We start from the raw sequence: 57,671 nt of genomic DNA on the forward strand, positions 1-57,671 counted from the left end.
GGGTGGGCGCGGCGCCGGCCGGCGGTTCGGCGGGAGCCGCGGCCGGGAGCGAGGGGACGAAGTCGTCGTGGTCGAGGACGGTCTCCAGGGCGTCCCTGGTCAGGGGGTCGCCTCGCCCGATGACGTCCAGGAGGCCGGCGCGGCTCGCGGGCGAGGCGAGGCGCGGGGTGACGTCCACGAACAGCCTCCCGCCCGCCACGTGCATCGGCGCCATGGCCGTCAGCTGCCACATGGAGAGCCCCAGAGGTTTCATGGGGTCGGTCATCATCTGCCCGTGTCCGACGGAGACGTAGACGTGGTTCTCCTGGTCGCCGGTCTCGGGGACGGGGAACAGCGTCGTGATGGGCCGGCTCTGGACGATCCGGAAGCCGTCGTCGGCCAGGCACCATTCGATGTCCTGCGGGCGGCCGAAGTGCGCTTCGATCCGCCGCCCGAGCTCCACGAGCCGCACTGCCTGCTCATCCGTGAGCGCCGGCTGCTCCCGGCGTCCCGCGTCGATCTCCACTTCCCGCGTTCCGCCGCCTGGCAGGGCGAGAACGGCACGCTGTTTGGCGGCGATCGTCCTGGCGACGACGTCGCCGTCGCGCACCCTGAAGACGTCGGGGTTCACCAGACCGGAGACCAGGGCCTCGCCGAGGCCGAAGCCGGCGTCGACGGTGGCGACCTTCCGGTTGCCCGTGACGGGGTCGGCGGTGAACAGGATGCCGGCCGTTCGCGGGAAGACCATCCGCTGCACGACCACGGCCATGTGGACCGTCCGGTGGTCGATTCCGTGCCGCTCGCGGTACGTCACGGCCCGCTCGGTGAACAGCGAAGCCCAGCACCGGCTGACGCTCCGGAGGATCGCCGCCGGCCCCACGACGTTCAGGTACGTGTCCTGCTGGCCGGCGAAGGAGGCCGTCGGCAGGTCCTCCGCCGTCGCGCTGGACCGGACAGCGCAGGCGGCCTGTTCGCCGAGCCGGGCGTACGCCCGGGTGATCGCCGCCGCGAGGGCACCGGGGATGGCGACCTCTTCGACGGCCCGGCGGATCTGCGCGCTGAGCGTGCGGATCGCCTCCCCGTCGTCCGGGCTCAGGTGCGACAACCGGTCGAGCAGAGCGTCGATCGACGGCGCTTGCGCCATGATCCGCCGGAAGGCGTCCGTCGTCACGCAGAAGCCGGCCGGTACGGAGACGCCCTCGATCCGCGACAGCTCGCCCAGGTGCGCGCCCTTGCCGCCGACGACGGCGAGCCGAGATGCGTCGACCTCCCGGATGTCCGACACGTACTGCTCGTTCACCGCGACACCTCCGAGGTTGCCGTGCTCCGTCGCCCTGCGCTGACTGCTTGAATCGCCGACACCTCACGCACGTCGTGCCCCGTTTCCGCTGGTTGTGGCTTCGGCCGGGAATTCTGCGCCACCACGGGGGCCTTGCCGCAAGCCCCCGGGTGCGCTATAAGTTAGGAGAGGCGAGGAGAGGACTCCTTGCCCTTTTTGTTTTTCCGCCCCTTCTGCCTCCACTTCCGCCTTTGCCGCGCCGCTCCAGTGCTGAGTCGGCCGGTGTCGGTCGCCCGAACGACCGTGCGGTCCGCGGAAGTCGTCGACCGACAAAGCATGAGACGGTACATGTGAGGCAGTTTCCCGAATTTCCGCTGAAATCGGCGCCGTAGGCCAGACTCGTAGGGCCGGGGCGCCGCCGGAAGCGCCCCGCCCACTGGCCGGCGAGGAGCGCCCATGGAACCACGCGGCTACCGCATGGTGGTCTCGACCGAACTCAACTACGTCACAGCCTGCGGTACAGCGGAGCGACGGCTGATCGAATGGATACGCGACAAGGGCTACGACCCGTCCGGGCTGGACGAGGGGCGCACCGAGATCGCCCCGCACGCCACCCTGGACCGTGACTTCGAGTCAGGCCGGAAGGGCGCGTACAGCAGGTGGCGTATGCGCGAAACGCCCTCGCCGGCCTCGGGCACCTGGCAGTCGACGCTCATCGTGCGCTCGGGCCTCGAGGAGGACGAGGGCCGTACATGGGTCCAGGTCGACATCGAGCACCAGCCGGCGCTCGAGGGAGTGGTCCCCGCCCGCGCCAACACACCGAACATCGTGCGTTCGCTCCTCGACTCGCTGGAGGCCCGTGACGCACAGGCCGACGTCGCGGCCGCGCCCGTCTTCATCGAGGCCGAGGACGTCGACGACTCCATCGAGGAGCTGTGCGACAGCAACCGCCGCCTGCCCGTCGTCATCGCCACGGTGCCGTACGGAAAGGATCCCGACCACTGGTCGCGGTCGGTCGTCGAACCGCTCTTCCGCTGTCTGCACGGGCTGGCCGTGCTGTACGTGCTCACGCCGGAAGCGCAGGCCAAGTTCAACGCCGCGTTGGAGTACCACCCGGTGTTCGGAGGTGGCGTCCGCACCTACCTTCCGGGGCTCGACCCGGCATGGAAACCCGACGCGCAACGTCACCCGGTGATGTCACGCCGGACCATAGAGGCTGACCTCCGCCGCGCCGCGTCCATCCTCGCCGCGCTTCCTCAACGGCTGTCCTCCCGGCAGCCGTTACCCCCCGCTCTGCTCGGCATTCCGCGCCAGCGGACCCGCCCCCGGTCGACCGCGGACGGCACGGACATCGCTCAGCTCCGCTCCGACAATGCGGCGCTGACCGCCTTGCTGGACGAGGCGGAGCGCGCGGAAGGCATCCGGGTCAGCGAGATCAACGACTTGTACGCGGAGCTCGCGAAGGCCGATGAGGCCGACAGCGAACTGCGCGGCGAGAACGAGGAACTGTACGACAAGGTCCAGGAGTCCCAGCGGCTCATACTCCACCTGCGTGAACAGCTTCGCGAGGCAGGGCAGTTCGCCGTCGCCCACACCAGCGCCGTCGCCGCGGACATCACTTACCCCAGGACCTTCTCCGAGCTGCTGGACCGCCTCAGAGAACTGCCCGCGATCTCGTTCACCGGGCAGCGCAAGATCACCAGGGGGCTCGACAGCCAGTCCGTGGACAACTGGCTGCGTGTCGCGTGGGACGGGCTGCTGGCCCTGGATCACTTCGCCGCGACCTCCGCCGGCGACGGGAAATGCGGCGACTTCCTCAGTTGGTGCAAGTCCGACGCCTCCAGCGCCTTCCCGTTCCCGACGGCCAAAGTGGCCATGCGCGAGTCGGACACCGTCGCCCGCAAACCGAAACTGCGTGCTGAGCGCATGCTCCCGGTTCCGAGAGCGGTGGACCCCGAGGGCCGGGTCTTCATGCAGGCGCACCTGAAGATCGGCGGGGGCAACACGATCGCCCCGCGCCTGCACTTCTACGACGACTGCCCGCGCTCCGGAAAGGTGTACGTCGGCTACCTCGGCCCGCACCTGCGCAACACCCTCACCTGAGGCCTCGGCGCCCACCCGACCGTGCTGTCCGCCGCCGTGTCCTCAGCCGCGGCGGGCGGCACCGGTGAAGCGGTCGGACCACACGGCTCGCCCGGCTCAGCCGTTGCGACGGACGAGGGCGGCCTTTCGGGCCTCGGCCAGCTTGCGGGCCTCGCCGGCCTTGCGGGACTTGCCGCCGGCGCCGCGGGGCGTGCCGAGGCCTCGGAAGGGGGCGTTGGTGTTCTTGGGGCGGGGCGCCGCCGGACCGCCGTCGAGCGGGGTTCCCGAAGGGCGCCTGGCGCCGGTGATCCGGGTCAGCGCCGCCTCCCCCGAGCGCACCTTGGTGACGGTCGCCTCGACGCCGGCCGCGGCCATCATGCGGCTCACCTCGCGGCGCTGGCCCGTCGTCACGAGCGTGACCACCGCGCCCGACTCACCGGCGCGGGCGGTGCGGCCCGCCCGGTGGACGTAGTCCTTGGGGTCGGCGGGCGGGTCGACGTTGACCACGAGGTCCAGGTCGTCGACGTGCAGGCCGCGGGCCGCGACATCGGTCGCCACCAGGACGGTGATCTGGCCGTTCTTGAACTGCGCCAGGGTGCGGGTGCGCTGCGGCTGTGACTTACCGCTGTGCAGGGCCCCCGCGTGCACCCCGCTGGCCCGCAGATGCCGGGTGAGCTGGTCGACGGCGTGCTTGGTGTCGAGGAACAGCAGGACGCGGCCGTCGCGGGCGGCGATCTCCGTGATGACGGCGTAGCGGTCGGGGCCGTGGACGACCAGGACGTGGTGGTCCATCGTCGTGACCGTGCCGGCGGGCGGGTCGACCGAGTGGACGACGGGGTCGTGGAGGAAGCGCTGGACCAGCTGATCGACGTCGGCGTCCAGCGTGGCCGAGAACAGCATCCGCTGGCCGTCGGGGCGCACCTGGCCGAGGATGTCGACGACCTGCGGCAGGAATCCCAGGTCGCACATCTGGTCCGCTTCGTCCAGCACGGTGATCCTCACCCGTCCCAGGCGGCAGGCGTTGCGTTCGATCAGGTCGTGCAGGCGTCCGGGCGTGGCGACGACCACTTCGGCTCCCTCGCGGAGTGCGGCGATCTGCCGGCCGATCGACATGCCGCCGACGACCGTGGCCGTCCGCAGCCGCAGTGCCTCGGCGTACGGCGTGAGCGCCTCGGTGACCTGCTGGGCCAGTTCCCGGGTGGGTACGAGGATCAGGGCGAGGGGCTGCTTCGGTTCGGCACGCCGCCCTGCGGTCCGCGTCAGCAGCGGCAGCCCGAAGGCGAGCGTCTTGCCCGATCCGGTGCGCCCGCGTCCCAGGACGTCGCGTCCGCGCAGGGCGTCGGGCAGGGTGGCGGCCTGGATCGGGAAGGGGGTGTGCACTCCTTGCCCGTTCAGTGTCCGCAGCACCTCGGCGGGCAGTTCCAGGTCGGCGAAGGAGGCGGCCGGCGGCCGCGCCGGTGCGGTCGTTCCGGTCGGGGCGGTGCCGGCGTCGGCCATGCCGTCGGGGTGCTTCATGTACTGCCTTCCACAGAGGAACGTGCCGAGGAAGGCCCGGTGGGACCGAACGCTCGGCAGCGCCCACCGCGACGACCACGCGAACGCGTGACCCTAACACGGGGAGCACACGGCGTGGCCCCGTGCCGGGAACCCCAGCCGCGGCTCACGGCCGGGGTTCGCGCGGTCACCGTGGGGCGGGCCCGTCAGCGCTGCAGGGTGAGGACGCCCGGCCGCCAGGGCAGCAGGTTGTAGGGTCCGCCTGCGGAGGGGTTCTTGCCCTGGTAGAGCAACTGCAGGTTGCAGGGGTCGATGGTCATGGTCTGGTCGGGGTTGTTGCGGACCAGGTCGCCGTGGCTGATGTCGTTGGTCCATCCCGCACCGCTGTTGGCCTTGCCCGCGAAGGGGTTGTTCTCGCCGGCGGCCTGCGGGGTCCACGAACCGTTCAGGCTGGAGGCCGTGAACGAGCGGAAGTAGCGCTGCTCCGTCGCACCCCGCGCCTCGACGATCATGAGGTACTGGTTCTGGCCCTGGACCTTGTAGACCTGCGGCGCCTCGAAGAGGTTCTTCGTCGTGTCGCTCATGACCGTCGTGTAGGACGAGCCGAAGTTGCCCGGGAAGTTTCCGATCGGCATGCTCGCCCGGTAGATCTTGCCGTTGTCGCCGGCGAAGAACAGGTACATGTTCTGGCCGTCGGCGATCAGGGTCTGGTCGATCGGGCCGGTGCCGGAGCCGGAGATGCTGCCGGTGAACAGCGGCTTCGGCGCGGACCAGCCGTTGGGGTTGGTGGGGTCGCTCGACGTGCGGTAGATGAAGGGCCAGGCGCCCCACTGGTACGCCAGCACCCAGATGTTCTTGGGCGCGAAGTAGAACAGTGTGGGCGCCACCGCGGACTGGTTCATCCCGGCCTGACCCGCCGACGCCATGTTCGACCAGTTGGCGAAGGGGGCGAACCGCATCGAGCCGTAGGACGCGGAGCCCGTCACGTTCGACCCGTAGACCAGGTGCTTGCCCTGATAGACGACGTGGGTGAAGTCCTTCAGCGCCACCCACCCGTTCGCCGGCTGTGCCAGGGGGCCCGTCGACGTCCATCGGTAGGTCGACGGAAGGGAGCACGCTTGAGCGGCCGCCTGGGCCGGGCCCGCGACGAGTGTCGCCGCCAGCGAGACCATGGCCGCGGTCGCGGCGGAGAGCGCCAGGGACAGACGCTTGCGACGGAAGCTACCTCTGCGCATGAGCACCTCTTGATTGTTGAGTGAGCGGTCCCGGCCGGCCCTGTCACGGGCACGTCCAGGCTGACCGGACTGTCGAGGTGGAGCCCTGGACACGGCAGGTGGCGGCCGCCGGTGTGCGACGACGGGAGTCTTGATGACATGGCCATGACATACGCGTGCACCTACGCATGAGCGACATGCTCCTTGCGACTCGGCCGTATCGGCGGGCAGGACCCGGACCAGCTGTGGCGTGTGCGTCATATCGAACAAGGGGCGAAGTGTCGAGCAAACTGGATGATGCGGGGGGTGGCTGAGAGCGTCAATACCTCTCGCAAGATTCGGTACAGACGCCGAAACATTTCGCGGATGCGCCGGGACTCCGCCCCCCTGGCGGTTCACGCCATGGTGCGGAACGGCGGACCCCGCATCACCTGGGGCAAGTCGGAGGGGCCGCACCGGTCGGGCGCGGTGGCGTCGCCCTGTCCGAGACGGCCGCCCGGCTCTCCAAGCTCCGGGCGGTGGCCGCCCGCTGACCGCCCGCCACACCGACTCGACCGCGGAACCCTCACCCCTGCCCGGCTGGGCCGACGGCATGACGGTAAGCGTGGTCACATTCAGGGAGAGGGCAAGGTCACAGCCGCGCCCTCTCCTGCTCCTTTGCGCCTCTGGCCTAGCATCCGAGCATGACGGTCCTGCCTGACGACGGGCTTGAGCTGGCCGGCGAGTTCCCTGACGTGACGCACGAGCAGTGGCAGCACCTGGTGGCGGGTGTGCTGCGCAAGGCGGGCAAGGACGTCGAGGGCGACGCGGCCGAGGAAGCCCTGTCCACCGCACTCGAGGACGGGTTGCGCACCCGCCCCCTGTACACCGCGCGCGACGGCGCGCCGGAACCCGGTCTCCCCGGATTCGCGCCCTTCGTGCGCGGCGGCCGGCCCGAGGGGAACACCGTGGGCGGCTGGGACGTACGGCAAAGGCACTCCACGGCCGACGACGGCGCGGTCCTCGCCGATCTGGAGAACGGCGTCACCTCGCTGTGGCTGACGGTCGGTGAGAACGGCATCCCGGTGTCCTCGCTCGGCCGCGCCCTCGACGGCGTCCTCCTCGATCTGGCGCCGGTCGTCCTCGACGCGGGCGCCGACGTCGAGGCCGCCGCCGAGGAGTTGCTGCGGCTGTACGCGGAGCGGGGCGTGGCCCCCGAGGCGGCGCGCGGCAACCTGGGCGCGGACCCGCTCGGCCACGAGGCCCGCACCGGGCAGGCGTTCGACGTCGCGCCGGCGGCCGGCCTCGCCCGCCGCTGCGCCGAGGAGCACCCGGGCCTGCGCGCGTTCACCGTGGACGCGCTGCCGTACCACGAGGCCGGCGGCTCGGCCGCGCAGGAGCTGGGCTGCTCGCTGGCCACGGGCGTGGCCTACCTCCGGACGCTGACCGAGACCGGGATGGGCGTCGAACAGGCCTGTGCGCAGCTGGAGTTCCGGTACGCGGCGACCGCCGACCAGTTCCTGACGATCGCCAAGCTGAGGGCGGCGCGCCGGCTGTGGGCCCGCGTGGCCGAGGTGTGCGGGGCGCCCGCCGCCGGAGGGCAGACGCAGCACGCGGTGACCTCACCGGTGATGATGACGCGCCGCGACCCGTGGGTGAACATGCTGCGCACGACGGTGGCCACGCTGGCCGCCGGGGCCGGCGGGGCCGACTCCGTCACCGTGCTGCCCTTCGACGAAGCGCTCGGACTGCCGGACGCGTTCGCGCGGCGCATCGCCCGCAACACCTCCACGATCCTGATCGAGGAGTCGCATCTGTCCCGGGTGATCGACCCGGCGGGCGGCTCCTGGTACGTGGAACGCCTCACCGACGAACTCGCGCACGCGGGCTGGGAGTTCTTCCAGCGGATCGAGGAACGGGGCGGCCAGGCCGCCGCCCTGCGGTCCGGGTGGCTGGGGCAGGAGCTGGCCGACACCTGGCGGGCGCGCGCCGCGGGGCTCGCCAAGCGGCGTGAACCGGTCACCGGGGTCAGCGAGTTCCCGTTCCTGGCCGAGAAGCCCGTCGTGCGCGACGCGGCTCCCCAGCAGCGGTCCGGCGGTCTGCCGCGGGTCCGCCGCGACGAGGCGTACGAGGCGCTGCGCGCCCGGTCCGACGCCCATCTCGCGGCCACCGGCTCCCGGCCGCGGATCTTCCTGGCCGCGATCGGCCCGGCCGCCGCGCACACCGCACGGCTCACCTTCGCCTCGAACCTGTTCCAGGCGGGCGGCGTCGAGCCGGTCACCGAGGGCACGTTCGCCGAGAGCGGCGCCACCGAGGTCTGCCTGTGCTCCAGCGACGCCCTCTACGAGGAGCGGGCGGAGGAGCTCGCCGCCGAGCTGCGCGCGGCCGGCGCCGCGCACGTGTTCCTCGCGGGCCGCCCCGGGCAGCACGCCGGGGTCGACGGTTACGTCTTCGCGGGCTGTGACGCCGTCTCCGTGCTCTCCTCCACCCTCGACCGCATGGGAGTGTCCTGATGGGAATCCCCGACTTCTCCGGGATCGAGCTGGGGAGTCCCGCCGCTGACGGCGGCGCCGACGAGTGGCGTACGGCTGTGAAGAAGGCGGCCGGCGGGGACGACCTGCTGTGGGAGACGCCCGAGGGCATCCCGGTCAAGCCGCTGTACACCGGGCAGGATCTGGAGGGCCTGGACTTCCTGGGCACTTACCCGGGCGCCGCCCCCTACCTGCGCGGGCCGTACCCGACGATGTACGTCAACCAGCCCTGGACGATCCGGCAGTACGCGGGCTTCTCCACGGCCGAGGAGTCCAACGCGTTCTACCGGCGCAACCTGGCGGCCGGCCAGAAGGGCCTGTCGGTCGCCTTCGACCTGCCCACGCACCGGGGTTACGACAGCGACCACCCCCGGGTGACCGGCGACGTCGGCATGGCGGGCGTGGCGATCGACTCGATCTACGACATGCGGCAGCTGTTCGACGGGATCCCGCTGGACCGCATGAGCGTGTCGATGACGATGAACGGCGCCGTGCTGCCGGTGCTCGCGCTGTACATCGTGGCCGCCGAGGAACAGGGCGTGCCGCCCGAGAAGCTGGCCGGGACCATCCAGAACGACATCCTCAAGGAGTTCATGGTCCGCAACACCTACATCTATCCGCCGAAGCCGTCGATGCGGATCATCTCCGACATCTTCGCGTACACCTCGCAGCGGATGCCCCGCTACAACTCCATCTCGATCTCCGGGTACCACATCCAGGAGGCGGGTGCGACGGCCGATCTGGAGCTGGCGTACACCCTCGCGGACGGCGTGGAGTACATCCGCGCCGGCCGTGAAGCCGGCCTGGACGTGGACGCGTTCGCGCCCCGGCTGTCGTTCTTCTGGGCGATCGGCATGAACTTCTTCATGGAGATCGCCAAGTTGCGGGCGGCGCGCCTGCTGTGGGCCAAGCTGGTCAGGCAGTTCGACCCGAAGAACGCCAAGTCGCTGTCGCTGCGCACCCATTCGCAGACGTCGGGCTGGTCGCTGACCGCGCAGGACGTGTTCAACAACGTGACGCGCACATGTGTGGAGGCCATGGCGGCGACGCAGGGGCACACGCAGTCGCTGCACACCAACGCCCTGGACGAGGCGCTGGCCCTGCCCACCGACTTCTCGGCGCGCATCGCCCGCAACACCCAGCTGCTGATCCAGCAGGAGTCGGGGACCACCCGGGTCATCGACCCGTGGGGCGGCAGCGCCTATGTGGAGAAGCTGACGTACGACCTGGCCCGCCGGGCGTGGCAGCACATCCAGGAGGTGGAGCAGGCGGGCGGCATGGCGCAGGCCATCGACGCCGGCATCCCGAAGCTGCGCGTGGAGGAGGCGGCGGCCCGCACACAGGCCCGCATCGACTCCGGGCGGCAGCCGGTGATCGGCGTCAACAAGTACCGGGTCGACAGCGACGAGGCGATCGAGGTCCTCAAGGTCGACAACTCCTCGGTGCGCGCCCAGCAGATCGACAAGCTGCGGCGGCTGCGCGAGGAGCGGGACGAGAGGGCCTGCCGGGACGCGCTGGACGCGCTGACCCGGGCCGCCGGGGGCGACGGCAACCTGCTGGAGCTGGCGGTGGAGGCGGCCCGCGCCAAGGCGACTGTCGGCGAGATCTCCGACGCCCTGGAGAAGGTGTACGGGCGGCACGCGAGCCAGATCCGTACGATCTCCGGGGTGTACCGCAACGAAGCAGGCGAGTCCCCGTCCGTGGAGCGCACCCGGACCCTGGTCGGCGCCTTCCAGGAGGCCGAGGGCCGCCGGCCGCGCATCCTGGTCGCCAAGATGGGTCAGGACGGCCACGACCGCGGCCAGAAGGTGATCGCGACCGCGTTCGCCGACCTCGGCTTCGACGTCGACGTCGGCCCGCTGTTCCAGACCCCGGCCGAGGTGGCCCGTCAGGCCGTCGAGGCGGACGTGCACATCGTGGGCGTGTCGTCGCTGGCGGCCGGACACCTCACCCTCGTGCCGGCGCTGAAGGAGGCGCTGGCCGAGGAGGGGCGCGAGGACATCGTCATCGTGGTCGGCGGGGTCATCCCGCCGCAGGACGTGCCCACGCTCCTGGAGATGGGCGCGGCGGCCGTCTTCCCGCCGGGGACGGTGATCCCGGACGCGGCGTACGACCTGGTGGCACGGCTCGCGGGCGACCTGGGGCACACCCTGTGATCGACGTCGACGCCTATGTGAAGGGCGTCCTCGACGGCAAGCGCGCCGTCGTCGCCCGCGCCATCACGCTCGTCGAGTCCACCCGCCCCCAACACCGGGAGCTGGCGCAGCGGTTGCTGACCGAGCTGCTCCCGCACAGCGGGCGGGCCCGGCGGATCGGTGTCAGCGGGGTGCCGGGCGTGGGCAAGTCGACGTTCATCGACGCGTTCGGCACGCTGCTGACGGGGCGGGGGCACCGGGTCGCGGTGCTCGCCGTCGACCCGTCCTCCAGCCGCACCGGCGGCTCGATCCTCGGCGACAAGACGCGCATGGAGCGTCTCGCGGTCGACCCGGCGGCCTTCGTGCGGCCCTCCCCCACCGCGGGGACGCTCGGCGGGGTCGCCAAGGCCACCCGCGAGTCGATCGTGGTGATGGAGGCGGCGGGCTACGACGCGGTGCTGGTGGAGACGGTCGGCGTGGGCCAGTCGGAGACCGCGGTGGCGAACATGGTCGACTCCTTCCTGCTGCTCACGCTCGCCCGGACCGGGGACCAACTCCAGGGCATCAAGAAGGGTGTTCTGGAACTGGCCGACGTGATCGCGGTCAACAAGGCGGACGGTCCGCACGAGCGGGACGCGCGCGCCGCGGCCCGTGAACTGTCGGGCGCGCTGCGGCTGATGCACGGCAAGGACGCGGCCTGGACGCCGCCCGTGCTGAGTTGCAGCGCCCGGGAGTCCAGCGGCCTGGACACGGTGTGGGAGCGGCTCGAACAGCACCGCGCCCTCCTGGACTCGACGGGGCGGCTCGCCGACAAGCGCCGTGAGCAGCAGGTCGACTGGACGTGGTCGATGGTCCGCGACGAGCTGCTCGGCCGGCTGCGCACGCACCCCGGCGTACGGGCCCTCGCCCCCGAGCTCGAACAGCGGGTCAGGGACGGCGAGTTGACGGCCACCCTGGCCGCGGAACGCATCCTCGAGGAGTTCGGGTCCGACGGGCGGGAGTGAGGCCGGCGCGGGAAGAAGCATCCCGACCGCTGAGCTCCCGAAACGGTTGCAGTGACAAGGTGTGACATCCGTCACGTGTGTTTTCTCCGTCAACGCCGTCCGGTAGTACTCGACGCGTGGGCGACATAAGGTGATCTGCCCTTACGGATACGGACATACGACGCGTGTCCCGCTGCTCGTGGAACGAGGCCCGCACCCTTCGCCCTCCCTCCGGGCCGTGGCGGCACGCTGTCGGAATGTCAGGCGCCGGCATGACGCACCGCACCGGGACAGCACACCGCCGTACGGCTTTCAAGGGGCCCGCAGGCCTACGAAGCCGGGTAGTAGAAGGGCTCTTTGCCGGTCGCTCACCTGGGCTTAACAATGACGGCCCGAAAGGCGTCGCCGCAGGTCAGGGCCAGCATCCATGCTGCGTCCTGGTAGGGCGGCGGCGCAGTGGAGTCGACCGAGCGAGGCCCGCACATGAGGAAGCACCGCAGGCAGACGCGGCACCGGTACGCAGTCATCGGCGCCGTCACCGTCGGGGCGCTGGCGATACCGTCCGCCGCCCTTGCCTGTCCGAACGACCCGACCGCCGTGCCGCAGGTGCCGTGGAGGAGCGGGGCGAACGCGTCCGCGCCCTGGCAGTGGGTGATCGGCGGAGCGGGAGCACAGCCCCCCGCGCAGGCCGCGCCGCCGGCCGCCGCCGCCCCCGGCGCTTCCCCGGCAGCCCCGGCGTCCGGCGCCGTGGCCAAGGTCGTGTCCCTGGTCAACAGCGAGCGGAGCAAGGCGGGTTGTTCTCCCCTGACCGTGAACGCGAAGCTCACCAAGGCCGCCCAGGACCACAGTGCGGACATGGCGAGCCACCGGAACATGTCGCACACCGGCTCCGACGGCTCGGACCCGGGCGCGCGCATCACCCGCGCCGGCTACGCATGGAGCACCTACGGGGAGAACGTCGCCTACGGGTACTCCACCCCCGAGCAGGTCATGGCCGGCTGGATGGCCAGCCCCGGCCACAAGCGCAACATCCTGAACTGCGCGTTCAAGGAGATAGGAGTCGGACTCGCCCAGCCCGGCTCCTACTGGACCCAGGACTTCGCCACGGCCCGCTGAGGACGGCCATCCGCACGCGAGGGCGCGGAGAGCATGGGGGCATGCTCTCCGCGCCCTCGCGCGTGTGTCCGCGTGGTTGTCCGCTCAGTCGGCGGGGTCGAGCACGATCGGCAGTTCCGCGAGTCCGCGGAAGGCCGGGAACGGGACCTGCATCCAGCGCGGTCCGCTCTCGGGCCGGGCCAGGGCGGCCCTGGGGAACCGGTCGAACAGAGCCGTCAGGGCGAGTTCCATCTCCAGCTTGGCCAGCGGGGCGCCCAGGCAGTAGTGGCCGCCGTGCCCGAAGCCGAGGTGGGCGTTGCCGCCCTTCCGGGTCACGTCGAACTCGTCCGGTCTGTCGAACTTGCGCGGATCGCGGTTGGCCGAGTTCAGCGCGATCTGCACCAGCGCGCCCTTGGGGATCCGGGTACCGCAGTACTCGACGTCCTCGGTGGCGTAGCGGAACGTCGCGCTCTCCACGGAGCCGTCGTAGCGCAGCAGTTCGTCGATCGCCGGGCCGAGCAGCTCCGGGTCGTCGCGGACGAGGCGCAGCTGCGCGGGCTGGGACAGCAGGTGGTGCACGGCGTTGCCGATGAGGTAGGCGGTCGTCTTGTGACCGGCGAACATCAGCAGGAACGCCGTGGAGACCAGCTCGGTCTCGGTGAGCCCGCCGTCGCCGTCGGTGTCCCGAACGGCGATCAGGGCGCTCAGCAGGTCGTCGCCCGGGCGGGCCCGCTTCGCCGTGATGAGCTCGGTGAAGAACGCGTGCAGGTCGCTCTCCGCCTGCTGCTGGGCCCGCTTGGACTCCGGGTCGAAGCCGGTCTGCGCCACCGTGGTGGACAGGTGCTGCATCCGCGACCGGTCCCCGGGCGGCACTCCGAGGAGTTCGCAGATCACGATGATCGGCAGCGGGAACGCGAACGCGGGCAGCAGGTCGAACGGTTCGCGGGTCGGGCACGCGTCGAGCAGCTCCGCGGCCACGGTCTCGATCCGCGGCCGCAGGGACTGCACCCGCCGCGGGGTGAACGCGGAGTTGACCATCCGGCGCAGCCGGGTGTGCTTCGGCGGGTCGGCGTTGAGCATGTTGTCGTCCAGCGCCATGGACGAGTCGCCGAAGATCCTCCGGTAGGCGTCCATGGCGCCGTACATGTCCTTGCTCAGCCTCGGGTCCGCCAGGGCGGCCTTGGCGTCCTCGTACCGGGTGATCAGGTACGTCTCGTTGCCGTGCGGCGGTCTCATGGGACAGACCGGCGCCGCCTCGCGGAGGTGGGCGTAGACCGGGTACGGGTCGCTCCGGTACTCCGGGGTGCAGCGTTCGGCGGCGGCGACGGCTTCCTCGGTGGTGGTCACGGACGGCTCCTCAGGTCGAAGAGGGCCTCCGCGTTGCCGCCGAGGACGAGTTGCTGGGACGCCTTGTCGACGGGCAGCTTCTCGATCATGCGGACGAAGTCCTCCAGTGGCGCCGCCATCGGCGGCGAGTCGGTGCCGAACAGCATCCGCTCCGGGCCAAGCACCTCGGCGTTGAGGGCCAGGTGGGCGGCGCTGAAGGGACTGGTGTCGACGTACATGCGGCGCAGCGCCGCGACCGGGTCGGCCGAGGCCGCCGGGGCCCCGGCGGTTGCGTCCGCCGGACGCCTGCCCCCTCCCGGGCCGCCGGCCCCCGCCGCGGTCCCGGCCCTCTTCGGGCCGGGGGCGCCGGAGCCGGAGGCCCGGCCTCCCGGCGTGCCGGGCGGTTGCCCGCCCCCGGGCCAGTGCCGGGGGCGGGCCGCCGTCTGGAGGCGTTCGGGCAGGAGCGCCATCGCGCCGCCGCCCGTCGCGCCGATCAGCCGCAGACCGGGGTACTTGTCCAGCCATCCCGCGAACGCGATCATGGCCATGCCGACCGTGAGGTCGCCGAACCTGCCGATCTGCTCGACGAAGCGGACGTCTTCGACCTGTTCCGTGCCGACCGGTTCGGCCGGCGCGTGCACCAGGACCGGTACGCCCGCCTCCGCCGCCAGTGCGAAGAACGAGTCCGCGCGCGGGGAGCCGAGCAGCTCCCCGTGCACGCTGGAGGTGGTGATCAGGCCGACGAAGGCGGGGTCCGCCAGCGTCTGCCGCACCCCCTCCAGATGATCGTCGTCCCCGAACGGGTTGGCGTACACGTAGCCGCGCAGCTGGTCCGGGAAGGTGGCGATCAGGCCGGACATCCAGGCGTGGAACGCGCGCAGCCGGTCGCGGGGTTGCGCGTAGTTGTCCACGCCCGGGACCCGGGCCATCGCGCCCGCCCCGACGGGACTGCCGATGATCGTGAGGTCGATGCCCGCCTCGGCGCGGGCGGCGAGCATGCCGTCCACGTCGGTCAGGCTGGGGGGCATCGGGAAGCGTTCGGCCGCCTCCGGTGGGGACAGGTGCCCGTGGATGTCGATGATCATGTGTCGCTTCCCGGGTTCGGTGTGAGCGCGCGGGCGACCGCGGCGCAGTCCTCGTCGCCCAGTCCCTGCTCGGTGGCGCGGACGTGGGTCTCGGCCGCGGCGGCGGCCAGCGGGAGGCTCAGGCCGGCCGCCGCCGCCTGCTTGGAAGCGAGCATGAGGTCTTTGGCCATCAGCCGCAGCCGGAAGTCCGGCTCGTCGAAGGTGCCGGTGGCCAGCCGCCGCGACTTGAACGCCATGACCGGCGAGGCGAAGCCGCTGCCCGCGATGGTCTTGAGGACCTGGTGCCGGTCGAGTCCGCAGGCGGTGGCCAGGGCGGTCGCCTCGGCCATGGCCTGCACCTCCACCCCCATCAGGAGGTTGAGGAGCAGTTTCATCCGCATGCCGGACCCGAGTGCGCCCAGATGGACGACCTCCTTGCCCAACGTCTCCAGCAGCGGCCGGCCGGCTTCGAACACCTGCTTGTCGCCGCCGACGAACAGCCGCAGCTCGCCGTCGCGGGCGTGGTCGCGGTTGCCGAGCATGCCGACGTCCAGGACCGAGGGGATGTCCCCGGCGATCTGCTCGACCTCTTCGGGCGCGACGGTGCTGGCGCAGAGCAGGGTGCCCGGGTAGGGGCCCCTGGACAGCACGCCGTTCGGGCCGCGCAGCACGTCGCCGAGCGCTTCGCCGTCGGCGACGCTGCAGATGGCGGTGGTCGTCTTCTCGACGGCCTCGGCGGGGTGGGCGGCCACGAAGGCGCCCACCCGGGCGAGCGGCTCGGTCCGCTCCGCGGTACGGTTCCACACCCGGACCGGGATGCCCTGGTCCAGGAGTCGGGCGGCCAGGCCGGCGCCCATGGTGCCGAGGCCGAGGACGGCGACGGGGCCGTTGTTCACGCGGGTCATGACGCCACCCCCGCGGTCTCCTTGACGACCCGGAACCGCAGCGACTGCGTCGAGTCGACCCACTGGCGCAGCGGGGCCACCAGCGCGCGGTGCTCCTCGCTCTGCTGCCAGGCGAAGAAGTGCTCGGGCGTCTCCCACTCGCTGGTGATGACCCACTGGCGGGAGTCGTCCACGGGCTCGCCGAGCTTCTCGACGATGTGGCCGGGGGTGCGGGCGACGGACTTCCGGATCTGTTCGTACAGCTCCAGGAACCCCTGCTCGCCGCCCTCGATCACGCGGACGGTGTACACGACGGACAGCTTCTCGGCCGGACGGCCGTTTCGCTCGGTGCCCATGTCTCCTCCTGAGGGTGAGATCCGGCAGGACACGAGTCCTACGCACTCACGGCCCCCGGGCGGACGCAACTCCGAATGGGGGACGGGCCAAGCCCCACAAGGGGCCTCACGCTGCGTTGTTGACCTGTTCGAGTGAGCGACCCGGCGTTCCGTTTCGCGTCGGCCGCGGCACGGACGGAGGTACGGCGGCGGCACGGACGGAGGTACGGCGGCGGATTTTCTTTTCGAACTCGTCGAATTCGCGGGCGTACTCGGCGTGAGGCCGGGTAGGCGCGCTTTCGTCGCCCCACGGCGGCACGGCACGGCTGAACGGACGCAGCGGGAGGGAACGGACATGACCATGGTCCAGGTGCAGGAGACGAGCGTCGTTCGGAGCGCGGGTGCGCCGTCCCGGGAGACTGCCCCTGGTGCGCCGCTGCCGGAGGTCGCCGAGCCGACCAAGGTCGCGCCGAAGGACGCGCGGGAGCTGACGAAGCTGTTCCTGCAGCGGCTGGCGGTGCTGGAGGAGGGCACGCGCGAGTACCAGGACGCGCGCAACACCCTGATCGAGATGAACATGTCCCTGGTGCGCTACGCGGCGGGACGCTTCCGCGGCCGCGGCGCGGACACCATGGAGGACATCGTCCAGGTCGGCATGATCGGCCTGATCAAGGCGATCGACCGGTTCGAGCTCACCCGTGAGGTGGAGTTCACCTCCTTCGCCATCCCCTACATCGTGGGCGAGATCAAGCGGTTCTTCCGTGACACGTCCTGGGCCGTGCACGTGCCCCGCCGGCTTCAGGAGGCCCGGGTCGAGCTGGCCCGCGCCACCGAGGAGCTGAGCTCGCGCCTGGGCCGTACGCCGACCGTCGCCGAGCTGTCGCAGCTGATGAACCTCTCCGAGGAGGAGGTCGTCGAGGCGCGGCTGGCCGCCAACGGCTACAACTCCTCCTCCCTGGACGCGGCCATCGGCGGCGACGCCGACGGCGAGACGGTTCTCGCCGACTTCATCGGCGCCGACGACGCGGCGATAGGGCTGGTGGAGGACTTCCACGCGCTGGCCCCGATGATCGCCGAGCTCGACGAGCGGGACCGGCTGATCATCCACATGCGGTTCGTCGAGGAGCGCACGCAGGCCCAGATCGGCGAGCACCTCGGCATCTCCCAGATGCACGTCTCGCGTCTGCTGTCGCGCACCCTGGCCCGGCTCCGCAAGGGCATGCTGACCACGGACTGACCGCGGGTCCCCTGTCGCGGGGGAGAGTCTTCGGACGGCCGGACGGGGCGAGGATCCCCTCCGGCCGTCCGGTCGTCGCATGCGCCGAGGCCCCGCCCTGTCAGGCGGGGTCTCGGCGCGTCCTCACCCGGTCGGAGGCGGCGGCCTCTCAGAGGGCCGCCGTGGCCTGGGTCTCGTCCTGGGCGAACTGGGTGCGGTACAGCTCCGCGTAGCGGCCGTCGGCGGTGAGGAGTTCGCTGTGGGTGCCCTGTTCCACCACGCGGCCCGCTTCCACGACCAGGATGAGGTCGGCGGAGCGCACGGTGGACAGGCGGTGGGCGATGACGACCGCGGTGCGGTCCTGCAGCGCTTCGGTGAGCGCCTCCTGGACCGCCGCCTCGGAGGTGTTGTCGAGGTGCGCGGTGGCCTCGTCGAGGATGACGACGCGCTGGCGGGCCAACAGCAGCCGGGCGATCGTCATCCGTTGGCGCTCGCCGCCGGAGAGCCGGTAGCCGCGTTCGCCCACGACGGTGTCGAGGCCGTCGGGCAGGGAGCGCACGAGGTCCTCGAGGCGGGCCCGGCGCAGGGCGTCCCAGAGGTCCCCCTCGTCGGCGTCGGGGGCGGCGAGGAGCAGGTTGGCGCGGACGGTGTCGTGGAAGAGGTGGCCGTCCTGGGTGACCATGCCGAGGGTGGACCGCAGGGACCGCGCGCTCAGCTCGCGGACGTCGACCCCGCCGATGCGGACGGCGCCGGAGTCGACGTCGTAGAGGCGGGGCAGGAGTTGGGCGATGGTCGACTTGCCGGCGCCGGAGGAGCCGACGAGGGCGACCGTCATGCCGGGCTCGGCGCGGAAGGAGACGCCGTGGAGGACCTCGGCGCCGCCGCGGGCGTCGAGGGCGGCGACCTCCTCCAGCGAGGCGAGGGAGACCTTGTCGGCGGCCGGGTAGCCGAAGCGGACGTCGTCGAACTCGACGGAGACCGGTCCGTCGGGGAGGTCACGGGCGTCGGGCCGCTCCTCGATGAGCGGCTTCAGGTCGAGCACCTCGAAGACGCGCTCGAAACTGACCAGGGCGCTCATCACCTCAACCCGGGCCCCGGCGAGGGCGGTGAGCGGTGCGTACAGCCGGGTCAGCAGCAGCGCGAGGGCGACGACGGCGCCCGGGTCGAGGGCGCCCTCCAGGGCGAGCCGGCCGCCGAGGCCGTAGACGAGGGCGAGGGCCAGGGCGGAGACGAGGGTGAGGGCGGTGATGAACACCGACTGGGCGGTGGCGGTGCGCACCCCGATGTCGCGGACGCGTGCGGCGCGGGCGGCGAATTCCGCCGACTCCTGCTCGGGACGGCCGAACAGCTTCACGAGGGTGGCGCCGGGCGCGGAGAACCGCTCGGTCATCCGGGTGCTCATCGACGCGTTCAGGCCGGCCGCCTCGAGCTGCATGCCGGCCATGCGCCGGCCCATCCGCCGGGCGGGCAGCACGAACACCGGCAGCAGGGCGAGCGCGAGCAGGGTGATCTGCCAGGACAGCGTGAGCATGACGACGAGGGCGACGACCAGGGTGACCACGTTGCTGACCACTCCGGACAGGGTGTTGCTGAAGGCGCGCTGAGCACCGATCACGTCGTTGTTGAGTCGGGAGACGAGCGCTCCCGTACGAGTACGTGTGAAGAACGCGACCGGCATCCGCTGCACGTGGTCGAACACGGCCGTGCGCAGGTCCAGGATGAGCCCCTCCCCCAGCGTCGCCGACAGCCGTCTGCCCAGGACGCCGAGCGCCGCCTCCAGCACCGCGATGAGCGCGATGAGCAGGGCGAGGCGGACGACGGCGCCGGAGTCGCCGTGCGACACGATCGTGTCGACGACCCGCCCGGCGAGCACGGGGGTGGCGACGGCGAGCAGCGCGGTCACCACCCCGAGCAGGACGAACAGGGCGATGCGGCGGCGGTGCGGACGGGCGAACCCGTAGATGCGGCGCAAGGTCTCGCGGTCGAAGGGCCGGCGTTCGTGCCGGGCGTTCATGACGCTGTACAACTGCGTCCAGGCGGTGGTCTCCATGCTCATGCGAACGACGTTAGAACCTCGAGCATTGTTGAGGTCAAGATGACGATGTCTCCTCCTCTGCCGCCGTCCACGCTGCGGCAACCCCTCGTCGAAGCGGCGCGGACAGCCTCTACGGGTGTGAGCCTGGTCCACGTGCCCGAAGCGCCCCTCGTCCGCCGCCGGCTGCCCGGGCGCGTTCCGGTGCGCCGGGCGCTGTGCCTGCTGCCCTTCGTCCTCGTCGGGGTCGTCGCGGTGCGGCACCGGTCGGTGCTCGCCGACGGGCTCGGCCAACTGCGCACCGCGGAGTGGCCGTGGCTGCTCGCCGCGGCCTGCTCGACATGTCTGACCTGGGTCGCGGCGGCCTTCACCCGGCAGGGCGCGGTGATGTCCAGGTTGCCGCGACGGCGGCTGCTGGCCACGCAGTTCGCGGCGGGCGCCGCAAACCACCTGCTGCCGACCGGCCTCGGCGCGAGCGCCGTCAACCTGCGCTTCATGACGGTGTGCGGGGTGCCGCTGGCCCGTTCCTCGGCGGCGCTCGCGCTGTACGGGCTGGCGCAGACCGCGGCCCGTACGGCGCTGCTGGGCTTGCTGGTCCTCGTCTTCCCCGGCGCGCTGCGGATCGGCGCGCTCCTGCCGGACGGCGCGCTCGGCCCGCTGCTGGCCGCGCTGGCCGGCGCGGCGGTCCTGGCCGCGGGCGCGCTGCTGAGCGTACGGCGGCTGCGCTCGGCCGTGTGCGCGCTGCTGCGCACGGCGCTGACCGAGGCACGCGCGGTGCACGCCCGTCCGGCCCGGGCGCTGGCCCTGTGGGGCGGCGCCCTGGCGTTTCCGCTGCTCCAGGGGGCCTCACTGGCCGCTGTGGGGCGGTCGTTGGGCCTCGCGGTGCCGCCCGCGCATCTGCTGGTCGCGTATCTGGCGGCCTCGGCGGCGGTCGCGCTGGTGCCCACGCCGGGCGGGATCGGCTCCCTGGACGCGGCGTTGGCTGTGGCGCTGGTGGCGGCGGGCGCTCCGGCGGCGGCCGCCACGGCCGCGGTCCTGGCCTATCGCATCATCACCGTGTGGCTGCCGCTGGTGCCGGGGACGTTGACGCTGGGCGCGCTGGTGCGCCGGAAGGTGATCTGAGCCGGGCCCTCGGCGGCTTCCGGGCCGGTCGCCCGGTGCGAACTGCCCTGAGGGATACGGCAGGATGAGTCGTCGCGCCGGTCCGGTGGACGGGCGCCACAGCATTTCCCGGAAAATCGAACAGGTGATGACGTGACGAGACCTCACATCCGGTCGTGGACGGCCCCGTCGGCCGTGGAGCGTTGCCCCGGAGGCGCCCGGTGAACCGAGCGCCGACCGTGCACGACCTCGTGTTCTGCGGAATCGCCCTGGCCACCGGTCTGTTGGTGGCCTTCCTGTCGCGCACGCTGCTGCGCTGGCTGGCGGGGCACGCCAAGCGCACCCGCTGGAGCGGCGACGACGTCATCGTGGACGCGCTGCGCACCGTGGTGCCGTGGGCCGCGATCACGGGCGGCGCGGCGGCCGCCGCGGCGGTGCTGCCGCTGACGAGGACGATCCAGCACACCGTCAACCAGTGCCTGACGGTGCTGCTGATCTTCGTGGTGACGCTGTCGGCGGCACGGGTGATCGCCGGGCTGGTCCAGTCGGTGACCTCCGCGCGCTCCGGCGTCGCCGGTTCGGCCACGATCTTCGTCAACATCACCCGGGTGCTGGTCCTTGCGATCGGCTTCCTGGTGGCGCTGCAGAGCCTCGGCATCTCCATAGCGCCGATGCTCACCGCTCTCGGCGTCGGCGGTCTCGCCGTCGCGCTGGCCCTTCAGGACACCCTCGCCAACCTCTTCGCGGGTATTCACATCCTCGCCTCCAAGACGGTCCAGCGCGGCGACTACATCCGGCTGAGCAGCGGCGAGGAGGGATACGTCGAGGACATCAACTGGCGCCAGACGACGATCCGCGCGCTCTCCAACAACCTGGTGGTCATCCCCAACGGGGAGCTCGCCAAGTCGAACATGACCAACTTCATGCGCCCCGAGCAGCAGTTGACGATCCTGGTGCAGGCGGGCGTCGCCTACGACAGCGACCTGGAGCATGTGGAGCGGGTGACCCTGGAGGTCGTCGCCGAGGTGATGACCGGGATCACCGGCGCGGTCCCGGACCACGAGCCGGCCGTGCGCTTCCACACCTTCGGCGACTCACGGATCGGGTTCACCGTGATCCTGGGCGTGGGCGAGTTCAGCGACCAGTACCGGATCAAGCACGAGTTCATCAAGCGTCTGCACCGCCGCTACCGCGAGGAGGGCATCCGCATCCCGGCCCCGACGCGGACGGTGGCGCTCCAGCAGGGCGCGGTGCTGATCCCGCAGCAGCGGGTGTCCGACGACGCCGTGCAGGACGGGGCGTCGGCCCTGCACGACTGAGCGTCCGGACGGCTGAGCGCCTGAGCACCTGAGCCACAGGTGAGGCGGGGGGGGGGGGGGGCCGGCCGCCCCCCCCCCCCCCGGGGGTGGGGGGCACCCGGTGGCCGGCGGCACGGAGGGGGGCGGGTTTTGGGGGGGGGGCGGCCGCGCGCCTGCGGGGGGGGGGGGGGGGGGGGCCCCCGCACCCCGTGGCCCGTGGGGGGGGGGGGCCGCGCCCCGCGCGCCCCCCCCCGCCTCACCTGTGGCTTGCGGGAACCGATGTCCCGCGTCTCAGAGCGTGGCCGAGTTGTCGTGCCGGCCGGCGCCGGTGCGGGCGTCCGGGCGGACGAGGGACTGCACCGCCGGCGTGACCGTCCAGTCGGGGTGGCCGGGCATCCGCGGGGTCGTCGTCCCGTAGAGCCACTCGCGCAGAAATCCGCTCACGTCCTGGCCGGAGACGTGAGAGGCGACGGCGATGTAGTCCTCGGTGGAGGCGTGGCCGTCGCGGTGGCGGGCCAGGAAGGCGCGCTCGACGGCGTGGAAGGCGTCCTCGCCGATGAGCTGGCGCAGCGCGTACAGGACGAGGACGCCGCCCAGGTAGCGCTGGCTGTCGAACAGGTTGGCCGCGTTGGGCGCGGCGACCGGGCCGGAGGTGCGGCGCCACTGGTCGCCGCGGGCGTAGGTGTCCTTCATCCGGGCCTCGAACGTGGTCAGGCCCAGGGAGTCCGCCCAGCCCCGCTCATAGCGGTACAGCAGTCCGTAGAAGTCGGCGTGGCCCTCGTTGAGCCACAGGTCGGCCCAGGTGGCGGGGCTGACGCTGTTGCCGAAGTAGGAGTGGACCAGCTCGTGCATCATGTGCGAGCCGATCTTCTTCTCCTCCTGGAGGAGGTAGTTCGGCTTGTACAGGGTGAGGGTCTGGGTCTCCAGGCCCGTGAAGTCGAAGGCCTTGGGGTCGTCGGAGTTGCAGGGCAGCAGCCCGTACGTCTCGAAGGGATAGGCGCCCAGCCGGGCCTCGATCCACTCGACGAGGTTCGGGGTGAGCGCGAGGGCCGGTTCGAGGGCCTCGGCGCGGGCGACGGGGACGATGTCCCGCAGCGGCAGCCCGTGCGGGCCCTGCCGCTCCTTGACGACGTAGTCGCCGACCGTGATCTGCACCAGCTCGGTGGCGACCGGTGAGCCGGAGCGGTAGGTATAGGCGGTCCGGCCGCCGCTCAGGCGTTCGGTGCGGACGAGCCGGCCGGTGGCGACCCCGCGCAGGTTGTCGGGGACGGTGAACCGGACCGTGAGGCGGGCCTTGTCCGAGGGGTGGTCGTTGCACGGGAAGACGGTGTGCGCGGAGTTCGGCTGGGGGCACACCGCGAAGCCGTCCGGGGTGGGCACCCATGCGGTGTGCGCCAGCGTGCGGCGCGGGTCGGCGGTGTAGGCGACGCGGACGGTGGTGCAGGCGCCCTCGGGCAGCGGCCGGGCCGGGGTGATGCGCAGCTTCTCGTCGGCCAGCTCGAACGCGGCGTCGCGGCCGTCGACGTGGACCGACCGTATGTCGAGGCCGAGGGCGTCGAGGGAGAGCCGGCTCAGGCACTGGGTGGTGGTGATCTCGACGGCGGCCGTGGCGTCGACCAGGGCGGTCGTGGCGTCGTAGGCCAGGTCGAGGTGGTAGGCGCCGACGCGGTAGCCGTCGTTGCCGAGGCTCGGGTAGACGGGGTCGGACAGGGTCTCGGGGCCGGGGGCGCTCTTCGCGGCGGGCGCGCGGCGCCGGTCGGCGGCCGCCGGCGCGGTGGCGGCCGCGTGGGCCGCGGGGGCCGTGGTCAGGGCCGCGGCGGTGCCGATCAGGGCGATCGCGGGAGCGGTCACTCGGGTGCGATATCTCATGGTGTTCTCGGTCTGCTTTCGCTGGGCGGCCGGTCGGTCGCCTCCGGCCGTCGGGAGGGCGGATCGAAGATCTACCTGCTTGACGACACGAACGAACGATTCGGTTGCCCGGACGGACGCAGAGCCTCACAGGGGGGGCCGGACGGACCGGTGTGCGGACCCCTGTCGAGCCGGAGCCGCTCAGGAGATATCTTGATGTCGAGCAATGTTGCAGACGTGGAGCGGAGCACCCGGTGACTGACTCGACCATCATCTATACGCACACTGACGAGGCCCCGGCCCTGGCGACGTATTCCTTCCTGCCGGTGGTCCAGGCGTACGCCTCGCAGGCCGGTGTCGCCGTGGAGACGCGGGACATCTCGCTCGCCGGGCGCATCATCGCGGTGTTCCCGGAGTACCTCACCGAGGACCAGCGCATCCCGGACGCGCTGGCCGAGCTGGGCGAGCTGGCCAAGACGCCCGAGGCCAACATCATCAAGCTGCCGAACATCTCGGCCTCGATCCCGCAGCTCAAGGCCGCGGTCGCCGAGCTTCAGGGCCAGGGCTACGCGCTGCCGGACTACCCGGACGAGCCGAAGACCGACGAACAGCGCGAGATCCGCGCCCGCTACGACAAGATCAAGGGTTCCGCCGTGAACCCGGTCCTGCGTGAGGGCAACTCCGACCGCCGCGCCCCCGCGTCGGTCAAGAACTACGCCAAGTCCCACCCGCACCGCATGGGCGCCTGGACCTCCGAGTCCAAGACGAACGTCGCCACCATGGGCGTGGACGACTTCCGCTCCACCGAGAAGTCCGTGGTGATCGCCGAGGACGGCGCGCTGCGCATCGAGCTCAAGGGCGACGACGGCTCCACGACCGTCCTGCGCGAGTCCGTACCCGTGCTGGCCGGCGAGGTCGTCGACGCCTCGGTGATGCGCGTCGCCGCGCTGCGCGAGTTCCTGACCGCGCAGGTCGCCCGCGCCAAGGCCGAGGGCGTGCTGTTCTCCGTGCACCTGAAGGCCACGATGATGAAGGTCTCCGACCCGATCGTCTTCGGTCACGTGGTGCGCGCCTTCTTCCCGAAGACGTTCGCACGCTACGGTGAGGCGCTCGCCAAGGCCGGTCTCACCCCGAACGACGGTCTCGGCGGCATCTACAAGGGCCTGGAGGGCCTGCCCGAGGGCGCCGAGATCAAGGCCTCCTTCGACGCCGAGCTCGCCGAGGGCCCGGAGCTCGCGATGGTCGACTCGGACAAGGGCATCACCAACCTGCACGTCCCGTCCGACGTCATCGTCGACGCGTCCATGCCGGCGATGATCCGCACCTCCGGTCACATGTGGGGCCCCGACGGCCAGGAGGCCGACACCCTCGCGGTCCTGCCGGACTCCTCCTACGCGGGCGTCTACCAGGCCGTCATCGACGACTGCCGCGCCAACGGCGCCTACGACCCGTCGACGATGGGCTCGGTCCCCAACGTCGGTCTGATGGCGCAGAAGGCCGAGGAGTACGGCAGCCACGACAAGACCTTCGAGATCCCGGTCACGGGCACGGTCCGCCTGGTCGACGCGTCCGGCGAGGCCCTGATCGAGCAGGCCGTCTCCGCGGGCGACATCTTCCGCGCCTGCCAGACCAAGGACGCCCCGATCAAGGACTGGGTGAAGCTGGCCGTCACCCGCGCCCGCGCCACCGGCGACCCGGCGGTGTTCTGGCTGGACGAGACCCGCGCCCACGACGCCAACCTGATCGCCAAGGTCAACGCGTACCTGCCGGAGCACGACACCGAGGGCCTGGACATCCGGATCCTCGCCCCGGTCGAGGCGACCAAGCTGTCGGTGGAGCGCATCCGCCGCGGCGAGGACACCATCTCCGTCACCGGCAACGTGCTGCGCGACTACCTGACCGACCTGTTCCCCATCCTGGAGCTGGGCACCAGCGCCAAGATGCTGTCGGTCGTCCCGCTGATGGCGGGCGGCGGCCTCTTCGAGACGGGTGCCGGCGGCTCCGCCCCGAAGCACGTGCAGCAGCTGGTCCGGGAGAACTACCTGCGCTGGGACTCGCTGGGCGAGTTCTTCGCGCTGGTCCCGTCCCTGGAGCAGTACGCCAAGCTCACCGGCAACGGGCGCGCGCAGGTCCTCGCCGACACCCTGGACCGCGCCACGGCGACCTTCCTCAACGAGGACAAGTCCCCGACCCGTCGCGTCGGCGGCATCGACAACCGCGGCAGCCACTTCTACCTGTCCCTGTACTGGGCGCAGGAGCTGGCGGCGCAGACCGACGACGCGGACCTGGCCAAGGCCTTCGCCCCGCTCGCCGAGACGCTCACCGCGAACGAGCAGCGCATCGTCGACGAGCTGAACGCCGTCCAGGGCAAGTCGGCCGAGATCGGCGGCTACTACCAGCCCGACCCGGCCAAGGCCGCGAAGGTGATGCGTCCGTCGTCGACGTGGAACGAGGCGCTGGCCGCGTTCTGAGCCGACGCCGGGCCCGGCCCCTGGAGCTGACGCCGCCCCGGCGGTGGTGAGCCGGGGCCCCCTCCCCGGCCGCACCGCTCCGCCCCGACCGGCACTCCGCCGGCCGGGGCGGAGCGCTGTCGGGCCGGGGCCCGTACGCACGCCACGCCTCACCGCGCAGGAGACCTCACATGTCCGCCGACACCCCCTCCTTCTCCCTCCTCCCGGGCGCCGAGGGCTCTCCGGTGATCCTCCATGTGCCGCACTCGGCGCGGGCGATACCGCCCGAGGCGCGCGCGGGCATCGTGCTCGACGACCGGGCGCTGGAGCGGGAGTTGGACCACATCACCGACGCGCACACCGCGGAGATCGCGGAGCTGGCGGCCCGGTCGGCTCCTGACGCCCCCTGGCGGTTCGTCAACCGGCTGTCGAGGCTGGTGGTCGATCCGGAGCGGTTCCCGGACGAGCGGGAGGAGATGCTGTCGGTGGGGATGGGCGCGGTGTACACGCGGACCACGCACGGCCGGGCGCTGCGGCCCGCGGACGCCGATCCCGGGCCGCTGGTCGACCGGTACTTCCGGCCGTACGCGCGGGCGATGACCGAGGCGGTGGCGGAGCGGCTGGCCGCCGTCGGGCGAGCGGTGATCATCGACGTGCACTCGTACCCGACCGCACGGCTGCCCTACGAACTGCACGGTGACGGGCCCCGGCCGCCGGTGTGCCTGGGCACCGACCCCTTCCACACCCCGCCCGCGCTGACGTCCGCCGCGCGCGAGGCGTTCGCGGGCGTCGGGGAGACCGGGCTGGACAGCCCGTTCGGCGGGACGTACGTACCGCTGGAGTACTACGGCTCGGAGCCGAGGGTGTCCGCGCTGATGGTGGAGATCCGCCGCGACACGTACATGACGGAGCCGGGCGGCCCCTCCGGTCCAGGCCTGCCACGGCTCGCCACCGCGCTGGCCCGGCTGGTCGAGGCGGTCTCCGTCTGAGACCCGCCCCTTGCGGCTCGTCTCAGGCGGGGCGTGTCGGGCATCTCGTCTCAGGCAGCCCGTCTCAGGCGCGGAGCCACTCCGTGACGACGACCTCGCCACCGGTGCGCAGGCGCAGCGCGAACGGGCCGGCGGGCGGGGCGTCGGCGGTGAAGCGGCCCATGGCGTCGGCGGTGAGCACCGCGCCGGCCCGGGGGCCGTCGAGGATCTCGATCGCGGCCGGCTGCGGCGGCAGCAGCTGCCCCATCAGACCGTGTGCGGTCACCTCCACGTCGACGGTGAGCCCGCCGGTGTCGAAGGTGAGCATCCGCGGCACGTCCACCGCGCCCCGGACCGGCATGGCGTCCACCAGCGAGTCGAAGGTCAGCTCGGCGACACGGGCGTCCAGGTCGCGCAGGGCGAACGCCTCTACGGCGATCCGGCGCAGCTCCGCCGGGACCGGGTCGAGGACGGCGACCGCTTCGCGCAGCTCCTCCTCCAGGCCGCTGTGGTCGTCCGTGCCGCTCGGGACGTGGTCGTCGTTCATGGCGTTCACAGTGCTCCCCGTGCGTCGAGTCGGGAGCGCAGGCGGCGCAGACATCGCTGGCGCATCGGTCCGATGCTGCCCACCGCGATGCCGAGCGCGGCCGACACTTCCTGGTAACTGGGCGGCGGCGAGGAGATCAGCACCCGCAGCAACTGCCGGCAGCGCTCGCCGAGCGCCTCGAACTCCTGCCAGAGGTGGCGGACGCGCTCGCTCCGCTCGGCCGCCTCCTCCGAGTCCAGCACCGACTGCTCCGGCGTACGGTCCTCGCTGACCCGGTCGAGCAGCTGGGGATCGTCGGTCGGGGTGAGCCGGCGCAGGCCTTTGATCACTTTCAGGCACTCGTTGCGCGCGGTGCTGGCCAGCCAGGAGCCCGCCTTGTCGGGTTCACGGATCCGCCCGAGGTGCTGGGCGAAACGGAACCACACGGTCTGGTACACCTCGTGCCCGTCGGCCTCGGAGAGCCGGTGCGCGCGCACGACGGACCACACCAGCGGGCTCAGCCCTTCGACGAGCGCCTTCCAGGCCGCCGTGTCACCGTCGACGGCGGACCGGACGAGCGCGCCGACATCACTACGGTCCACGGCCCCACCCCTCGTGTACGGCATGTCATCGTACGCCGTGGCGGGGGCCGCTTCGCTCCTCATGCGGGCCTCATACGGACGCGGCGAGCTGTCCGACCGCGACCGGACGCCAGGCCGGCGGGAGCAGCGCCGGCACATGGTGTCCGCGCACCTCGGCGAACTCCGCTCCGGAGGCGAGCAGTTGGCGGGCCGCGGCGCGCGGGTCGGTCTCCTGGTGCGCCTTCATGTGGGCGGCGACCAGTCCGGCCACGAGGGGGGTGGCGAACGACGTCCCGCTCCAGGAGGCGAGTCCCTCGAACATCACCTGGTCGGGCTTGCCCTCGGTGGCGGCCCGGGTCTCGCTCAACACCCCTGTGTGGCGCGGCGACTGACAGGTGCAGGAGTAGCCGAAGCCGTAGCGGCAGACGTCGTAGGTGGAGTGCTGGTAGACGTACGGGACGGGGCGGTCGAAGCCGGTGAGGGCGCTGACCAGGCGCTCGCCGGGGGCGTAGACCCGCACCCAGGGCCCGTGGTTGCTGAAGCAGGCGCCGAATTCGCCGTCGCCGCGCAGCGCGCCGACCGAGAGGACCGCGTCGGCGTACTCGGGCAGGGCGGCGTAGGCGGCGGGCCAGAAGGGCGTGGCGCTGGCGTTGTTGCCGGCGGCCGCGACCAACAAGGTGTGCCGGTCGCGGAGTTCGTCCATGAAGGCGGCCACTCCCAGCAGTCCGTCGACGCGGCCGTTGGAGGTGCCGGCGGAGAGGCTGACGATGTCGGGCCAGCCGCCCTGCTCGACGGCGTCGAAGAGCCGGTCGCCGAAGTCGTACTCCAGGATCGCGCCTGCGTCGTTGAGGGTGTTGCGCACGGTGACGTGGGTGTCGGGGGCGACGGCGGCGACGAGTCCGGCGATGAAGGTGCCGTGGCCGACGTACTGCTGAAGGACGCCGTCGGGGTCGGTCTCCTGGATCTGCGCGTCGCCCTCGGTGCGGCCGAGGGGCGGGTAGGAGCGGTAGTCGTGCATCAGGCCGGTGTCGACGACGAGGACGGCCACGGCGCCGCCGTCCTCCTCGCGAGCGGCCTGGGCGACGGCCGGGTTGGGCGTCTCGCCGGACCCGACGGGCACCGGCTCGTCGCCCGGGCAGGCGTTGACCGCGATGGACACGACGTGGTTGCGGCTGACGAGCCGGCGGCCCGTCCGGTCCTCGGCGCCCCGCAGGGCGCGCAGGGCGCCCGCGACGGTGCGGTCGGCGCCGGACACGCCCTGGCCGGGGTCGCCGACCCGGATGCGGGTGATGCCGGAGCGGTTGGTCATCGGGCCGGCCCGGCGGACGTGGTCGGGGACGAGGCCCTCGGTGGCGGTGAAGTGCGCGCGGACGGCGTCCTCGACGACCTGAGCCTCCTCACCGTCCCGGGCGAGGACGACGCCCTTCTCGTAGATGAACTCGGCGGAGTCGTCCGGCCCCATCGCCAACGGGACGCCGGGCAGGGCTCTTTGGATCTGCTCGAACTGCTCGTGGAATCGCTGTGGCGCCATGGCGTGTCCTCCCTGAGCCCGGTGGTCGTCAATCAGAGCCGCGACAACGGCCTTTGATACAGGTGGTGCGACGACGGGGGCGGGGTGTGCGGTTGCGGGGCGGGGGGTGCGATGCGCGGAGGCAGCGTGCCCCCTGCGGCTGTGCGCCCGGCGTGCGCTGCCGGTGCGTCCGGTGGGCTCCGTGCGCCCGGTGGGTTCGTCGGCGCGATGTTCGATCGATACCGGCTGTGGCGGGTCGAACCGGTGTGCCGTACAACCGGGACCACTACCATCCGTGGGGTGACAGCGGGAAACGACACGGTTCTCGAACTGCTGCCGATGGTGTTCGCCGCCCCGAACGACGCCCTGGCGCGAGCGGAGGAAGTGCTCGACACCGGTCCGCCGCCGTTGCACGCCTCCGTGGCCCACCAGGTGATCGGCATCTGGCAGCGGGACTGGGGCGACATGCGCCTGGCCCTGGACCATTTGCGCCGGGCCCGTTCACTGGCCGCCCGCGCGGACTGCGCCGAACGGGAGGCCGACGTCCTGGCCACGCTCGGGGTGGCGCTGGTGCACGCGGGCCGCACCCGGCAGGGGCTGGCCGCGTTCGAGCGGGGCGTCGAACGCGGCACCGGGCACACCCGCGCGCGCGTGCTGTACCGGCGGGCCTACTCCTGGTGGGTGCTGGGGCATCACCGGGAGGCGCTGGACGACGTACGGCGGGCCATACCGGTGCTGCGGCAGGAGGACGACGTCATCTGGACGGCGCGGGCCCTGACGCTGCGCGCCACCGTGCACCTCGCGCTGGGCGCGGTCGACCGGGCCGACGCCGACTTCACCGCCGCCGAGGCTCTGTGGGACACCACCGGCCAGGACCACGACAAGGCCGACGCGGTGGAGAGCCGGGGGCTGGCAGCGTTCCGGTCGGGGGACGTGCCGGCGGCGCTGCGGCTGCTGGACGAGGCCGAGGAGCGGTACGCCAAGCTGGGCACGCCCACGTTCATGCTGAGCATCCGGCGTTGCGAGGTGCTGATGGCGGCGGGGCTCGCGCCCGAGGCGCTGGCTGAGGCGGACGCGGCGATCGCCGTGCTGGACGGCATCGGCGGGCAGTCCACCCGCAAGGCCGAACTGCTGCTGGCCGCCGCCCGGTCCGCGCGGCTCGCGGGCGATCCGGGGACGGCGATCGCGCGTGCGGCGCTCGCCGTGCGGCTGTTCGCCGGTCAGCGGCGCACCTGGTGGGAGGCGCACGCCCGGCTGGTGCTGATCGAGGCGCGGATGGCCGCGGGGCGCGGTTCGGGGCGGCTGGTCGCCGAGGCGGTGCGGGTGGCGGAGCGGCTGTCCGGGTTCGGCGCGCCCGCCGCGCCCGAGGCGTGGCTGCTCGCGGGCCGGATCGCGCTGGCGCTGGAGTGGACGGCGGACGCGGAACGGTATCTGGCGGTGGCGGCCCGCGGCCGTCACAGCGGGCCGCCGCTGGCACGGGTGACCGGCTGGGCGGCGCGGGCGCTGTGGGCGCGGGCGGCCGGCTCGGGGCGGGGTGTGCTGGAGGCGTGCCGGCGCGGGCTGGACGTGCTGGACGACCACCGTACGACGCTGGGCGCCTCCGAGTTGCGGGCCCGGGCCACCGCGCAGGGCGCGGAACTCGCGGCGCTCGCCCAGGAGGTGAGTCTGGAGCGGGGTGGGCCGCGGCAGTTGCTGGTGTGGAGCGAGCGGTGGCGGGCCACCGTGCTGTCGGCGCCACCCACCCGCCCGCCGGCCGACCCGGCGCTGCTGAGCGGGCTGACGGCCTACCGGGAGATCGCCGCGCGGGCGGAGAGCGCGCGCATGGACGGCAAGCCCGTGCCGACGCTGGAGCGCGAGCAGCGGCGGCTGGAGCGGGAGGTCCGCAACCGGACCCTGCACATCCGCGGCGGCTCCCCCGGGGGCACGGGCCGCTTCGACGTCGGGCGGCTGCTGGAGCGGCTCGGCGACGGGCGGCTGGTCGAACTCGCGGTGCTGGACGGGCGGGTGCAGGTGCTGCTGTGCGGGGGCGGCCGGGTCCGGCGGTTCGCGGGCGGGCTGCTCGCCGAGGCGGAACGGGAGGCCGAGCACGTCCAGGCCGGGCTGCGGCGGCTGGCCCACCCCGGCGCGGAGGGACGCCTTCCGGTGGTGGAGGCGGCGGGGCGGCGGCTGGAGGCGCTGCTGCTGGGCGAGGCGGCGGGGCAGCTGGGCCCGGGGCCGGTGGTGGTGGTGCCGCCGGCCCGGCTGCACCGGGTCCCCTGGGCGCTGCTGCCGTCGTTGCGGGAGCGGGTGCTCAGTGTGTCGCCGTCGGCGGGCAGTTGGCTGCGGGCCCGCGAGACCGAACCGCCGCCGGGCGGGCGGCACGTCCTGGTGCGGGGGCCGGGGCTGGCGTCCGGCGGGGCGGAGGTGCCGGAGGTCGCGGACCGGTACGGCCGGCCGACGGTGCTGGAACACGCGGAGGCGTGTGTGCCGCGGGTGCTGGAGGAGCTGGACGGGGCCGCGCTCGCCCACATCGCCGCGCACGGCGTCTTCCGGGCGGACAGTCCGCTGTTCTCGTCCCTGCGGATGGCCGACGGCCCGCTGATCGTCCACGACTTCGAACGCCTCGCCCGCAGTCCGTACCGCATCATCCTCTCCAGCTGCGACACCGCCCGCCTCGCCTCGGTCGGCGCCGACGAGCTCCTCGGCCTGGTCACGGCCCTGCTGCCGCTCGGCACGGCCGGCGTGGTGGCGAGCAGCGCCCCCGTCAACGACGAGGCGGTGGTCGCCCTGATGCTGGCCCTCCACAAGGGCCTGAGCACGGGCCAGTCCCTCGCGGAGTCCCTGAGGGACGCCCGCGCGTCCCTCCCCGACGACGCCCTCCACCAGGCGACGGGCTGGGCGTTCACGGCGTTCGGGGCGGCTTGAGCGCGGGGGCGCGACCCCGCCGCTCCCCCGGGTGGGGGCCCGAGGGGCGGCTGCTCGGGCAGCCGCCCGTCGACGCCGTGTGCGTCAGCTCATGACGCGGCCCGTTCCTGCTGCCGTGTCTCGTCCGGGTGGGCCAGGCCGAGGTGGTCGCGGAGCGTGGAGCCCTCGTACTCGGTGCGGAAGACGCCCCGTTCCTGGAGGAGCGGGACGACCTTGTCGGCGAACTCGTCGAGGCCGCTCGGGGTGATGTGCGGGACGAGGATGAAGCCGTCGGCGGCGTCGGTCTGCACGTATTCGTCGATGGTCCGGGCGACGGTGGCCGGGGAGCCGATGAAGTTCTGGCGGCTGCCGGTCTCGATGACGAGGTCGCGGATGGACCAGTCGTTGGCCTCGGCCAGCTCCCGCCATTCGCGGACGGTGGCCAGCGGGTCGCGGTACATGCGGACCTGGGCGCGGCCGCGGGAGACGGTGTGCTCGCCGAGCAGCGGGTCGACGTCCGGGAGGGGGCCGTCGGGGTCGTAGGAGGACAGGTCGCGGTTCCACACCCACTCCAGGTGCTTGAGCGCGGTGGCGCCGCTGACCTGCTGACGGCGGACCTCCGTGGCGATCTCGCGGGCCTCGTCGTCGGTGTCGCCGAGGACGAAGCTGGCGGCGGGCAGGATCAGCAGCTGGTCGGGGCGGCGGCCGTACTTGGCGAGGCGGGACTTCACGTCGGAGTAGAAGGCCCGGCCGGTGTCCAGGGAGGCGTACCTGCTGAAGATGGCGTCCGCGCCGGAGGCGGCGAACTCGCGGCCCTCGTCGGAGTCGCCGGCCTGGAAGATCACCGGGCGGCCCTGGGGGCTGCGCGGGACGTTGAACCGGCCGTGGATGTCGAAGTGCCGCCCCTCGTGGACGAAGGCGCCGGCCTTGGCGTCGCGCAGGAAGGCGCCGGTCTCCTGGTCGGCGAGGATCTCGTCGCCCTGCCAGGAGTCGAAGAGCTCGTTGGCCGTGGCGAGGAACTCCTTGGCGCGGGAGTAGCGCTCCTCCTGCGGGAGGAAGCCGCCGCGGCGGAAGTTCTCGCCGGTGAAGGCGTCCCAGGAGGTGACGACGTTCCACGCGGAGCGGCCGGCGGAGAGGTGGTCGAGGCTGGCGAACTGGCGGGCCACCTCGTAGGGCTCGTTGAAGGTGGAGTTGATGGTGCCGGTCAGGCCGAGCCGGTCGGTGACGGCGGCGAGCGCGGCGAGGACGGTGAAGGTGTCGGGGCGGCCGACCACGTCGAGATCGTAGATCTCGCCGCCCTGCTCGCGGAGCCTGAGCCCTTCGGCGAGGAAGAGGAAGTCGAACTTGGCGCGTTCGGCGGTGCGGGCGAAGTGGGCGAAGGAACTGAACTCGATGTGGCTGCCGGCCCTGGGGTCGCTCCACACGGTGGTGTTGTTGACGCCGGGGAAGTGGGCGGCGAGGTGGATCTGCTTCTGGGGCTTGCTCATGGTCGGGTCTCCCTCCCGCTCAGGCGACGGGTGCGGCGTAGCGGTTGGCGGGTCGGAGCAGGCCGAGCAGCCCGCGCAGGGTGTCGGCCTCGTAGGCGGTGCGGAAGGCGCCTCGGCGCTGGAGTTCGGGGACGAGGCCCCGGGTGATCGCCGGCAGGTCGTGGCCGGCGACGGCCGGGCGCAGCCGGAAGCCGGTCAGCCCTGCCGACTGGAACTCCTGCAGCAGGTCGGCGAGCTGGGACGGGGTGCCGGTGAAGACGCGGGCGTCGCTGAGGTGTTCCTCACCGGCGAGGGCGTCGAGGCGTGCCCGGCGGCCCGCGGCCTCGGCGGGGTCGTCGTCGAGGAACACCACCAGGTCGGCGAAGAGGTGCAGCGGTTCCCCGGCCCGCCCTGCGGCCTGCTGTTCGGCGCGGATCTCGGCGACGATCGCGCGGGCCTCGCCCGTGTCCTGCGGGGTGACGTAGCCGACGTCGGCGGTGCGGGCGAGGAGCTGGTAGGGGACGGTGTCGTGGGCCAGGGCGGTGACCAGGGGCTGTCCCTGTGGCGGGCGCGGGGTGATGGAAGGGCCCTTGACGCTGAAGTGGCGGCCCTCGAAGTCGATGTAGTGGAGCTTGTCGCGGTCGACGAACCGGCCGGTGGCCACGTCCCTGATCTCCGCGTCGTCCTCCCAGCTGTCCCAGAGGCGGCGCACCACTTCGACGTGGTCGGCGGCCTCGTCGAACAGGTCGGTCACCGCCTGCCGGGTGGCGGGGGCGTCGTGGGAGGTGAGGTGCGGGAGCGTTCGGCGGCCGAAGTGCGCCGCCTCGTTCGGACGGGCGGTGATCTGGACGCGCAGGCCGGCCCGACCGGTGCTGACGTAGTCGAGCGTGGCGATCGCCTTGGAGATGTGGAAGGGCTCGGTGTGGGTGACCACCACGGTCGGGACGAGACCTATGTGGCGGGTCAGCGGGGCGACGCGGGAGGCGATCAGCACGGCGTCGAGTCGGCCGCGGACCTGGTCGGTGCGGTCGTCGGGGTGCAGGAAGTGCGATGACTGGGGCCCGAGGCCGTCCTCGACGGTGACGAAGTCGAGCAGGCCGCGCTCGGCCTCGGCTACCAGGTCGGCCCAGTAGTCGGCGGTGAACAGTCCCCGGGGGCGGGCGACCGGCTCGCGCCAGGAGGCGGGGTGCCAGCCGGTGCCGTCCAGGGCGACGGCGAGATGCAGGGGTGCGGGAGAGGTCGGTGACACGAGGGTGCCTTCCTGGAGGGTCCGTACGTGAGGGGCGGCCCTGCTGGCGGGCGCGCGGGGGCACGGCGGGGCCGGGACACGGCGGGTGGGGAGGAACGGGTCAGGAGCGACAGAGCGCGCCGGCGACGCGCTGGAGGTCTATGTGGACCCGGGAGGTCAGGCGCGGGGCGCGGGGTGTGCCGGTCACGTCCCTCACCTCCTCCTGTCTGCCGCGTGGCGGCGTCTTGAGGGACCCCTCGCCGCGGCCGGCGCGGTGCGCACGGCTCACGGGTCTCGTCCTCGGATGCGTCTCGTCGTCCGTCACAACGGCCGGTCCTCGCCGGGTGTTCCCGGGGTGCGCACGGCGACGATCGCCGAGCGGCGGCGCAGGGCGAACCCGAGCGACTCGTAGAGGCGGACGGCGTGCGTGTTGTCGGCGGCGGCGTGCAGGAACGGGGTGTCTCCGCGTTCTCGTACGCCGTGGGCGACCGCTCGGACGAGCCGGGTGGCCAGCCCTCGGCCCCGGTGGCCGGGGTCGGTGCAGACGGCGCTGATCTCGGTCCAGCCGGCCGGCCGCAGCCGTTCCCCGACCAGGGCGATCAGCCGTCCGCGGTGCCGGATGCCGAGGTAGGCGCCGAGCTCGACGGTTCGCGCGAGGAAGGGGCCGGGCCGGGTGCGGGCGACCAGGTCGAGGATCTCGGGTACGTCGGCGGGGCCGAGCGGTTCGGCCTCCGGGGCGGGCGCGGTGCGCAGCGCCTCGGTGGCGACGAGTTGGACGCCCTCTCCCCGGCGCACGAGCGTCCATCCGTCGGGGACGTGGTCCACGGGCTTGATCCGTACGGTGGCGCCGGGGCCGGCGAGCCGGCGCAGATCGGCCCAGGCGGCCGGGTCCGCCGGGTCGGCCAGGGCGGCGAAGGCGTAGACGTCCGCGGGATAGCGGGCGGCGAGGCCGACGCGTTCGGCGAGGTGGGCGTGGGGACCGGTGAGGGCCGCCCAGACGGCGTTGTCGAGGGGGTGGCGCCGCTCCGGGGCGCGGCCTTCGACGGTGCGGTCCTGCAAGGGCCTGTGATCGAACGGCCGCTGTTCGGGCGGGCGGTCTTCGGGCGGGTGGTGTTCGGGCGTGGGCGGGGCTCCGCCTCCGCGGACGTCGATGGGCTGGACCACGGAGGCGGAGTCCCTTCTCGCTTCGACTCGTCGTTCGACGAGTCGGGGTGACGGCTGGTCAGGAATTGGTCAGCGGCAGACCGGGCGGGTTGATCTCGGACTTCGGCACGGCTTCGCCCGAGAGGTTCCAGGCCGCGAGCCACTTGGCGTACTGCCCACCGGAGATCAGGTGGTTGATGGCGTCGGCGAGGGGCTTGGCGAGGCCGCTGTCCTTCTTCGCGGTCGCCGCTATCAGACCCTGGAGCGTCTCGCCCGCGCCGGAGAACTGACCGGCGATACGGGTCGCCTGGGGCGTGTTCTCGGTCTTCGCGGCGTGGTAGGCGAGGTTGGGATTGGGACCGAAGTAGGCGTCGATCTTGCCGCTGGCCAGCGCCAGGTAGATGCTGTTGCTCTCCTGGAAGTACTTGACGGTGAGGGGCTTCTTGCCCTCCTTGGCCAGCCGCGCCTTCCACTCCAGGAGGAGCTTCTCCTGGTTGGTGCCGTTGCCGACGGAGACGGTCTTGCCGGCCAGGGACTCGTAATCGCCGTCGAACTTCCAGGGGTTGTCCTTCTTCACCTCGAAGGCCAGCTCGTCCTTGCGGTAGGAGGCGAACTCGTACTTCTGCTTGCGCTCCTCGGTGTCGGTGATGTTCGAGAAGCCGACGTCGACCTTCCCGCTGTCGATGCCGATGAAGAGGTTCTCCCAGGTCGAGCGGCGCACCTCCGGCTTGAGTCCGAGGACGGCGGCGACGAGCCGGCCGAGGTCGACCTCGGAGCCGGTGACCGTCTTCTGGTCGTCCCCCACGAAGCCGAGCGGCGGACTGCCGGACGGCAGGGTGCCGGATCCGATCACCAGCGTGCCGCGCTTCCTGACGGCGGCGGGCAGTTCGGCGCTGAGCGACTTGACCTCGGGAACCTTCAGGGTGGTCTCCTGGGCGGCGCCGTTGGACAGCCGTCCCACGGTGACCGTGCCGGCGGCGTCGGTGGTCCGGGTGGCGGCGTCGCTCTCGCCCCCGCAGGCGGCGAGCCCGGTGGCGAGGACGGCGACGGCGGTCGCCGCGGTGATGCCGCGTGTCAGGCTGCGTCGGGTGATGTGGGCAGGCATGGCCGTCCTTGGGTGGAGTGGATGGTGGTCGGAAGTGGCGTGGGGGGGGGGGAAGGCTGTCGGCCGGGGTTCAGAGCACCTTGCTCAGGAAGTCCCGGGTGCGTTCGTGGCGCGGCTTGTCCAAGACCTCGGCGGGTGGGCCCTGTTCGACGATGCGGCCGCCGTCGATGAAGACGACCCGGTCGGCGATCTCACGGGCGAAGCCGATCTCGTGGGTGACGATGACGAGCGTGGTGCCGCTCCTGGCCAGGTCCTTGATGACGGCGAGGACCTCGCCGACGAGTTCAGGGTCGAGGGCGGAGGTGGGCTCGTCGAAGAGGATGACGCCGGGCCGCAGGGCGAGCGCCCGGGCGATCGCCACGCGCTGCTGCTGTCCGCCGGACAGTTGCCGCGGGTAGGCGTCCGCCTTGTCGGCGAGGCCGACCCGGCCGAGGAGTTCGCGGGCGAGGCCCTGGGCCCCCGCCTTGTCGAGCTTGCCCGTGGCCACGGGCGCGGCGGCCACGTTGTCCAGCACGGTCAGATGCGGGAAGAGGTTGAAGTTCTGGAACACGAAGCCGACCCGGCTGCGCTGGGCGAGGATGACCCGCTCGCTGAGCTCCTTGAGCCGGTCGCCCTGCCTGCGGACGCCGATGAGTTCGCCGTTGACGCTGACGTAGCCGATCTCCGGCTTCTCCAGGTGGTTGATGACCCGCAGCAGCGTGGACTTGCCGGAGCCTGACGGGCCGAGGATCACGGTGACCTCGCCGGGCCGCACCGTCAGGTCGACGCCGCCCAGCACCCGGTGGGCGCCGTACCACTTGTGCACGTCGTGGACCTCGACGGCGGCGGCGTTCTGGATCGTCTCGGCGGTCATACGGCGGCCTCCCGGCGGACGCGGGCCCGCAGGCCGGCGACGCCGTCCCGCAGTTTCCCCAACGGCGTCGGCGGCAGGCTGCGGGTGGCGCCCCGGGCGTAGTGCCGCTCGACGTAGAACTGGACGACGGACACGACGCTGGTGAGGATCAGGTACCAGACGGTGACGACCAGCAGCAGCGGCACGATGTCACCCGGATAGGTGGAGCCCATGGTCTGCGCGGCTCCGAACAGGTCGAGCAGCGACACGTAGAACACCAGCGAGGTGCTCTTGATCAGGCCGATGAGCTGGTTGACGTAGTTCGGGGTGATGGAGCGCAGCGCCTGCGGCCAGACGATCCTGCGGAACTGGTAGCCCTTGGGCAGGCCGAGCGCGGAGGCGGCCTCGTGCTGGCCCTGGTCGACGGAGAGGATGCCGCCCCGGACGACCTCAGCCGCGTACGCCGCCTCGTTGAGGCTGAGTCCGACGACGGCGACGACCATGTCGGTGGCGAGCCGGGACTCGTCGAAGGTGAAGAAGGCGGGTCCGAACGGGACGCCGACGCTGAGCGTCTGGTACAGGGCGCTGAAGTTGTAGAGGAACAACAGGACCACGATCAGCGGGGTCGAGCGCAGCGCCCACACGTAGGTCCAGCTGACGGCGCGCAGCACCGGTGATCTCGAGAGCCGGGCCAGGGCGAGCAGGATCCCGCCGAGGAGCCCCAGCACCGCGCTGTAGGCGGCCACTTCGAGGGTGATGAGCAGTCCGTCGAGGATGGTCGGCCGCAGGAACCAGTAGCCGAACCGGTCCCACTGGTAGAAGGGGTTGGAGACCAGTCCGTGGACGAACTGGGCCGCGAGGACCAGGACGACGGCCGTGGCGATCCAGCGGCCCGGTCGCCGCAGCGGGACGACTCGCTGTGCGATCAGCTGTTCTGACGGAAAGTCAGGGGACGGCGGTGCCTCGGTGAGGGACACGGCGGCGCCTGAGGGTTCGCTCATGAGGGGCTCCGGCGGAGGTCGGGGGGACCCCGGGGCGCGGCGGAGATAGCGCACGGACACGACGGCCGCCGGTCGGGGACGGGTCGTGACATGCGGGAACGCACGGCACCGGGGGCGGGTGGACGGGCACACCGCGCGGGGCGGTGTCCGTCGGGGAAGCGGGGCTGCGGAGGGGGCGTCAGCCCCGACAGCGGGCGCGGCCCGGTGCGGTACACAGTGCGCTGCTCACGCGCAGCAGGTCGACGGCGCGGTCGGCGACCAGGGCTTGTCCCAGCGGCTTCGCGTACGGCCGTACGCAGCCCCGGTGGCGGCCGACGGCCGTCCTGGGCGCTGCGTACATGTCCGTCACCATGCTCTTCCGGCCCTGGCGGGCCCTCGCGCTTACCGAATCGTCGTCGGTCCGGTCGTCACCTGGGGCACCCCACCGCGGCGCGAGGGTTGCCGGTCAGCAAGCCAGGGCTTGTCGCTGACGCTCATGACCGTTCTGGGACGCAAGTTAAGACAACGGCCTGAACGGATGTCAACGCGGGTCCGACAGGTGGACGGGGTCAGGGGCGCTCGACCTGCGGTCGGTCGCCCCTTACCGGGGCGGCATGGGCCGCCCAGTCCAGGATCTGGACGGCGGCTCCGGCGGCCTCCAGGCCCTGGCAACCGGCGTGGTGACGGCGGTCGATGGCGTCGAGATCGAGGTGCGCGCCGAAGGCGGGGTGGGCGGCCAGCCGACGGGCGTAGGCCCACAGGGCGGGGTGGTCGGCGATCCGGTGCACGGCGGACGCGTCGAGGTGGTGGCGGTGCACGGTGTCGAGCCGCACCAGCGCGACCCACAACTCGACGTCCGCCGCGCTGATCTGATCGCTGATCAGGTGAGTGTGAGTCCCGAGGCCCCTGTCCAGGACGCCGAGGGTGGCCAGCAGGGCGTCGAGGGCGGCGGCGCGTTCCGCGTCTTCGGTGCCGGCCGCTCCGGCGCGCTGCGCGGCCTCCTCTACGCCCTGCGCGCACATCCGCTCCACGGCCTCGATCTGCGACTCGGCCCCGCACGGGTAGAGCGCGGCCCGGCCGCCCCCGAAGCCCCGGGCGAGGTCGCGGGCGATGTCGGGGCCATGAGTGGAGACGATCCGCCCGGACCAGTCGTCGCTGAGCACGGGCGCGAGAGCGGGGCCCTTGTAGCGGTGCGCGCTGGCGTCGTAGAGCGGGCGCAGCGCGGAGTGGCCGCCGTCGGAACAGTCCGGGACGGCCGGCAGGAACGTCACCGGGCACGCCTTCTCCAGGCCCAGGAGGCTGTGGGTGACGGCGATGCGCAGGCCGTCGGGATCGGCGAGCGAGAGATGCAGGCGGTAGCGGCGCGGCACGGCGTAGTGGCCGCTGCGCGCGTCGCGCCCTATGCGGCCCCGGAAGGCGGGCGAGGGGTGGGCGGCGAGCGGGGTGAGGGGCATGACTCTCCCGGGGCGGGCGCGTCGAGGGGGCGCGCGGCGGATGCGGCAGGGGCGGAGGGGCGGAATGTCGCGCCGCGGCAGGGGCGGAGGGGCGGAATGTCGCGCCGCGGCAGGGGCGGAGGGGCGGAATGTCGCGCCGCGGCAGGGGCGGAGGGGCGGAATGTCGCGCCGCGGCAGGGGCGGAGAGGCCATGCCACCGGGCACGGCGCTGGCCAAGCCGGCGGATGCCGAGGAGGCCACTGCCCACTGGACCCGTCCGCCGGGCCGACAGGTGTCAGCGGAAAGCTGCAAGGCACCGGGCGGTACGCCGGTGGGCGTCTCGATGCAGGGCCAGGCGGGCCGGTGCGGCCTTGTCAGCCCTGAAACGGCCGTGCGCCGAGCCCGTTCGCGCCGCGCGGTCCGGCGCTGCAGACGCGCATCAGATCGATGTGCCGGCGGGAGGTGAGAAGGGGCGAACGCCCTGCCGTGCGGCTCACTCGACGGCTGAACGGCTCAAGGCGCCCCATGCTTCCCTACCTGTTCACTAGGATTCCTCCCCTCGAGTGTCGATCGCCTCACGACCGCCGTCAAGGGGGCGTCCACGAACCGAACGGCCCGGCGGCCGGAACGCCGGACCGGATGACTGTGCCGCCAGAGGGAGTTCGCCGTGGGGCCGGTTGCGTTCGGCGTCGGTCCGGGTGGCCGGTCAGCTCACGGGGTGCGTCTTGTGGTGGGCGGCGAACTCGTCGGCCGCGGCGAGGTCGAAGTCGCCGTGGTCGCTGCCGAGTCCCTGGGCCACGAGGGCGGCGGCCGCGCAGCCCAGCACGGCGGCCTCGGCCGTGGGGCGGCCGAGGGAGACGCCTCGCAGATAGCCGGCGGAGAACGCGTCGCCGCAGCCGGTGGTGTCGACCACGTCGACCGCGAAGGCGGGGATCGTCTCGGCGCCCTCCGCCGTCGCCACGAGCGCGCCCTCGCCGCCCCGGGTGACGGCGACGACGCCGACGCCCGCGCCGAGCAGCTTGCGCACGCCGGCCGTGAGGTCCTGCTCACCGGAGAAGCCGAGCACCTGGTCCTCGTTGGGCAGCAGATGGTCGATGTGGGGCAGCGCGGCCTCGATCTGCTCGAAGCTGCCGAGCACTCCGGGGGCGAGCAGGTCGACGGAGGTGACCGTGCCGTGCTCCCTGGCGAAGGACAGGATGCGCGCGGCGACGTCGACGCCGATCAACTCCGGTCCGCCGAGGTGAAGATGGGTGGCCTCGGCGACGGCGTCCCAGGGCACGTCGTCGAGACCGTAGGTGATGTTCGCGCCGAGCAGGTGCAGGGAGGGCCGGTCTCCGTTGGGCCGGATCGGCAACACGCTGGCGGAGGTGGGGGTGTCGGCCCGGCGGGCGAGGAACTCGGTGCCGATTCCCGCGCGTCGGAGCAGTTGGACGAGCATGTCGCCGGTGGGGTCGGTCCCCACGGCGCCCGCGCTGCGGACCGACGCGCCCAGTTTGGCCAGTGTGAGGGCGGTGCCGCCGGCCGTTCCGGCGACGGTCATGCGGATGTCCTCCACCAGGGTGGCGCCCTGGCCCTCGGGTATGGCCTCCACCGGCCGCACCAGTACGTCCAGGACGTGCACGCCCATCGTGACGACGTTCATCGGTCTCCCTCCTGCGTGGGTGGTACGGGGCGGGTGGTGCCGTAGCCGCGGGCGAGCGCGGCCTCGATCACGGCGAGCTGCTGCCGTTCGTCGAGGACGCGGGGGCTGCCCATGGCGGCCGCTCGCTGGTAGACGCCACAGGCCCATTCGAGGAGCAGGGCGTTCTCGACGGCCTTGCCGAGGGTGGGGGCGTGGGTGATCGCGCCGTGGTTCGCCATGAGCGCCGCGCTGCGGCCGTCGAGGGCGGCGAGCACGGACTCGGCGAGTTCAGGGGTGCCGAAGGTGGCGTACGGCGCGACCCGGACCGTACCGCCCAGAGCGAGCAACTGATAGTGAATGCAGGGGAGTTCATCGAGCACGCAGGCGACGGCGGTCGCCATCGGGGCGTGCGTGTGGACGACCGCGCCGGCGCCGTGGCGGCGGTAGACGCCGAGGTGGAGCTCCAGCTCGGAGGTCGGCTCCAGAGCGCCTGCCACGATCTTGCCGTCCAGGTCGACGACGGTCACCTGCTCCGGGGTCAGCTCGGCGAGGACCGCTCCGGTCGCGGTGATCGCGACCAGCTCCCCCACCCGTGCGCTGACGTTCCCGGCCGTTCCGATGAGGAGGCCCTCGGCCCCCAGGCGCCGGCAGGCGTCCGCCACGGCGGCGCGCTCCTGACCCAGCGCGGAGCTTGAGTCGGTCATGGGCGCGACGCTAGCCTAAACATGAAACAAAGTCACGTTCATGTTCGGAGGCGGCACGTGGACCAGGCCGGAGCCGATCCGGGCCCAACTCCCCTGCGTCGCACACCTCGTCAGGCGCGGAGCAGGGCACGGCTGGCGCTGGTGCTTCAGGCGGCGGAGCGGGTGCTGGTCGACGAGGGGGTGGAAGCGCTCACGACGACACGGGTGGCGGCCGAGGCGAAGGTGTCGGTGGGTTCGCTGTACCAGTACCTGCCCGACCGGGGCGCGATCATCGACGCCCTCGCGGCGGGATACTTCACCCGGCTGGAAGCGGCGATGGACGAGCTGGCGCGGGCCGCGGCGGCCGAGCGGTGGGCGGACCCGGTCGGCGTGCTCGTCGACGCCTTCGCCGGGATCTACCGGAGCGAGCACGGTTTCCGCGCGCTGTGGTTCGGCAGCGGCCTGACCGAGCGGACCCGGGCCGCCGACCGCGAGCACAAACGCCGGATGGCCGACGGCGTCCGGCGTGTGCTGCTCGCGCTGGACGCGGCGGACGACGACGAGGCCCTCGCCCGCGCCTGCCATGCCGCGACCCTGGCGGCGGACGCCTTGGCCCAGGAGGCCTTCCGCCGGGACCCCGAAGGGGACAGGGCGGTCCTCGACGAGGCGAAGGTGATGCTGCGGGGCTACCTGACGGCGGTCACTTCACGCTACCGGGGGCGGTGACGACGCCGGGCGCATAGGGGATGGACGCCACGGGGACGCCGCGCCGGCCCACCCGCCGCGCACCACGACGGGCTAAGAGCTCCGAACAGAAGTGGAGTCCGCTCAGCTCGCGGCGTCCGGTGCGTGCGATCGCAAGACGCCGCGAGCGTGCGTGCCGGACGCCGCGAGCGTGCGTGCCGGACGCCGCGAGCCGGGCTCCACTTCTGTTCGGAGCTCTGAGGCTCAGCGCCCGCACTCCCCCTTGCCGTATCCCGCCTCCGGCAGGTGTTGTTCCGCCCAGGCCCTCAGCTCCCTCAGGGCGGGCTCCAGGGCTGCGCCGGCTTCGGTGAGGCGGTAGGAGACGCGGAGCGGGGGGCCTTCGTCGACCTCTCGCAGGACCAGGCCCGCCGCGCCCAGTTCGGCCAGGCGGTCGGAGAGCATGCGTTCACTGATGCCGGGGATGGCGCGCCGCAGGTCGGCGAAGTACACCGGGCGTTCCATCAGCACGGCCACGATCAGCCCGGTCCAGCGCTTGCCGAGCAGCACGAAGACGCGCGCGATCGCGGCGTCGACCGTCTTGCAGGGCTCGCCGGCCGCTTCCTTGCAGGGCTCGTGGACCGCTTCCGTCATGGGTCCAGTGTACGGTGACGGCAAAAGTAGCTGAAGAAAAGTAAGCCCCTGTGTTATTACTAGGAGCATATGGAAAGGCAGCCCGCCTCCCCACCTCTTTGGAGACCCGCCATGGCCACCCTGCTCCACCTGGACTCCTCCCTCATGCCCGAGTCCGCTTCCGCCTCCCGCGCCGTCACCGCCGCCTTCCGCAAGGCATGGGAGGAGCAGCATCCCGACGGCACCGTGGTGTACCGCGATCTCAGCGCGGACCCGGTGCCGCATCTGGACGCCCTCGCCGCGACGGCCGGCTTCAGCGACCCCGCCGGCCACTCGCCGGAGCAGGCCGCGGCGTTCGCCGCGCGGCTACGGCTGATCGAGGAGCTGGAGAACGCGGACGCCGTGCTGATCGGCGCCCCGATGTACAACCTCACGATCCCGTCCACCCTCAAGGCCTGGCTCGACCAGGTGATCCTGATGGGCCGCACCGCCGGGGTCGAGGAGCTCCCGGCCAAGGGCACGCCGGTCTACGTCGTCGCCAGCCGCGGCGGCTCCTACGCGCCGGGAACCCCCCGCGAGGGCTTCGAGTACGTGCAGAACTATCTGCGCGCGGTCCTCGGCGACCTGCTGGGCCTGGAGGTCGACTTCATCGTGCCCGAGCTGACCATGGCGCACGTCAACCCGGCGATGGCCGAGCTGATCCCGCTCGCCGACGCCTCCCGCGCCCGGGCCCACGAGGACGCCCACGCCAAGGGCAAGTCCGCCGCGCGGGCCGCCGCCGCCTGATCCCGCCCCGCCTCGTACGACGCGGCGATCCTGGCGGACACACGACGGAGGCCGTCTCCTCGCATGAGAAGACGGCCTCCGATCCAGGATGAAACCCGGTCGGGACGACAGGATTTGAACCTGCGACCCCTTGACCCCCAGTCAAGTGCGCTACCAAGCTGCGCCACGTCCCGCCGCGCACCCGCCGGTGAACCGCGGGAACGCGCAGGTAAACCCTACCGCACCCGCACCGGTGCCTGTTTCCCGGTGCGGAGGGAGGGCCATGAGAGCCCGCGACTGGGCGCCGCTGAACGAGGGACCGCGCGGTCAAGACGGTCGACGACCTCCCGAAGGCCGACTCGACTGCGCGGTCACGTCAGTTTTCGCGCCGGACGGGACCGCGTCAAGGGCGTGTCCACGACTCGGATCAGGACGCACGCGCACACCGCGCCGGCCCAGCCTGAATACGGGCCGAACCGCGGACGGCCACCGACACGCCGCGCGCTCACGTCAACAATGCCTTCCCGGTCACTCCTGGGCCGACACAAGGAATTTCCCCGCCGTCCACCCGGAGCCGCAAACGGCGCTCCCGTTTCGGACATGCGGTCCGAAGGAACCCATTTCCCGCTCCCGTCGGGTTTCCACGGCATGAGGCGACGATGAACGCGATCATCCCGCACAGCAATTGATCCGCTTTCCTCCGCCCCGGCCGCGCGCCGCCGCCTGACCGAATCGAAACGGCCGGATACCGGCGGTTCGTTCAAACGTTGACCGGCGAGTAATAACAGCACTACCTTGCAACACGTTTCGAATCATGCGCTCCAGGTCGGCGTTCCGCGGTGATCCTTTCCCGCCGGAATCCGGTGTGCCGCCTTTGCTGTCCCGAACCCCCACCGTGCAGTTTCACCGTTGATTCGGAGAATCATGACGTCCACTGTGCGTTCCGAGGACATGATCATCGGCATCACTCCGTTCGGTGAACCCGATGCCGGGCTCGCCCTGGCGGTCGGCCGGGCCGGCGGGCTGGGCGTGCTCGATCTGGGCGACGGCGACCGCGGAGCCCGCGAGGCGCTGGACCGCTTACGCCGCGCCTCCCCGGGCGGGGAGGGCGCCGGCGCCGGTTACGGCGTGCGCGTCGGCCCCCGCTGCCGACTCTCCCCCGCCGACCTCGAAGCCGACGGCTCCCGGTCCGCCCCGCACACGATCGTCCTCGCCGACGGCGCCCCGTGGCACGTCTCCGAGGTCGCCGCGCACCACCGGGTGCTGGTGGAGGTCACCGATCTGGAGGGCGCGAGCCGGGCGGCCCGCGCGGGAGCACACGGGCTGATCGCCCGAGGCTCCGAGTGCGGCGGCCGGGTCGGCGACCTGAGCACGTTCGTGCTGCTCCAACAGCTGCTCTCCACAGACGAGTTGATCCTCCCGGTGTGGGCCTGCGGCGGCATCGGCCCGCACACCGCCGCCGCGGCGGTGGCCGGCGGGGCGGCCGGGGTCGTGCTGGACGTCCAGCTCGCCCTGCTGGCCGAATCGGCGCTGCCCGAGCAGGCCGCGGCCGCGCTGCGCACCCTGGACGGTTCGGAGACCGCCGTGCTGGCCGGTCACCGAGTCCTCCTGCGCCGGGGCCCCGGCGCCCCGCACGTCCCGCACGACGCCTCCCCCGACGCGGTCGCCGCACTGCTCGGCGCGCAGGACGCGCGCACACAACTGCTGCCGGTCGGCCAGGACGGCTTCCTGGCAGCCCGGTTCGCGGACCGCTGGGGCGATGTCCGGTGCGCGATGAGGGAGTTGAAGGACGCGGTACGGAACTCCGTACAGGAGGAAGGGACCGCACGGGCGCTGGAACCGGAGTCCCCGATGAGCCGGGCGCTCGGCACTCGGCTGCCGGTGGCGCAGGGGCCGATGACGCGGGTGAGCGACGGCGCGGAGTTCGCCGCGGCGGTCGCCGCGGACGGGGCGCTGCCGTTCCTCGCGCTGGCGCTGGCGGACGGGGAACGCACCCGGGCGATGCTGGCCGCGACCCGGGACGCGGTGGCGGGCCGCCCCTGGGGAGTGGGCGTCCTCGGCTTCGCCCCGGAGGACGTGCGGGCCGCCCAGTTGGAGGCCGTACGAGAGGTACGGCCGACGCACGCCGTCATCGCCGGCGGCCGGCCGTCACAGGCGCGGGCGCTGGAGCGGGACGGCATCCGGACGTTCCTGCACGTCCCCTCGCCGGGATTGCTGCGGCAGTTCCTGGAGGCGGGCGCGCGGCGTTTCGTCTTCGAGGGGGCGGAGTGCGGCGGGCATGTCGGACCACGCGACAGCTTCCCCTTGTGGGAGGCCCAACTCGCCGTGCTGGAAGACCACTTCGGCGACGGGGACGCCTCCGGCCTGGAGGTGTTCTTCGCGGGCGGCGTGCACGACGAGCGGTCGGCCGCGATGGTCGCCGCGCTCGCCGGGCCGCTCACCGCACGCGGGGCCGCCGTCGGGGTGCTGATGGGAACCGCCTATCTGTTCACCGAGGAGGCGGTGGCGCACGGCGCGATCCGCCCCCTCTTCCAACGGCAGGTCCTCGCCGCCGAGAGGACCACGCTGCTGGAGTCGGCTCCCGGCCACGCCACGCGCTGCGTGCCCAGCCCGTTCGCCGCGGGCTACCGGGGGGAGGCGGCCCGGCTGCGCGCACAGGGCGTACCGGACCGCCGGGCCTGGGAGGAGCTGGAGCGGCTCAACGTGGGCCGGCTGCGCGTCGCCAGCAAGGGCGTGACCCGGGCGGAGGACGGCGCGCTGGTGCCGGTGGACGAGCAACGGCAGTTCGACGAGGGGATGTTCATGGCCGGGGAGGTGGCCGTGCTGAGATCGGCGACCACCACGGTCGCCGCGCTGCACACGTCGGTGACGACGGGAGCGGCCGAGTTCCTGAGCCGGCGGGCGGCCGAGCTGGGCGGCGACCGGGCGGTCCCCCGGCCGTCGGTTCCCGCGCCCCTGGACATCGCTGTCGTCGGGATGGCCTGCATGTTCCCGCAGGCGCCCGACCTGGCGGCGTTCTGGGCGAACGTCGTCGACGGCCACGACGCCGTCACCGAGGTACCGCCGGATCGCTGGGACCCGGCCGTCCACCACGGCACGTCCACCGCGTCGAAGTGGGGCGGCTTCCTGCCGCCGATCCCCTTCGACCCGCTGCGCTACGGCATTCCGCCCGCGTCCCTCGGTTCCGTCGAGCCGGTCCAGCTGCTGTCCCTGGAGGCCGCCCGGCGTGCTCTGGAGGACGCCGGATACGGCGACGGGGGGCGGATGTTGGACCGCTCGCGCACCTCGGTGGTGTTCGGCGCGGAGGCCGGCAGCGACCTGTCCAACGCGGCCACGCTGCGGGCCGTGCTGCCGTCCTTCTACGGCCAGGTCCCCGAGGGTCTGGACGACCAGCTCCCGCAGCTCACCGAGGACTCCTTCCCGGGGATGCTCGCCAACGTGATCTCCGGGCGGATCGCCAACCGGCTCGACCTCGGCGGCGCCAACTACACCGTCGACGCCGCCTGCGCCTCCTCGCTCGCCGCCGTCGACGTGGCGTGCAAGGAACTCGTCGGCGGCACCAGCGACGTGGTGCTGTGCGGGGGCGCGGACCTGCACAACGGCATCAACGACTACGTCCTCTTCTCCTCCGTGCACGCCCTGTCCCCCACCGGACGCTCCCGCGCCTTCGACGGCTCGGCCGACGGCATCGCCCTCGGCGAGGGCGTGGCCTGCGTCGTCCTCAAGCGGCTCGCCGACGCCGAACGCGACGGCGACCGGATCTACGGCGTGATCAAGGGCCTGGGCTCCTCCAGCGACGGCCGCTCCCTCGGGCTGACCGCTCCCCGCCCCGAGGGCCAGCGGGTGGCGCTGGAGCGGGCCTACCGCAACGCGGGCGTCTCACCGGCCGACGTCGGGCTGGTGGAGGCGCACGGCACCGGCACGGTGGTCGGCGACCGCACCGAACTGCGCGTCCTGACCGAGGTGTTCGCCGAGGCGGGTGCGGAGCGGGGGCGTTGCGCGATCGGCTCGGTGAAGTCGCAGATCGGGCACACGAAGTGCGCCGCGGGCCTGGCCGGGATGATCAAGACGCTGCTGGCGCTGCACACCGGCGTCCGGCCGCCCACGCTGCACGTCGAGGCGCCCAACGCGGCCTGGGACGCGGACAGCAGCCCGTTCGTCTTCCACACCGAGGCCCGCCCGTGGGCCGTGCCCGCCGCGGAACGCCTCGCCGGGGTCAGCGCGTTCGGCTTCGGCGGCACCAACTTCCATGTCGTACTGGGCGCTCACGGCGACGGGGTGCCGCCCGTGCACGCGGTGGACGCCTGGCCCGCCGAGCTGTTCCTGTTCCGAGGCCGCGACGAGCAGGCGGCACAGCGGGCGGCGGCGGAGCTGCTCGCGACCGCCGAGACGGAAGGCCGGCCTTGGCGGCTGCGGGACCTGGCACTCGGCGCGGCCCGTCGCTCGGACGCCGGCGAGGGCCCGGTCCACGTGGCGGTCGTGGCGACCGACGTGGACGACCTGGTGACGAAGCTGCGTGCCGTGGCGGCGGGTGACACACGCGCTTCGGGCACCGACACACGCGACCTGGGCACGGGGCCGGCCCCGCTCGGGCCGACGGCCGGCGTCCACCGGGCGGCCCCCACCGCCGCCGACCCGAAGGGGGCCTCCGCAGCCCCCGTCGAGACCGGCGGACCCGGCAAAGTGGCCTTCCTCTTCCCCGGCCAGGGCAGCCAGCGGACCGGGATGCTCGCCGAACTCTTCGTCCACTTCCCCGAGTTGCGCGCCTATCTGGAACTCGGGCAGAGCCATGCCGACACGTTGCACCCCCCGGCCGCCTTCGACGACGCCGGGCGCGCCCGGCAGCAGGACGCCCTGACCGACACCCGGGTGGCGCAGCCCGCCCTCGGGATCGCCGGGCTCGCCGCGTACGCCGTGCTCACCGGCGCCGGGGTGCGGCCCGACATGGCCGCCGGGCACAGCTACGGCGAGCTGGTCGCCCTCTGCGCGGCCGGGGCCCTCTCCCCCGAGACACTGCTGACGCTCAGCTCCGAACGGGCGGCGGCGATCCTCGAAGCCGCCCGGCGGCACGGCGACGACACCGGTGCCATGGCCGCCGTCGCGGCCGGAGCCGACGCCGTCACCGAGGCCCTGGGCACGACGGGGGCGTCGGACACGGTGGTCGTCGCCAACCGCAACTCACCGGAGCAGACGGTGATCTCGGGACCGTCGGAGGCGGTCGCCGATGCGGTGCGGCTGCTGCGGGAGGCGGGTCTCGGGGCCAAGCGCATCCCCGTCGCCTGCGCCTTCCACAGCCCTCTGGTGGCCGGCGCGGGCGACCGTTTCGCGCAGGCGCTGGCCGCCCGCCCGGTGCACGCCCCCGAGTTCCCGGTGTGGTCCAACCGCACGGCCGCCCCCTACCCCGCCGACCCGGAGGCGGTCCGCGCGGAGCTCGCCGCCCAGATCGGCGCGCCCGTCGCCTTCGTCGAGCAGATCGAGGCGATGTACGCGGCGGGCGCGCGGATCTTCGTCGAGGCGGGCCCCGGCTCGGTGCTGACACGGCTGGTCGGGCGGATCCTCGGCGACCGCCCCCACACCACGGTCGCCTGCGAGCCCCGTCCGGGCGGCGGGCTGCGCGACTGGCTCGACGCCTTCGCCCGTCTCGCCGTGGCCGGGCTGCCGGTGCGCACCGGCCGGCTGCTGCGCGGGCGGGGCGCCGTCGACGCCGTGCGCACACCTGTGCCGAAGCGGCCCGGCTGGACGGTGGACGGGCAGCTGGTCCGCACCGCCTCCGGCGCCCTCCTCCCCGGTGCGCTCGCACCGGCCCGGCGCGTCGTGGAACCCGTCGAAAGGACTGTGCCGACTGTGACGACCAACCCCCCGCACGGCGTCCCGTCCGACCGGGACGCGCTCATCTCCGAGTTCCTGCGCACCAGCCGGGAGATGATCGCCGCCCAACGGGACGTGCTGCTCACCTACTTCGGGGCGACGCCGGGTGCGACGGCGGCCGCACCGCCGTCGCCGGAGCCGCTGCCCTGGCAGACGCCCGCACCGGTGAGCCAAGCGGCGCCACCTGCGCTGCCCGCCCCGGCCATGACGTCGGCGGACGCACCGGCCCCGGCCGCAGGCGTCATCGACGTGCAGCGCGTCGTACTGGAGATCATCAGCGAACGCACCGGCTATCCCGTCGACATGATCGAGCCCGATCTCGATCTGGAGGCGGACCTCAGCATCGACTCCATCAAGCGCGCCGAGATCGCCGGTGAGCTGGCCAGACGTCTCGGCGCGCAGGGCGGGGCGGATCTGACGTCCCTGGAGGACGCGGAGTTGGAGGAACTGGCGAAGGCGCGGACGGCCGCGGCGGTGACCGACTGGCTGACGGCGAGGCTGGGCGATTCCCCACCGGAGCCGGACGCGAACGATCGGCTTCCCGCAGCATCGTCCCCGGCGGCTGAGCCGATCCGGGTGCGGGTTCCCGCCGCCGAGACCGCCGCGCCGGCCGTCGAGGAGGTGACCGGTGAGCCGCCGAAGCGGCATGTGCTGCGGCCCGTCCCGCTGGACACGCCGGAGGCGCCCGTCGACGCGGCCTCGGTGTTCGCCGGCGCCCGCTGGGCCGTGCTGGGGGACGTGCCCGAGGTCGTCGCGCGTCTCGAGGGGCTGGGCGCCGACGTCGTCGTACGCGGCCGGGAGCATGTGCTGTCCGAGGCGGACGGGCCGGTCGACGGGGTGGTCCACCTCGGTGCACTCACCGGCGACGACACAGCGGTGCTGCCGGACGCGTTCCCCGTGCTGAAGGCGGCGCTGGCCCGCTCCCCCCGCCGGCTGCTGGCCGTACGGCCGGCCGGCGGGGACGCCCGCTCGGCGGGTCTGCACGGGCTGTTCCGCACGGTGGCCCGCGAGTATCCGCACCTGACGGCCCGGGTCGTCGACCTGGCGGACGTGTCCCCCGCCGCCGTCGCGGACGCCGTCGTCGTGGAGGCCGCGCTCACCGGGAGCGCTCCGGTCGTGCTGCGGACGGAGACCGTGCGCCACGGTTTCGAGCTGGTGGAGGCGCCGCTCGGCGCGCTCGGCAGCACCGGCGCCGGGCCGGCCGGGGACGGGGCCGCCGAGGCCGCCGCGCTCGGCCTGGACCGCGACTCGGTCGTGGTGCTGGCGGGCGGGGCGCGGGGCATCACCGCGCAGTTCGCCGCCGCGCTCGCCGGCGCCTCACGCTGCCGGCTGGAGCTCCTCGGCCGGACGCCCGCGCCGGACGGCCCGGAGGGCGCCGACACCGCCGCCGCCCGCACGCCTGCCGCACTGCGCGCGGCGCTCGCCGCCCGCGGCGGGCTGAAGCCGGCCGAGATCAACCGCGCCGCCGAACTCCTGCTGGCGCAAAGGGAGATCACCACGACGTTGGAGGAGCTCACCGCGCTCGGCAGCCGGGTCCGCTACCGCTCGGTGGACTTCCGGGAGCCGGAGGCGGTGGTCCAGGCGGTCAAGGAGATCCACGCCGAGCACGGCCGGCTCGACGGCGTGGTCCACGCCGCCGGGGTGATCGAGGACCGGCTGATCGCGGAGAAGAGCGTGGAGTCCTTCCAGCGCGTCTACGGCACGAAGGCCACCGGCGCGGACGCCCTGCTCACGGCGCTGGAGGAACTGCCTGCCCGGCCCGGGTTCACCGTGCTGTTCGGCAGCGTCTCCGCCGTCCTGGGCAACCGGGGCCAGGTCGACTACGCGGCCGCCAACGACGCGCTGGAGACCCTCGGCGCGGCCTACGCCGCCCGGACCGGGCATCGTGCGCTGACCGTGCACTGGGGGCCCTGGGCGCCGTCGGCCGGTCATTCCGGCATGGTCGGCGCGGAGTTGGCGCGGGAGTACGCGCGGCGCGGCATTCGGCTGATCGATCCCGAGGAGGGGACCGCGGCACTGCTGCGGGAGCTGGCCTGGGGCGAGGAGTCCGCGACCGCCGTCGTCTACACCGCCTCCGCCTGGTGACGGCCTCGGTGACCCGTCCACACGGTCAAGTCACGGTCGCCATCGTCGGCATGGCGGTGCTGCTGCCGGGCGCGGCCGATCTGGACGCCTACTGGCGGAACCTGCGTGACGGTGTGGACGCCGTCGGCGAGGTGCCGGACGGGCGCTGGGACGCCGGCTACTACCGCCCGGGCAGCGCGGCCGAACCGGCCGTGGCGGACCGGGTCTACGCCCGGCGGGGCGGGTTCGTGGACGGACTGGCGCGGGTCGAGGTGACCCGGTTCGGGATCATGCCGAACTCGGTGGCCGGGACCGAGCCCGACCAGCTGATCGCCCTGCATGTGGCCGCGGCCGCCCTCGCCGACGCGGGCGGCGTGGACCGTCTGCCGGAGCGGGGGCGCGTCGGCGTGGTCCTCGGACGGGGCGGCTATCTGACCCCGGGCCTGGTCCGGCTCGACCAGCGGGTCCGCACGGCGAGCCAACTCACGCGGACTTTGGGCGAGTTGCTGCCCCATCTCACCGGCGAGCAACTGGACCGGGTGCGGGAGGCGTTCACCGACCGGCTGGGGCCGGACAGCCCCGAGTCGGCGATCGGACTGGTGCCCAACCTCGCCGCCTCCAGGATCGCCAACCGGCTCGACCTGCGGGGCCCGGCCTACACCGTGGACGCGGCCTGTGCCTCGTCGCTGGTCGCCGTGGACCAGGCGGTGGGCGAACTCGTCGGCGGGCGCTGCGACATGATGCTCGCGGGCGGTGTCCACCACTGCCACGACATCACGCTCTGGAGCGTGTTCTCCCAGTTGCGCGCGCTCTCCCCGAGTCAGCGCATCCGCCCCTTCCACCGGGACGCCGACGGCATCCTGATCGGTGAGGGCACGGGTGTGGTCGTCCTCAAGCGGCTGGCCGACGCGGAACGCGACGGCGACCGGGTGTACGCCGTGATCCGGGGCACCGGGGTGGCGAGCGACGGCCGGGCGGCCGGGCTGGTCAACCCCGATCCGGGCGGCCAGGCACAGGCGGTGCGGCAGGCCTGGCGGGCCGCCGGTCTCGACCCGGCCGCTCCCGGTTCGCTCGGCCTGCTGGAGGCCCACGGCACCGCGACCCCGGCCGGCGACAGCGCCGAACTGACGACGCTGGCTGAGGTGTTCGGACCGGGTGAGATTCCCGGCGCCGGATTCGCGGCGCCGGGCCCCGCCGAGGAGCCCTCCCTGCCCTCGGCCCGTACCGCGGTCCTCGGCTCGGTCAAGTCGATGATCGGGCACACCATGCCCGCCGCCGGGGTCGCCGGTCTGGTCAAGGCCGCGCTCGCCGTGCACCACCGGACCCTGCTGCCCACGCTGCACTGCGACGACCCGCACCCCGCCCTCTCCCGCACCCGCTTCCGCACACTGGAGAAGGCCGAGCCCTGGGAGACCAGCGAAGAACAGCCCGTGCGCCGGGCGGCGGTCAACGCCTTCGGGTTCGGCGGGATCAACGCCCACGTGGTGCTGGAGGAGGCGCCGGGCGCCTCCCGGACCCCTCCGGAACGAGCTCCCGGGGCACGCCCGGCAGCGGTCACTCAGGTGACCGAACCGGAACGCGTCCTCCTCCTCGCCGCCGACTCCCCCGAACGACTGGCCGCCGCGCTCGACGCCGACGACCACGCCGTACGGGACGCGGGCCTCGACCCGGCCCGCACGCACCCGGCGGCCGGCCCCGCCCGGCTCGGCGTCGTCGACCCGACCGCCAAGCGGCTCGCCCTGGCTCGCCGGGCCGTCGCACGACGGCACGCCTGGCACGGCCGCAACGACGTCTGGTTCCGCCCGGACCCTCTGCTCGACCCGAGCCACCGCACCGCTCGCCCTCACTCCCACGCCACCGGCGACGGCCGCCTCGCGGGCCCCGGCAAGCTCGCCTTCCTCTTCCCGGGCCTGGAGGGCGACTTCACCCCCCGAGTGGACGACGTCGCCGCCCACTTCGGCCTGCCGCCGCTGCCCGTGCCCGAGGAGCGGGCCGGTGACATCGGTCTCGGTCTGCACGGTCTCGGGGTCGTCGCGGCCGGCCGGCTCCTCGACACCGCGCTGCGCCGGACGGGGATCATGCCGGACGCGGTCGCCGGACACAGCGTGGGCGAGTGGACGGCGATGGCGACGGGCGGACTCTACGCCGGGGACGAGGTCGACGCCTTCATGGCCGGGTTCGACCCGGACGCGCTGACCGTGCCCGGCGTCGCCTTCGGCGCGATCGGCGCGTCCGCCGAGCGGGTGACGGCCGCCCTGCTGGAGGAGGGCCGACGCGCGTCAGGCCTGGTGCTCTCCCACGACAACGCACCCCACCAGTCGATGGTGTGCGGTCCGGAGCCGGCGGTGGAGGACTTCGTGCGGGCGTTCCGCGCCCGGGGGGTGCTCAGCCAGGTGCTGCCGTTCAGGTCCGGCTTCCACACGCCGATGCTGGCGCCGCACCTCGGCCCCATCCAGGCGGCGGCCGAGCGCTTCCGGCTGCACCCGCCGCACACCCCGGTCTGGTCGGGCACGACCGCCGCGCCGTTCCCCGCGGACGAGGCCGAGACCCGTGCCCTGTTCATACGCCACCTGCTGGAACCGGTCCGCTTCCGGCAGCTGACCGAGGCCCTGTACGCGGCGGGCCACCGGGTGTACGTCCAGGTCGGGCCGGGACAGCTCGGCTCCCTCGTCGGTGACACCCTGGGCGCGCGTGACCATCTCGTCGTCGCCGCCAACTCCACCCGCCGCACGGGCCTCGCCCAGCTCCGCCGGGTCGCGACCGCGCTGTGGACGGCGGGCGCCGCGGTGGCCCCGGCGCTGCCCCGGACCGCCGGCGGAGTGACAGCCGACGCCGTGACCGCCGACGGCGCGTCCGGCACCGACCGGACCGCCTCACGACCCGCGGTCCGACTGGACCTGGACGGCGCGCTGGTGTCCCTCGACCCGGGGCGACTCGCCGAGCTCCGAGCCGAGTTGCGCCCGGCGACGTCTGCGGCCCGGGCGGCGGGAGCGAACCGCGACCTGGCGGCCGACAGCACCCTGGACGCCCTGGCCCCCCACTCCCCCGTCGCCGCCGAACTCAGCGCCCTGCTGCGCGACACGGCGGACACGGCGGCCGCGCTCCTGACCGCCCCCATCCGCCCCCGGCCGACTCCCCGGCCCACGCACCCCACACCCCCCGCCTCACCCGCGCCACCGCGCCCCCTCGCTCCCCGCCGCTCCACCGTCCACGTCTCGCCCGACACCATGCCGTACCTCCTGGACCACTGCTTCTTCCCGCAGCGGCCCGGCTGGCCGGATGTGGCCGACCGGTGGCCGGTGGTCCCGGCGACGACGATCGTGCGGCACATCATGGACGCGGCGGCCGAGGCAGCGCCCGGTCTGGTGCCGGTCGCCGTGCTCGGGGCGCGGTTCGAGGAGTGGCTCACCGCCACGCCCGCCGTCGACGTGCCGGTGACGGCAGCCCCCGAGGGCCCGGACCGGCTGGCGGTGTCGTTCGGCCCCCGGGCCCGCGCCACCGTCGAGGTCGCCGCCGCCTACCCTCCCCCGCCACCCGTCCGACCGCCGCTCGATCCGGCGTCCGAACGCGCCCCCGAGCACACGGCCGCCCAACTCTACGAGCAGCGCTGGATGTTCCACGGCCCGGCGTTCCAGGGCGTCACCGAGCTCACCGCGATCGGCGACCGCGGGGTGCGGGGTGTGATCACGACACCGCCCGCGCCCGGCGCCCTGCTGGACAACGTCGGTCAGATCCTCGGCTACTGGATCATGGCCACCCGCACCGAGCGCACGGTCGTCTTCCCGGTCGGGATGCGGGACATGCGCTTCTACGGGCCGCACCCCCCGCCGGGCGCCGAAGTGGCGTGCGACGTGCGGATCACCTCGCTGACCGACACCGCCCTGGAGGCCGACGTCCAGCTGACGGTCGGCGGCACGGTGTGGGCGGAGCTGCACGGCTGGCAGGACCGTCGGTTCGACAACGACCCGACCACCCGCCCCGTCGAGCGCTTCCCCGAGCGCAACACGCTCTCCGAGGTCCGGCCGGGCGGCTGGACGCTGCTCTTCGAGCGCTGGCCGGACCTGGCCTCCCGTGAGCTGATCATGCGCAACTCACTGAACAGCGCGGAGCGTTCGCAGTACGCCGAGCATCCGCCGCGCGGGCGGCGGCAGTGGCTGCTGGGGCGGATCGCGGTCAAGGACGCCGTCCGCCGATGGCTGTGGGAGCACGGTGAGGGCCCGGTCTTCCCGGCGGAACTGCGGGTGCGCAACGACACGGCGGGCGGCCCGTATGTGACGGGCGTGCACGGCCGGGTGCTGCCCCCGCTCGACGTGTCGCTCGCGCACAGCGCGGAGGCGGGCGTCGCCCTGGTCCGCCCTCACACACCCGGACCGGGC

Annotated in this window: 38 protein-coding genes, 1 tRNA gene, 1 pseudogene and 1 riboswitch (2 of these 41 running past the window's edge); of the genes and pseudogenes, 15 read left to right on the forward strand and 25 right to left on the reverse strand. The window is 73.0% G+C overall.

Features of this window, described 5'->3' with window-relative positions:
• Positions 1–1,279 carry the beginning of a rifamycin-inactivating phosphotransferase gene (gene rph / locus ACIRS4_RS28885; protein WP_404201564.1) on the reverse strand. Its footprint begins 1,370 nt before the window's first position, so the window shows 1,279 of its 2,649 coding nt (coding positions 1–1,279); its start codon is at positions 1,277–1,279; its stop codon lies beyond the left edge, outside the window.
• Between the two features lie 435 nt (positions 1,280–1,714).
• Here rph and ACIRS4_RS28890 point away from each other — a divergent pair, with 435 nt between their 5' ends.
• Positions 1,715–3,361, forward strand: coding sequence for a hypothetical protein (locus ACIRS4_RS28890; protein ID WP_404201566.1), 1,647 nt, complete (start codon positions 1,715–1,717; stop codon positions 3,359–3,361).
• Between the two features lie 96 nt (positions 3,362–3,457).
• Here ACIRS4_RS28890 and ACIRS4_RS28895 read toward each other — a convergent pair whose 3' ends face one another.
• Both ACIRS4_RS28895 and ACIRS4_RS28900 read right to left on the reverse strand, forming a co-directional pair.
• On the reverse strand, positions 3,458–4,855 hold the full coding sequence (locus tag ACIRS4_RS28895) for a DEAD/DEAH box helicase (RefSeq protein ID WP_404201567.1): 1,398 nt from the start codon (positions 4,853–4,855) through the stop codon (positions 3,458–3,460).
• Between the two features lie 185 nt (positions 4,856–5,040).
• Positions 5,041–5,949, reverse strand: a pseudogene (locus tag ACIRS4_RS28900) (non-reducing end alpha-L-arabinofuranosidase family hydrolase); the annotation flags it as partial.
• Between the two features lie 782 nt (positions 5,950–6,731).
• Here ACIRS4_RS28900 and ACIRS4_RS28905 point away from each other — a divergent pair.
• The 4 genes from ACIRS4_RS28905 (at position 6,732) to ACIRS4_RS28920 (ending at position 12,792) form a co-directional block, all read left to right on the forward strand.
• Positions 6,732–8,540 carry a methylmalonyl-CoA mutase family protein gene (locus ACIRS4_RS28905; protein ID WP_404201569.1) on the forward strand — a complete coding sequence of 603 codons (1,809 nt, stop codon included), beginning with the start codon at positions 6,732–6,734 and terminating at the stop codon, positions 8,538–8,540.
• A complete protein-coding gene (gene scpA, locus ACIRS4_RS28910; protein WP_404201571.1) occupies positions 8,540–10,714 on the forward strand; it encodes a methylmalonyl-CoA mutase in 2,175 nt (724 codons plus the stop codon). The genes ACIRS4_RS28905 and scpA overlap by 1 nt, the downstream gene beginning before the upstream one ends.
• On the forward strand, positions 10,711–11,697 hold the full coding sequence (gene meaB, locus ACIRS4_RS28915) for a methylmalonyl Co-A mutase-associated GTPase MeaB (RefSeq protein ID WP_404201573.1): 987 nt from the start codon (positions 10,711–10,713) through the stop codon (positions 11,695–11,697). Before scpA ends, meaB begins: the two co-directional genes overlap by 4 nt.
• A 462-nt stretch (positions 11,698–12,159) precedes the next feature.
• Positions 12,160–12,792 (forward strand): CAP domain-containing protein, encoded by a 633-nt coding sequence (locus tag ACIRS4_RS28920; RefSeq protein ID WP_404201575.1) that lies wholly within the window; start codon positions 12,160–12,162, stop codon positions 12,790–12,792.
• A gap of 84 nt (positions 12,793–12,876) precedes the next feature.
• On the opposite strand, the gene ACIRS4_RS28925 is transcribed toward ACIRS4_RS28920, so the two are convergent.
• Genes ACIRS4_RS28925 through ACIRS4_RS28940 form a run of 4 tightly spaced genes read right to left on the reverse strand, consistent with a single transcriptional unit; the run spans position 12,877 to position 16,401 of the window.
• Positions 12,877–14,118, reverse strand: coding sequence for a cytochrome P450 (locus ACIRS4_RS28925; protein WP_404201577.1), 1,242 nt, complete (start codon positions 14,116–14,118; stop codon positions 12,877–12,879).
• Positions 14,115–15,182 carry an amidohydrolase family protein gene (locus ACIRS4_RS28930; RefSeq protein ID WP_404201579.1) on the reverse strand — a complete coding sequence of 356 codons (1,068 nt, stop codon included), beginning with the start codon at positions 15,180–15,182 and terminating at the stop codon, positions 14,115–14,117. Before ACIRS4_RS28930 ends, ACIRS4_RS28925 begins: the two co-directional genes overlap by 4 nt.
• Positions 15,179–16,066 carry an NAD(P)-dependent oxidoreductase gene (locus ACIRS4_RS28935; protein ID WP_404201581.1) on the reverse strand — a complete coding sequence of 296 codons (888 nt, stop codon included), beginning with the start codon at positions 16,064–16,066 and terminating at the stop codon, positions 15,179–15,181. Before ACIRS4_RS28935 ends, ACIRS4_RS28930 begins: the two co-directional genes overlap by 4 nt.
• Positions 16,063–16,401, reverse strand: a complete 339-nt coding sequence (locus ACIRS4_RS28940) for an antibiotic biosynthesis monooxygenase (protein WP_130442883.1) — start codon at positions 16,399–16,401, stop codon at positions 16,063–16,065. The genes ACIRS4_RS28935 and ACIRS4_RS28940 overlap by 4 nt, the downstream gene beginning before the upstream one ends.
• A gap of 334 nt (positions 16,402–16,735) precedes the next feature.
• Between ACIRS4_RS28940 and ACIRS4_RS28945 the strand changes: the two genes are divergently transcribed.
• A complete protein-coding gene (locus tag ACIRS4_RS28945) occupies positions 16,736–17,617 on the forward strand; it encodes an RNA polymerase sigma factor SigF (protein ID WP_404201583.1) in 882 nt (293 codons plus the stop codon).
• A 148-nt stretch (positions 17,618–17,765) separates the two neighbouring features.
• On the opposite strand, the gene ACIRS4_RS28950 is transcribed toward ACIRS4_RS28945, so the two are convergent.
• Positions 17,766–19,652 carry an ABC transporter ATP-binding protein gene (locus ACIRS4_RS28950; protein WP_404201585.1) on the reverse strand — a complete coding sequence of 629 codons (1,887 nt, stop codon included), beginning with the start codon at positions 19,650–19,652 and terminating at the stop codon, positions 17,766–17,768.
• Between the two features lie 198 nt (positions 19,653–19,850).
• Between ACIRS4_RS28950 and ACIRS4_RS28955 the strand changes: the two genes are divergently transcribed.
• Together ACIRS4_RS28955 and ACIRS4_RS28960 are read left to right on the forward strand one after the other, a co-directional pair.
• Positions 19,851–20,750 (forward strand): YbhN family protein, encoded by a 900-nt coding sequence (locus ACIRS4_RS28955; RefSeq protein WP_404201677.1) that lies wholly within the window; start codon positions 19,851–19,853, stop codon positions 20,748–20,750.
• A 200-nt stretch (positions 20,751–20,950) separates the two neighbouring features.
• Positions 20,951–22,048, forward strand: coding sequence for a mechanosensitive ion channel family protein (locus tag ACIRS4_RS28960; protein WP_404201587.1), 1,098 nt, complete (start codon positions 20,951–20,953; stop codon positions 22,046–22,048).
• Positions 22,049–22,318: 270 nt separating this feature from the next.
• On the opposite strand, the gene ACIRS4_RS28965 is transcribed toward ACIRS4_RS28960, so the two are convergent.
• On the reverse strand, positions 22,319–23,896 hold the full coding sequence (locus ACIRS4_RS28965) for a M1 family metallopeptidase (protein ID WP_404201589.1): 1,578 nt from the start codon (positions 23,894–23,896) through the stop codon (positions 22,319–22,321).
• Positions 23,897–24,129: 233 nt separating this feature from the next.
• Between ACIRS4_RS28965 and ACIRS4_RS28970 the strand changes: the two genes are divergently transcribed.
• Positions 24,130–26,346, forward strand: coding sequence for an NADP-dependent isocitrate dehydrogenase (locus ACIRS4_RS28970; protein WP_404201591.1), 2,217 nt, complete (start codon positions 24,130–24,132; stop codon positions 26,344–26,346).
• Positions 26,347–26,516: 170 nt separating this feature from the next.
• Positions 26,517–27,314, forward strand: coding sequence for an N-formylglutamate amidohydrolase (locus tag ACIRS4_RS28975; protein WP_404201593.1), 798 nt, complete (start codon positions 26,517–26,519; stop codon positions 27,312–27,314).
• Between the two features lie 64 nt (positions 27,315–27,378).
• On the opposite strand, the gene ACIRS4_RS28980 is transcribed toward ACIRS4_RS28975, so the two are convergent.
• The 3 genes from ACIRS4_RS28980 to ACIRS4_RS28990 are packed head-to-tail and all read right to left on the reverse strand — an operon-like array spanning position 27,379 to position 29,931.
• A complete protein-coding gene (locus tag ACIRS4_RS28980; RefSeq protein WP_404201595.1) occupies positions 27,379–27,840 on the reverse strand; it encodes a hypothetical protein in 462 nt (153 codons plus the stop codon).
• Positions 27,841–27,845: 5 nt separating this feature from the next.
• Complete coding sequence (locus ACIRS4_RS28985) at positions 27,846–28,445, reverse strand: RNA polymerase sigma factor (protein ID WP_404201679.1); 600 nt, start codon at positions 28,443–28,445, stop codon at positions 27,846–27,848.
• 46 nt (positions 28,446–28,491) lie between these two features.
• Entirely contained in the window at positions 28,492–29,931 is a 1,440-nt protein-coding gene (locus tag ACIRS4_RS28990) for a S8/S53 family peptidase (protein WP_404201597.1), read from the reverse strand.
• Positions 29,932–30,210: 279 nt separating this feature from the next.
• On the opposite strand from ACIRS4_RS28990, the gene ACIRS4_RS28995 reads away from it, so the two are divergent.
• Positions 30,211–32,814 carry a CHAT domain-containing protein gene (locus ACIRS4_RS28995; protein ID WP_404201599.1) on the forward strand — a complete coding sequence of 868 codons (2,604 nt, stop codon included), beginning with the start codon at positions 30,211–30,213 and terminating at the stop codon, positions 32,812–32,814.
• A gap of 89 nt (positions 32,815–32,903) precedes the next feature.
• Here the strand turns inward: ACIRS4_RS28995 and ACIRS4_RS29000 are convergent, their stop codons facing one another.
• The 11 genes from ACIRS4_RS29000 to ACIRS4_RS29050 all read right to left on the reverse strand — a co-directional run bounded on the left by ACIRS4_RS29000 (position 32,904) and on the right by ACIRS4_RS29050 (position 43,305).
• Positions 32,904–34,280 (reverse strand): NtaA/DmoA family FMN-dependent monooxygenase, encoded by a 1,377-nt coding sequence (locus ACIRS4_RS29000; RefSeq protein ID WP_404201601.1) that lies wholly within the window; start codon positions 34,278–34,280, stop codon positions 32,904–32,906.
• A 19-nt stretch (positions 34,281–34,299) separates the two neighbouring features.
• Entirely contained in the window at positions 34,300–35,508 is a 1,209-nt protein-coding gene (locus tag ACIRS4_RS29005) for an LLM class flavin-dependent oxidoreductase (protein ID WP_404201603.1), read from the reverse strand.
• A gap of 100 nt (positions 35,509–35,608) precedes the next feature.
• Entirely contained in the window at positions 35,609–35,812 is a 204-nt protein-coding gene (locus ACIRS4_RS29010) for a putative leader peptide (protein WP_404201605.1), read from the reverse strand.
• Positions 35,809–36,546, reverse strand: coding sequence for a GNAT family N-acetyltransferase (locus ACIRS4_RS29015; protein WP_404201607.1), 738 nt, complete (start codon positions 36,544–36,546; stop codon positions 35,809–35,811). Before ACIRS4_RS29015 ends, ACIRS4_RS29010 begins: the two co-directional genes overlap by 4 nt.
• 163 nt (positions 36,547–36,709) lie before the next feature.
• Entirely contained in the window at positions 36,710–37,735 is a 1,026-nt protein-coding gene (locus ACIRS4_RS29020; protein WP_404201609.1) for an ABC transporter substrate-binding protein, read from the reverse strand.
• A gap of 70 nt (positions 37,736–37,805) precedes the next feature.
• Positions 37,806–38,588, reverse strand: a complete 783-nt coding sequence (locus ACIRS4_RS29025) for an amino acid ABC transporter ATP-binding protein (protein WP_404201611.1) — start codon at positions 38,586–38,588, stop codon at positions 37,806–37,808.
• A complete protein-coding gene (locus ACIRS4_RS29030; protein WP_404201613.1) occupies positions 38,585–39,568 on the reverse strand; it encodes an amino acid ABC transporter permease in 984 nt (327 codons plus the stop codon). The genes ACIRS4_RS29025 and ACIRS4_RS29030 overlap by 4 nt, the downstream gene beginning before the upstream one ends.
• A gap of 178 nt (positions 39,569–39,746) precedes the next feature.
• Positions 39,747–39,908 carry a hypothetical protein gene (locus ACIRS4_RS29035; RefSeq protein ID WP_404201615.1) on the reverse strand — a complete coding sequence of 54 codons (162 nt, stop codon included), beginning with the start codon at positions 39,906–39,908 and terminating at the stop codon, positions 39,747–39,749.
• A gap of 32 nt (positions 39,909–39,940) precedes the next feature.
• Positions 39,941–40,049, reverse strand: a riboswitch (SAM riboswitch).
• Between the two features lie 67 nt (positions 40,050–40,116).
• The gene (locus tag ACIRS4_RS29040) at positions 40,117–41,001 is read right to left on the reverse strand and encodes a glutathione S-transferase C-terminal domain-containing protein (RefSeq protein ID WP_404201617.1); all 885 of its coding nucleotides are present in this window, start codon (positions 40,999–41,001) and stop codon (positions 40,117–40,119) included.
• Positions 41,002–41,686: 685 nt separating this feature from the next.
• Positions 41,687–42,622, reverse strand: a complete 936-nt coding sequence (locus ACIRS4_RS29045; RefSeq protein ID WP_404201619.1) for a carbohydrate kinase family protein — start codon at positions 42,620–42,622, stop codon at positions 41,687–41,689.
• Positions 42,619–43,305, reverse strand: a complete 687-nt coding sequence (locus ACIRS4_RS29050) for a class II aldolase/adducin family protein (RefSeq protein WP_404201621.1) — start codon at positions 43,303–43,305, stop codon at positions 42,619–42,621. The genes ACIRS4_RS29045 and ACIRS4_RS29050 overlap by 4 nt, the downstream gene beginning before the upstream one ends.
• Positions 43,306–43,362: 57 nt before the next feature.
• Here ACIRS4_RS29050 and ACIRS4_RS29055 point away from each other — a divergent pair, with 57 nt between their 5' ends.
• Entirely contained in the window at positions 43,363–44,010 is a 648-nt protein-coding gene (locus ACIRS4_RS29055; RefSeq protein ID WP_404201623.1) for a TetR family transcriptional regulator, read from the forward strand.
• 222 nt (positions 44,011–44,232) lie between these two features.
• Here ACIRS4_RS29055 and ACIRS4_RS29060 read toward each other — a convergent pair whose 3' ends face one another.
• Positions 44,233–44,619 carry a winged helix-turn-helix transcriptional regulator gene (locus ACIRS4_RS29060; RefSeq protein WP_404201625.1) on the reverse strand — a complete coding sequence of 129 codons (387 nt, stop codon included), beginning with the start codon at positions 44,617–44,619 and terminating at the stop codon, positions 44,233–44,235.
• 111 nt (positions 44,620–44,730) lie between these two features.
• On the opposite strand from ACIRS4_RS29060, the gene ACIRS4_RS29065 reads away from it, so the two are divergent.
• Complete coding sequence (locus ACIRS4_RS29065; protein ID WP_404201627.1) at positions 44,731–45,384, forward strand: FMN-dependent NADH-azoreductase; 654 nt, start codon at positions 44,731–44,733, stop codon at positions 45,382–45,384.
• Positions 45,385–45,483: 99 nt separating this feature from the next.
• On the opposite strand, the gene ACIRS4_RS29070 is transcribed toward ACIRS4_RS29065, so the two are convergent.
• Positions 45,484–45,557, reverse strand: a tRNA-Pro gene (locus ACIRS4_RS29070).
• Between the two features lie 730 nt (positions 45,558–46,287).
• Here ACIRS4_RS29070 and ACIRS4_RS29075 point away from each other — a divergent pair.
• Positions 46,288–53,316: an SDR family oxidoreductase gene (locus ACIRS4_RS29075; protein WP_404201629.1), complete on the forward strand. Its 7,029-nt coding sequence runs from the start codon at positions 46,288–46,290 to the stop codon at positions 53,314–53,316.
• Positions 53,317–53,366: 50 nt separating this feature from the next.
• Positions 53,367–57,671 carry the 5' portion of a beta-ketoacyl synthase N-terminal-like domain-containing protein gene (locus tag ACIRS4_RS29080; RefSeq protein ID WP_404201681.1) on the forward strand. The gene runs 390 nt beyond the window's last position, so the window shows 4,305 of its 4,695 coding nt (coding positions 1–4,305); it begins with the start codon at positions 53,367–53,369; its stop codon lies off the right edge, out of view.

Source organism: Streptomyces sp. NPDC101166 (genome assembly GCF_044768125.1).
Lineage (GTDB): Bacteria > Actinomycetota > Actinomycetes > Streptomycetales > Streptomycetaceae > Streptomyces.

Excerpts from the sequence above, each read along its gene's own strand:
- ACIRS4_RS28895 (WP_404201567.1), bottom strand. The coding sequence starts at position 4,855 with ATGAAGCACCCCGACGGCATGGCCGACGCCGGCACCGCCCCGACCGGA.
- ACIRS4_RS28890 (WP_404201566.1), top strand. The coding sequence starts at position 1,715 with ATGGAACCACGCGGCTACCGCATGGTGGTCTCGACCGAACTCAACTAC.
- ACIRS4_RS28945 (WP_404201583.1), top strand. The coding sequence starts at position 16,736 with ATGACCATGGTCCAGGTGCAGGAGACGAGCGTCGTTCGGAGCGCGGGT.
- ACIRS4_RS28985 (WP_404201679.1), bottom strand. The coding sequence starts at position 28,445 with ATGCCGTACACGAGGGGTGGGGCCGTGGACCGTAGTGATGTCGGCGCG.
- ACIRS4_RS29060 (WP_404201625.1), bottom strand. The coding sequence starts at position 44,619 with ATGACGGAAGCGGTCCACGAGCCCTGCAAGGAAGCGGCCGGCGAGCCC.
- ACIRS4_RS29045 (WP_404201619.1), bottom strand. The coding sequence starts at position 42,622 with ATGAACGTCGTCACGATGGGCGTGCACGTCCTGGACGTACTGGTGCGG.
- ACIRS4_RS28990 (WP_404201597.1), bottom strand. The coding sequence starts at position 29,931 with ATGGCGCCACAGCGATTCCACGAGCAGTTCGAGCAGATCCAAAGAGCC.
- ACIRS4_RS28975 (WP_404201593.1), top strand. The coding sequence starts at position 26,517 with ATGTCCGCCGACACCCCCTCCTTCTCCCTCCTCCCGGGCGCCGAGGGC.
- ACIRS4_RS29040 (WP_404201617.1), bottom strand. The coding sequence starts at position 41,001 with ATGCCCCTCACCCCGCTCGCCGCCCACCCCTCGCCCGCCTTCCGGGGC.
- ACIRS4_RS29025 (WP_404201611.1), bottom strand. The coding sequence starts at position 38,588 with ATGACCGCCGAGACGATCCAGAACGCCGCCGCCGTCGAGGTCCACGAC.
- ACIRS4_RS28980 (WP_404201595.1), bottom strand. The coding sequence starts at position 27,840 with ATGAACGACGACCACGTCCCGAGCGGCACGGACGACCACAGCGGCCTG.
- ACIRS4_RS29030 (WP_404201613.1), bottom strand. The coding sequence starts at position 39,568 with ATGAGCGAACCCTCAGGCGCCGCCGTGTCCCTCACCGAGGCACCGCCG.
- ACIRS4_RS29035 (WP_404201615.1), bottom strand. The coding sequence starts at position 39,908 with ATGTACGCAGCGCCCAGGACGGCCGTCGGCCGCCACCGGGGCTGCGTA.
- ACIRS4_RS28905 (WP_404201569.1), top strand. The coding sequence starts at position 6,732 with ATGACGGTCCTGCCTGACGACGGGCTTGAGCTGGCCGGCGAGTTCCCT.
- ACIRS4_RS29020 (WP_404201609.1), bottom strand. The coding sequence starts at position 37,735 with ATGCCTGCCCACATCACCCGACGCAGCCTGACACGCGGCATCACCGCG.
- ACIRS4_RS29050 (WP_404201621.1), bottom strand. The coding sequence starts at position 43,305 with ATGACCGACTCAAGCTCCGCGCTGGGTCAGGAGCGCGCCGCCGTGGCG.
- ACIRS4_RS29000 (WP_404201601.1), bottom strand. The coding sequence starts at position 34,280 with ATGAGCAAGCCCCAGAAGCAGATCCACCTCGCCGCCCACTTCCCCGGC.
- ACIRS4_RS29075 (WP_404201629.1), top strand. The coding sequence starts at position 46,288 with ATGACGTCCACTGTGCGTTCCGAGGACATGATCATCGGCATCACTCCG.
- ACIRS4_RS28930 (WP_404201579.1), bottom strand. The coding sequence starts at position 15,182 with ATGATCATCGACATCCACGGGCACCTGTCCCCACCGGAGGCGGCCGAA.
- ACIRS4_RS28965 (WP_404201589.1), bottom strand. The coding sequence starts at position 23,896 with ATGAGATATCGCACCCGAGTGACCGCTCCCGCGATCGCCCTGATCGGC.
- ACIRS4_RS28935 (WP_404201581.1), bottom strand. The coding sequence starts at position 16,066 with ATGACCCGCGTGAACAACGGCCCCGTCGCCGTCCTCGGCCTCGGCACC.
- scpA (WP_404201571.1), top strand. The coding sequence starts at position 8,540 with ATGGGAATCCCCGACTTCTCCGGGATCGAGCTGGGGAGTCCCGCCGCT.
- ACIRS4_RS28940 (WP_130442883.1), bottom strand. The coding sequence starts at position 16,401 with ATGGGCACCGAGCGAAACGGCCGTCCGGCCGAGAAGCTGTCCGTCGTG.
- ACIRS4_RS28920 (WP_404201575.1), top strand. The coding sequence starts at position 12,160 with ATGAGGAAGCACCGCAGGCAGACGCGGCACCGGTACGCAGTCATCGGC.
- ACIRS4_RS28950 (WP_404201585.1), bottom strand. The coding sequence starts at position 19,652 with ATGAGCATGGAGACCACCGCCTGGACGCAGTTGTACAGCGTCATGAAC.
- ACIRS4_RS29065 (WP_404201627.1), top strand. The coding sequence starts at position 44,731 with ATGGCCACCCTGCTCCACCTGGACTCCTCCCTCATGCCCGAGTCCGCT.